This window comes from Streptosporangium sp. NPDC049376 (assembly GCF_044466505.1).
GTDB lineage: Bacteria > Actinomycetota > Actinomycetes > Streptosporangiales > Streptosporangiaceae > Streptosporangium.
In genome coordinates this window covers 966,134-1,020,967 of sequence record NZ_JBITMT010000001.1, presented here as the reverse complement: position 1 = coordinate 1,020,967, position 54,834 = coordinate 966,134, and the positions used below count along the sequence as shown (strand labels likewise).

61 protein-coding genes and 1 riboswitch (2 of these 62 only partly in view) are annotated in these 54,834 nt (G+C 70.8%); of the genes, 35 read left to right on the top strand and 26 right to left on the bottom strand.

Annotated features, from left to right (window positions below):
• The 16 genes from ACIBVQ_RS04605 to ACIBVQ_RS04530 form a co-directional block, all read left to right on the top strand.
• A protein-coding gene (locus tag ACIBVQ_RS04605) for a phage tail tube protein (protein ID WP_399175588.1) crosses the window boundary here: on the top strand, positions 1-240 show its 3' portion. The gene continues 231 nt to the left of window position 1, outside the view; the window shows 240 of its 471 coding nt (coding positions 232-471); its start codon lies beyond the left edge, outside the window; the stop codon is at positions 238-240.
• A 377-nt stretch (positions 241-617) separates the two neighbouring features.
• The gene (locus ACIBVQ_RS04600) at positions 618-980 is read left to right on the top strand and encodes a hypothetical protein (protein ID WP_399175586.1); all 363 of its coding nucleotides are present in this window, start codon (positions 618-620) and stop codon (positions 978-980) included.
• Positions 981-1,005: 25 nt separating this feature from the next.
• Positions 1,006-4,419, top strand: a complete 3,414-nt coding sequence (locus ACIBVQ_RS04595) for a phage tail tape measure protein (protein ID WP_399175584.1) — start codon at positions 1,006-1,008, stop codon at positions 4,417-4,419.
• Between the two features lie 30 nt (positions 4,420-4,449).
• Complete coding sequence (locus ACIBVQ_RS04590) at positions 4,450-4,707, top strand: hypothetical protein (RefSeq protein WP_399175582.1); 258 nt, start codon at positions 4,450-4,452, stop codon at positions 4,705-4,707.
• Positions 4,704-5,120, top strand: a complete 417-nt coding sequence (locus ACIBVQ_RS04585) for a hypothetical protein (protein WP_399175580.1) — start codon at positions 4,704-4,706, stop codon at positions 5,118-5,120. Before ACIBVQ_RS04590 ends, ACIBVQ_RS04585 begins: the two co-directional genes overlap by 4 nt.
• A complete protein-coding gene (locus ACIBVQ_RS04580; protein WP_399175579.1) occupies positions 5,120-5,563 on the top strand; it encodes a hypothetical protein in 444 nt (147 codons plus the stop codon). The genes ACIBVQ_RS04585 and ACIBVQ_RS04580 overlap by 1 nt, the downstream gene beginning before the upstream one ends.
• Positions 5,564-5,572: 9 nt before the next feature.
• Positions 5,573-6,091 carry a hypothetical protein gene (locus tag ACIBVQ_RS04575; protein ID WP_399175577.1) on the top strand — a complete coding sequence of 173 codons (519 nt, stop codon included), beginning with the start codon at positions 5,573-5,575 and terminating at the stop codon, positions 6,089-6,091.
• A 96-nt stretch (positions 6,092-6,187) separates the two neighbouring features.
• The gene (locus tag ACIBVQ_RS04570) at positions 6,188-7,888 is read left to right on the top strand and encodes a hypothetical protein (RefSeq protein WP_399175575.1); all 1,701 of its coding nucleotides are present in this window, start codon (positions 6,188-6,190) and stop codon (positions 7,886-7,888) included.
• 15 nt (positions 7,889-7,903) lie between these two features.
• Entirely contained in the window at positions 7,904-9,724 is a 1,821-nt protein-coding gene (locus ACIBVQ_RS04565) for a hypothetical protein (protein WP_399175573.1), read from the top strand.
• Positions 9,721-10,146 carry a hypothetical protein gene (locus ACIBVQ_RS04560; protein ID WP_399175571.1) on the top strand — a complete coding sequence of 142 codons (426 nt, stop codon included), beginning with the start codon at positions 9,721-9,723 and terminating at the stop codon, positions 10,144-10,146. The genes ACIBVQ_RS04565 and ACIBVQ_RS04560 overlap by 4 nt, the downstream gene beginning before the upstream one ends.
• 317 nt (positions 10,147-10,463) lie before the next feature.
• The gene (locus tag ACIBVQ_RS04555) at positions 10,464-10,784 is read left to right on the top strand and encodes a hypothetical protein (RefSeq protein ID WP_352009256.1); all 321 of its coding nucleotides are present in this window, start codon (positions 10,464-10,466) and stop codon (positions 10,782-10,784) included.
• A gap of 2 nt (positions 10,785-10,786) precedes the next feature.
• The gene (locus ACIBVQ_RS04550) at positions 10,787-11,530 is read left to right on the top strand and encodes an N-acetylmuramoyl-L-alanine amidase (RefSeq protein ID WP_399175569.1); all 744 of its coding nucleotides are present in this window, start codon (positions 10,787-10,789) and stop codon (positions 11,528-11,530) included.
• A gap of 55 nt (positions 11,531-11,585) precedes the next feature.
• Positions 11,586-11,867, top strand: coding sequence for a hypothetical protein (locus ACIBVQ_RS04545; protein WP_399175567.1), 282 nt, complete (start codon positions 11,586-11,588; stop codon positions 11,865-11,867).
• Positions 11,868-12,041: 174 nt separating this feature from the next.
• On the top strand, positions 12,042-12,410 hold the full coding sequence (locus tag ACIBVQ_RS04540; RefSeq protein WP_399175565.1) for a hypothetical protein: 369 nt from the start codon (positions 12,042-12,044) through the stop codon (positions 12,408-12,410).
• On the top strand, positions 12,394-12,936 hold the full coding sequence (locus tag ACIBVQ_RS04535) for a DUF6879 family protein (RefSeq protein WP_399175563.1): 543 nt from the start codon (positions 12,394-12,396) through the stop codon (positions 12,934-12,936). Before ACIBVQ_RS04540 ends, ACIBVQ_RS04535 begins: the two co-directional genes overlap by 17 nt.
• Positions 12,937-12,940: 4 nt before the next feature.
• The gene (locus ACIBVQ_RS04530; protein WP_399175561.1) at positions 12,941-13,780 is read left to right on the top strand and encodes a helix-turn-helix domain-containing protein; all 840 of its coding nucleotides are present in this window, start codon (positions 12,941-12,943) and stop codon (positions 13,778-13,780) included.
• 1,066 nt (positions 13,781-14,846) lie between these two features.
• Here the strand turns inward: ACIBVQ_RS04530 and ACIBVQ_RS04525 are convergent.
• The 9 genes from ACIBVQ_RS04525 to lon all read right to left on the bottom strand — a co-directional run bounded on the left by ACIBVQ_RS04525 (position 14,847) and on the right by lon (position 23,670).
• On the bottom strand, positions 14,847-15,614 hold the full coding sequence (locus ACIBVQ_RS04525; RefSeq protein ID WP_399175559.1) for a DUF6585 family protein: 768 nt from the start codon (positions 15,612-15,614) through the stop codon (positions 14,847-14,849).
• Positions 15,615-16,128: 514 nt separating this feature from the next.
• Positions 16,129-16,461, bottom strand: coding sequence for a hypothetical protein (locus ACIBVQ_RS04520; RefSeq protein ID WP_362916763.1), 333 nt, complete (start codon positions 16,459-16,461; stop codon positions 16,129-16,131).
• A gap of 340 nt (positions 16,462-16,801) precedes the next feature.
• Positions 16,802-17,578, bottom strand: coding sequence for a DUF732 domain-containing protein (locus tag ACIBVQ_RS04515; RefSeq protein ID WP_399175557.1), 777 nt, complete (start codon positions 17,576-17,578; stop codon positions 16,802-16,804).
• A gap of 93 nt (positions 17,579-17,671) precedes the next feature.
• On the bottom strand, positions 17,672-17,839 hold the full coding sequence (locus ACIBVQ_RS04510; RefSeq protein ID WP_352009247.1) for a hypothetical protein: 168 nt from the start codon (positions 17,837-17,839) through the stop codon (positions 17,672-17,674).
• Between the two features lie 157 nt (positions 17,840-17,996).
• Complete coding sequence (locus ACIBVQ_RS04505) at positions 17,997-18,215, bottom strand: hypothetical protein (protein ID WP_352009246.1); 219 nt, start codon at positions 18,213-18,215, stop codon at positions 17,997-17,999.
• Between the two features lie 78 nt (positions 18,216-18,293).
• Entirely contained in the window at positions 18,294-19,145 is an 852-nt protein-coding gene (locus ACIBVQ_RS04500; protein WP_399175554.1) for a MetQ/NlpA family ABC transporter substrate-binding protein, read from the bottom strand.
• A gap of 71 nt (positions 19,146-19,216) precedes the next feature.
• Positions 19,217-19,873, bottom strand: coding sequence for a methionine ABC transporter permease (locus tag ACIBVQ_RS04495; RefSeq protein WP_352009244.1), 657 nt, complete (start codon positions 19,871-19,873; stop codon positions 19,217-19,219).
• Complete coding sequence (locus ACIBVQ_RS04490) at positions 19,870-20,865, bottom strand: ATP-binding cassette domain-containing protein (RefSeq protein ID WP_352009243.1); 996 nt, start codon at positions 20,863-20,865, stop codon at positions 19,870-19,872. The genes ACIBVQ_RS04495 and ACIBVQ_RS04490 overlap by 4 nt, the downstream gene beginning before the upstream one ends.
• A 435-nt stretch (positions 20,866-21,300) precedes the next feature.
• The gene (gene lon / locus ACIBVQ_RS04485) at positions 21,301-23,670 is read right to left on the bottom strand and encodes an endopeptidase La (RefSeq protein ID WP_352009242.1); all 2,370 of its coding nucleotides are present in this window, start codon (positions 23,668-23,670) and stop codon (positions 21,301-21,303) included.
• A 290-nt stretch (positions 23,671-23,960) separates the two neighbouring features.
• Here lon and ACIBVQ_RS04480 point away from each other — a divergent pair, with 290 nt between their 5' ends.
• From ACIBVQ_RS04480 to ACIBVQ_RS04455, 6 genes are all read left to right on the top strand, one after another.
• The gene (locus ACIBVQ_RS04480; protein ID WP_399175550.1) at positions 23,961-25,277 is read left to right on the top strand and encodes a sensor histidine kinase; all 1,317 of its coding nucleotides are present in this window, start codon (positions 23,961-23,963) and stop codon (positions 25,275-25,277) included.
• The gene (locus tag ACIBVQ_RS04475) at positions 25,274-25,927 is read left to right on the top strand and encodes a response regulator transcription factor (RefSeq protein ID WP_362916773.1); all 654 of its coding nucleotides are present in this window, start codon (positions 25,274-25,276) and stop codon (positions 25,925-25,927) included. Before ACIBVQ_RS04480 ends, ACIBVQ_RS04475 begins: the two co-directional genes overlap by 4 nt.
• An 89-nt stretch (positions 25,928-26,016) precedes the next feature.
• Positions 26,017-26,166 (top strand): hypothetical protein, encoded by a 150-nt coding sequence (locus ACIBVQ_RS04470; RefSeq protein ID WP_399175548.1) that lies wholly within the window; start codon positions 26,017-26,019, stop codon positions 26,164-26,166.
• A 44-nt stretch (positions 26,167-26,210) separates the two neighbouring features.
• Entirely contained in the window at positions 26,211-26,375 is a 165-nt protein-coding gene (locus ACIBVQ_RS04465; RefSeq protein WP_386189857.1) for a hypothetical protein, read from the top strand.
• A 92-nt stretch (positions 26,376-26,467) separates the two neighbouring features.
• Positions 26,468-27,121 (top strand): biliverdin-producing heme oxygenase, encoded by a 654-nt coding sequence (locus tag ACIBVQ_RS04460; RefSeq protein WP_362916777.1) that lies wholly within the window; start codon positions 26,468-26,470, stop codon positions 27,119-27,121.
• Between the two features lie 31 nt (positions 27,122-27,152).
• The gene (locus ACIBVQ_RS04455; protein ID WP_352009236.1) at positions 27,153-27,755 is read left to right on the top strand and encodes a TetR/AcrR family transcriptional regulator; all 603 of its coding nucleotides are present in this window, start codon (positions 27,153-27,155) and stop codon (positions 27,753-27,755) included.
• A gap of 76 nt (positions 27,756-27,831) precedes the next feature.
• On the opposite strand, the gene ACIBVQ_RS04450 is transcribed toward ACIBVQ_RS04455, so the two are convergent.
• A complete protein-coding gene (locus ACIBVQ_RS04450) occupies positions 27,832-28,869 on the bottom strand; it encodes a hypothetical protein (RefSeq protein ID WP_399175545.1) in 1,038 nt (345 codons plus the stop codon).
• Entirely contained in the window at positions 28,866-29,375 is a 510-nt protein-coding gene (locus ACIBVQ_RS04445) for a sigma-70 family RNA polymerase sigma factor (RefSeq protein ID WP_352009234.1), read from the bottom strand. The genes ACIBVQ_RS04450 and ACIBVQ_RS04445 overlap by 4 nt, the downstream gene beginning before the upstream one ends.
• 166 nt (positions 29,376-29,541) lie before the next feature.
• Between ACIBVQ_RS04445 and ACIBVQ_RS04440 the strand changes: the two genes are divergently transcribed.
• Both ACIBVQ_RS04440 and ACIBVQ_RS04435 read left to right on the top strand, forming a co-directional pair.
• Positions 29,542-29,868: a hypothetical protein gene (locus ACIBVQ_RS04440; RefSeq protein WP_352009233.1), complete on the top strand. Its 327-nt coding sequence runs from the start codon at positions 29,542-29,544 to the stop codon at positions 29,866-29,868.
• A 33-nt stretch (positions 29,869-29,901) separates the two neighbouring features.
• Positions 29,902-31,002 carry a DUF6745 domain-containing protein gene (locus tag ACIBVQ_RS04435; protein WP_362916782.1) on the top strand — a complete coding sequence of 367 codons (1,101 nt, stop codon included), beginning with the start codon at positions 29,902-29,904 and terminating at the stop codon, positions 31,000-31,002.
• On the opposite strand, the gene ACIBVQ_RS04430 is transcribed toward ACIBVQ_RS04435, so the two are convergent.
• From ACIBVQ_RS04430 to ACIBVQ_RS04405, 6 genes are all read right to left on the bottom strand, one after another.
• Entirely contained in the window at positions 30,978-31,874 is an 897-nt protein-coding gene (locus ACIBVQ_RS04430) for an STM4011 family radical SAM protein (protein WP_399175542.1), read from the bottom strand. The two genes, ACIBVQ_RS04435 and ACIBVQ_RS04430, sit on opposite strands and share 25 nt — an antisense overlap.
• Positions 31,875-32,014: 140 nt before the next feature.
• Positions 32,015-33,334, bottom strand: a complete 1,320-nt coding sequence (locus tag ACIBVQ_RS04425) for an STM4012 family radical SAM protein (RefSeq protein ID WP_362771769.1) — start codon at positions 33,332-33,334, stop codon at positions 32,015-32,017.
• Positions 33,331-34,134 (bottom strand): STM4013/SEN3800 family hydrolase, encoded by an 804-nt coding sequence (locus ACIBVQ_RS04420; RefSeq protein WP_399175540.1) that lies wholly within the window; start codon positions 34,132-34,134, stop codon positions 33,331-33,333. Before ACIBVQ_RS04420 ends, ACIBVQ_RS04425 begins: the two co-directional genes overlap by 4 nt.
• Position 34,135: 1 nt before the next feature.
• Positions 34,136-35,239, bottom strand: a complete 1,104-nt coding sequence (locus ACIBVQ_RS04415) for an STM4014 family protein (RefSeq protein WP_399175538.1) — start codon at positions 35,237-35,239, stop codon at positions 34,136-34,138.
• Positions 35,236-36,195, bottom strand: a complete 960-nt coding sequence (locus tag ACIBVQ_RS04410) for an STM4015 family protein (protein ID WP_399175536.1) — start codon at positions 36,193-36,195, stop codon at positions 35,236-35,238. Before ACIBVQ_RS04410 ends, ACIBVQ_RS04415 begins: the two co-directional genes overlap by 4 nt.
• 160 nt (positions 36,196-36,355) lie before the next feature.
• Complete coding sequence (locus ACIBVQ_RS04405) at positions 36,356-37,312, bottom strand: STM4015 family protein (RefSeq protein WP_399175534.1); 957 nt, start codon at positions 37,310-37,312, stop codon at positions 36,356-36,358.
• 116 nt (positions 37,313-37,428) lie between these two features.
• On the opposite strand from ACIBVQ_RS04405, the gene ACIBVQ_RS04400 reads away from it, so the two are divergent.
• Entirely contained in the window at positions 37,429-38,859 is a 1,431-nt protein-coding gene (locus ACIBVQ_RS04400) for an MFS transporter (protein WP_352009225.1), read from the top strand.
• 19 nt (positions 38,860-38,878) lie between these two features.
• Here the strand turns inward: ACIBVQ_RS04400 and ACIBVQ_RS04395 are convergent, their stop codons facing one another.
• The 4 genes from ACIBVQ_RS04395 to ACIBVQ_RS04380 form a co-directional block, all read right to left on the bottom strand.
• Positions 38,879-40,108, bottom strand: a complete 1,230-nt coding sequence (locus tag ACIBVQ_RS04395; protein ID WP_352009224.1) for a cytochrome P450 — start codon at positions 40,106-40,108, stop codon at positions 38,879-38,881.
• Between the two features lie 93 nt (positions 40,109-40,201).
• Positions 40,202-40,711 carry a hypothetical protein gene (locus tag ACIBVQ_RS04390; RefSeq protein WP_399175531.1) on the bottom strand — a complete coding sequence of 170 codons (510 nt, stop codon included), beginning with the start codon at positions 40,709-40,711 and terminating at the stop codon, positions 40,202-40,204.
• Between the two features lie 41 nt (positions 40,712-40,752).
• Positions 40,753-42,321, bottom strand: a complete 1,569-nt coding sequence (locus ACIBVQ_RS04385; protein WP_399175529.1) for an alkaline phosphatase D family protein — start codon at positions 42,319-42,321, stop codon at positions 40,753-40,755.
• A gap of 142 nt (positions 42,322-42,463) precedes the next feature.
• Complete coding sequence (locus tag ACIBVQ_RS04380) at positions 42,464-43,300, bottom strand: hypothetical protein (protein ID WP_352009221.1); 837 nt, start codon at positions 43,298-43,300, stop codon at positions 42,464-42,466.
• 205 nt (positions 43,301-43,505) lie between these two features.
• On the opposite strand from ACIBVQ_RS04380, the gene arfB reads away from it, so the two are divergent.
• Together arfB and ACIBVQ_RS04370 are read left to right on the top strand one after the other, a co-directional pair.
• Positions 43,506-43,928, top strand: a complete 423-nt coding sequence (gene arfB, locus ACIBVQ_RS04375) for an alternative ribosome rescue aminoacyl-tRNA hydrolase ArfB (RefSeq protein WP_386189865.1) — start codon at positions 43,506-43,508, stop codon at positions 43,926-43,928.
• Between the two features lie 31 nt (positions 43,929-43,959).
• Positions 43,960-44,409, top strand: coding sequence for an NUDIX domain-containing protein (locus ACIBVQ_RS04370; protein ID WP_399175526.1), 450 nt, complete (start codon positions 43,960-43,962; stop codon positions 44,407-44,409).
• Positions 44,410-44,477: 68 nt separating this feature from the next.
• On the opposite strand, the gene tsaD is transcribed toward ACIBVQ_RS04370, so the two are convergent.
• Entirely contained in the window at positions 44,478-45,497 is a 1,020-nt protein-coding gene (gene tsaD, locus ACIBVQ_RS04365) for a tRNA (adenosine(37)-N6)-threonylcarbamoyltransferase complex transferase subunit TsaD (RefSeq protein ID WP_352009218.1), read from the bottom strand.
• Positions 45,498-45,660: 163 nt separating this feature from the next.
• Here tsaD and ACIBVQ_RS04360 point away from each other — a divergent pair, with 163 nt between their 5' ends.
• Complete coding sequence (locus ACIBVQ_RS04360; RefSeq protein WP_399175524.1) at positions 45,661-46,719, top strand: enoyl-CoA hydratase/isomerase family protein; 1,059 nt, start codon at positions 45,661-45,663, stop codon at positions 46,717-46,719.
• Positions 46,720-46,726: 7 nt separating this feature from the next.
• Here ACIBVQ_RS04360 and ACIBVQ_RS04355 read toward each other — a convergent pair whose 3' ends face one another.
• Positions 46,727-47,512: a (2Fe-2S)-binding protein gene (locus ACIBVQ_RS04355; protein ID WP_399175522.1), complete on the bottom strand. Its 786-nt coding sequence runs from the start codon at positions 47,510-47,512 to the stop codon at positions 46,727-46,729.
• A gap of 63 nt (positions 47,513-47,575) precedes the next feature.
• A riboswitch (cobalamin riboswitch) is annotated at positions 47,576-47,676 on the bottom strand.
• A 125-nt stretch (positions 47,677-47,801) separates the two neighbouring features.
• Here ACIBVQ_RS04355 and cobF point away from each other — a divergent pair.
• A complete protein-coding gene (gene cobF / locus ACIBVQ_RS04350; RefSeq protein WP_399175520.1) occupies positions 47,802-48,566 on the top strand; it encodes a precorrin-6A synthase (deacetylating) in 765 nt (254 codons plus the stop codon).
• Positions 48,567-48,569: 3 nt separating this feature from the next.
• Here cobF and ACIBVQ_RS04345 read toward each other — a convergent pair whose 3' ends face one another.
• The gene (locus ACIBVQ_RS04345) at positions 48,570-48,743 is read right to left on the bottom strand and encodes a hypothetical protein (RefSeq protein WP_399175518.1); all 174 of its coding nucleotides are present in this window, start codon (positions 48,741-48,743) and stop codon (positions 48,570-48,572) included.
• 460 nt (positions 48,744-49,203) lie between these two features.
• Between ACIBVQ_RS04345 and crcB (ACIBVQ_RS04340) the strand changes: the two genes are divergently transcribed.
• The 5 genes from crcB (ACIBVQ_RS04340) (at position 49,204) to ACIBVQ_RS04320 (ending at position 52,793) form a co-directional block, all read left to right on the top strand.
• Positions 49,204-49,713: a fluoride efflux transporter CrcB gene (gene crcB, locus ACIBVQ_RS04340; protein ID WP_399175516.1), complete on the top strand. Its 510-nt coding sequence runs from the start codon at positions 49,204-49,206 to the stop codon at positions 49,711-49,713.
• Entirely contained in the window at positions 49,710-50,054 is a 345-nt protein-coding gene (locus ACIBVQ_RS04335) for a DUF190 domain-containing protein (protein WP_352009213.1), read from the top strand. The genes crcB (ACIBVQ_RS04340) and ACIBVQ_RS04335 overlap by 4 nt, the downstream gene beginning before the upstream one ends.
• A 37-nt stretch (positions 50,055-50,091) precedes the next feature.
• Entirely contained in the window at positions 50,092-50,466 is a 375-nt protein-coding gene (gene crcB / locus ACIBVQ_RS04330) for a fluoride efflux transporter CrcB (protein WP_352009212.1), read from the top strand.
• Positions 50,467-50,691: 225 nt separating this feature from the next.
• The gene (locus ACIBVQ_RS04325; RefSeq protein ID WP_352009211.1) at positions 50,692-50,922 is read left to right on the top strand and encodes a hypothetical protein; all 231 of its coding nucleotides are present in this window, start codon (positions 50,692-50,694) and stop codon (positions 50,920-50,922) included.
• A 416-nt stretch (positions 50,923-51,338) separates the two neighbouring features.
• Positions 51,339-52,793 (top strand): alpha/beta hydrolase family protein, encoded by a 1,455-nt coding sequence (locus ACIBVQ_RS04320; protein WP_399175513.1) that lies wholly within the window; start codon positions 51,339-51,341, stop codon positions 52,791-52,793.
• A 33-nt stretch (positions 52,794-52,826) separates the two neighbouring features.
• Here ACIBVQ_RS04320 and ACIBVQ_RS04315 read toward each other — a convergent pair whose 3' ends face one another.
• A complete protein-coding gene (locus ACIBVQ_RS04315) occupies positions 52,827-53,456 on the bottom strand; it encodes a CoA transferase subunit B (protein ID WP_352009209.1) in 630 nt (209 codons plus the stop codon).
• 16 nt (positions 53,457-53,472) lie between these two features.
• Positions 53,473-54,222, bottom strand: a complete 750-nt coding sequence (locus ACIBVQ_RS04310; protein WP_399175511.1) for a CoA transferase subunit A — start codon at positions 54,220-54,222, stop codon at positions 53,473-53,475.
• A 131-nt stretch (positions 54,223-54,353) separates the two neighbouring features.
• On the opposite strand from ACIBVQ_RS04310, the gene ACIBVQ_RS04305 reads away from it, so the two are divergent.
• Positions 54,354-54,834, top strand: partial view of an IclR family transcriptional regulator C-terminal domain-containing protein gene (locus ACIBVQ_RS04305; protein ID WP_399175509.1) — the 5' end (the start) only. The gene runs 998 nt beyond the window's last position; the window shows 481 of its 1,479 coding nt (coding positions 1-481); it begins with the start codon at positions 54,354-54,356; its stop codon lies off the right edge, out of view.

Here is a 54,834-nt window from a genome sequence, read left to right as displayed (position 1 = left end):
CCGAGCAGCTTCGTCGCCGACCCTGGTCAGCAGGCCATCCTCGACGCCGGAAACTTGGTCGGCGTCGGTTCCACGATCGAGATCCGGTACTACAGGCGCGATGGGGCGCCGGACGCGTGGCAGGGCCTGGTGTCGGTGCAGTACGGCGGCGGCGGCGGACCGACCACTGGCCTGGAGCCGTTCAACTTCACCCTGAACGGCCAGGGCGCCCGCACCGCGATCACCAACCCCGCAGCGTAAGAAAGGCCCCCTCCTATGCCTCGCTTTCCCGAACTCGACGCATCTCTCGGGGAGACGCTCGACCTGCCCGTCCCCCTCCCCGCCCGTGGATCCCGCCCGGCCGGACAGACCAAGGTCTACCAGGTCAAGCCGATGGACGCTGACACCTGGGCGCGCTTCACCGCGCACTTCACCGGCGTACGCGACAGAGCCGCCGCTGCCCAGAGCGACGACGAGGAGATCCTCGACGACCGGTCTGAGGCCTCGTTCCTCCGGCGGTCTCTTGGCGCCGTGTATGACGAACTGGTGGCCGACGGCGCGGCGTGGCCGCAGATTCGACGGTGTGGCGCGACCGCCCTGAACTGGCACCTGCATGGCGAGGAGCGGGCCATGGAAGTGTGGCAGGGCGGTCTCCCAAAACTGACGTCGACCTCGGAGACGAACGACGAGGAGACCCCGGCGGCGGTCCCATCGACCCCGTCACCGGCATCCGGGAGTGGTACGACCCGGAGCCGCAGGACAGCGGGATCACCTGGGAAGACCTCCTAACCCGCTGGGCCCTGATCGAGGCTGACCTCCACCAGACGTACGGGGTGGATCTGGGCGAGCCTGGCCTGCTCCGTGCCCGGACCGGGGCATGGCTGCGCGTCCGCGTCTTGGGTCTGCTGACCGAGCCGAAGAGCCGCATCTTCCGGGTGTTGCGCGCTGAGCGCGAGCCTGACGTTTCCACACCCGCCGACCAGGCGGAGTTCGACGACTGACGAGACCGCGAGGGGGTGATCCCTCGTGGCTCTGACCGTCGGCGAGCTCGTCGCTTACGCCCAGCTCGACAAGAGCGACTTCACCAGCGGCACCAGGGCTATCGGCCAGGATCTGTCCAAGCTCCAGTCCTCGACCACCAGCTCCATGGCGTCCATGGAGCGGAGCGTCGTCAAGAGCCTCGACGAGATCGAACAGGCGATCCGCGACGGGCTCGACCCCTCCGAGGCGATCCGCGAGCTCGACCGGTTCGAGTCCGCGCTCGACGCCAGTTTCGACGAGATGCTCGACGAAGCCGACCAGTTCGCGGCCGAGCTCGACGCCGCGATCGACGCGGCCTTCGACGAGCTCGACGACGTCGCCCAGGAAGCAGGGAAACGCGCGGGCGATCAGCTCGTCAAGAATCTGCAGGCCGGGGTTCGGGACGTCGACCGCGTCGGCCGCGAAGCCGGGGAGCAGCTCGTCGACGGCCTCGACGACGGCCTCGACGAGGCCCGCAGGGTTGCCCGCCGCCGCGGTGAAGGCGCGGGTGAGGAGTTCGGCGACGGCGCCGAGGGCTCCGGCCGGCCACGCGTCGCCGCCGCTGGGGATGGCTTCATGTCCACCCTGAAGGGTCTCGGGTGGGCGGCCGCGGGCGCCGCGATCGGTGAACTGCTGATGAGCGGCTTCGAGTCGGCGCTCGACGCGGAGGCCGCGAAGGCGAAGTTGGTCGCGCAGCTTGGGGCGACGGGTAAGGAGTCGGAGAAGCTCGGCAAGGCGGCCGGCGCCTTGTACGCGCAGGCGTACGGCGACAGCATGGACGAGGTCGCCGAGGCCCTGGGCGCGGTCGGGTCCACGCTGGTGGATGTCGGCAAGGTCAGCCAGTCCAGCCTGCAGGCCACCACGGCCAAGGCTCTGGACCTGGCGAAGATCTTCGACATCGACGTCAACCGGTCGGTCGCGTCGGTCGGGATCCTCCTCAAGACCGGGATGGCGAAGAACGCCTCCGAGGCGTTCGACCTCATCACCGCCTCCCTGCAGAAGGTCCCGGCTGCGGTCCGCGAGGACCTCCTCGACGCCGCCGACGAATACTCGGTGTTCTTCAAGGGCCTCGGCATCAGCGGCGAGGAGGCTTTCGGCATCCTGGCCAAGGCGGCCGAGGGCGGCACGATTCAGCTCGACAAAGCTGGCGACGCCCTCAAGGAATTCCGCATCCGCAGCGTCGACATGTCGGCCTCCAGCGTCGCGGCCTATAAGACCCTCGGCCTCAACGCCGAGGACATGGCCAAGAAAATCTTGGCCGGTGGCCCCAGCGCGAAGAAGGCTTTCCAGCAGATCCTCGACGGCATCCTCAGCATTCACGACCCGGTGAAGCGGGAGCAGGTCGCGGTCGCCCTTTTCGGCACCCAGTTTGAAGACCTCGGCAACATCGACGCTCTCGCGGCACTCCGCCCGATGTCGAACGCGCTCGATGACGTCGGCGGCGCCGCCAAGAGGGCTGGAGACGCCCTGCACGACACGGCGTCGAATCGCATTGAGGAATTCAAGCGATCCATCTCGCAAAACATCACCGAATTCCTGGGCGGCCAAGTCCTTCCAGCCATTGAAGACTTCGCCGACAAGGTCGGTACCGGGTTCGAGTTTTCCGGCGCCCTGCAGAAAGTTCAGGAATTCGCCTCCCAACTGGGGGAGCTGTGGGACAGCGTCGTCGCCGATGTCCAGGAATGGGTCTCGCAGAATAAGGCCACGATCGACGAGTGGGGCGCGAAGCTCCAGGAGGGAATGTCGGAGGTCGGCTCAGCCGTCAGCGACGCTCTCACCATCGCCAAGGAGTTGTGGGACGAGTACGGCGACGATGTGATCGCCACCGTCACGTGGCTGGTCGACACTTTCCTGTCCATCTGGAATGGCTTCTGGGGAACAGTAAGCGGGGCCCTGAAAATCGCCAAGGGCGTTTTGACCGGCGACATGGACGAAATAAAAGCCGGTCTCCGGAAAATCTGGGACTCCCTGTGGCAGGCAGTGGAAGACCAGGTAAAGCGCAGCATTGACGCGGTGAAATCGTCCGCCTCGAAAGGCTGGGAAGACCTGCGTTCCGACACGGTCGCCGTTTGGAATCGCATGACGAAAGCCATTAATGATGGCGTGCAGGACGCCATCAAGTACGTGCAGAGCCTCCCCAAGAAGATAAATACGACGTTCGCGAATGTCGGCACATGGCTGCTCCAGGCTGGTCGCGACCTGATCCAAGGCATGATCAACGGCGTCCGGGCGAAGGCCGGGGAGCTCGCGGATTCCGCAAGGAACGTCGTGAATTCGGCGGTCACGGCCGCGAAGAACGCACTTGGAATCCATTCCCCGTCCAAGGTTTTCGAGGAAATCGGCCACTGGACCGTCAAGGGTCTCATCGTCGGCCTGACGAAGGAAGGCGAGAACGCCAAGTCGGTCGTCGAGAAGATGGTCGAGGACATCAAGAAGGCCTTCAAGGGTCGCCCAGATGTGATGGACGGTCTGCTCGACTTCGTGAAGGGCGGAAACGACAGTTTGGCCGCCTTGGCGAAGCAGCGGCAGGAGCTGGTCGAGAAGCTGGCGGCGGCGAAGGAGTACGCGAAGACCGTCGCCGGGTCAGCCGAGGAATGGGCGTCGATCACCGGCCTGAAGGCGGAGGACATCACCGGGGCCGGGGACATGGCGTCTCAGCTGCAGAGCAAGGCGTCCGCGATCAACAGTTTCGCCAACGACATTCAGAAGTTGGCGAAACGAGGCTTGAACAAGAAAATCATTCAGGACATCATTGACGCGGGCGTCGAAAAGGGCGCCAGCTTCGCGGAAATGCTGGTCGGGTCGGACGGCTCCGAGATTAAGGCGCTGAATAAAGCGCAGGCGGCCGTGGATAAGGCCAGCAAGAAACTCGGGAAGTCCAGCGCGGACGCCCTGTATGACGTCGGCAAAAAGTCGGGCGAGGGATATCTCAAGGGCTTGCAGGACTCCCTGAAGAAGCTCGACGCCGAGATGGCGAAAATTGCTAAGGCGCTCGTCGCCGCCATCAAGAAAGAGCTGAAAATCAAGTCACCGTCGCAGGTGATGGCGGAGATCGGCGGCTACACGGTCGACGGCCTCATCCAAGGCATCCAGGCCCGTGAAGGCGCTGCTACGGCCACGCTGACAGCGTTGATCACCAAGGCCGTCGCGGGCGCCACCAAGGCCTCCACGCTGGGCGGGGACTCCGTGGCGAAGGCGGCCTCGGCGTCGACCACGAAGATCCCCATCAACTCGGTGGCCGGGTTCAACTCCGGCGACTACGCGGTCGGCAAGGAGGCCGGGGCTGCGACCGGCACCTTCGGCAGCGGCGCTCCGGCCGTGACGGTCAACATGCCGAACGCGACGATCTCCAGCGACGCCGACATTCCGAAGCTGGGCGCGCAGTTCGGGTTCGAGTACCTCAAGCACGCAGGCGTCTGACCTGCTCCCCCATGCACGAAAGGCGGTTCCATGCCCGGAAGTGACGGCGAACTGTCGTTCGCCAAGAAGATCCGAACGTTGCAGTTCGCGACCGGCCGATCCCGACCCGTCCGCCGGGAGGGGCGGGACGAGGCGGGCCGCACGGTCCGGCGGGTGACGGAGCGCACCGACTCCGGCGCCATCACCACCGTCACCAACCGGTCCTCGACCCGGGGCGACCACCAGGACGTCCATGTGCAGGCGCCCCTCGTCACCGGCGCCGCCCGACCTCAGGAGGTGAAAGCGTGACGGACCTGACGATTCAGGAGCGGGCTGCGCGGGCGGCGGCGGAGGCGGAAATGCTGGCCGCGTGCGCCGAGCAGTCCGAGCTCCTGGCCGCCGCGAAGGCGGCGTACGAGGAGAATCCCTGCCCGGAGACGCTGGCCGCGCGCCGCGACGCGATGGGGCGGATGTACGAGTTCAGGGCGTTCTTCCGCACCATCGCGCGGATCCAGACGCTGCGGAGCGAGGCCGCCAAACACCCCGACGGCTCCCCCGAGCGGCAGGCCGCGGAGGCTGAGGCCGCGGTGCTGTGCCGGGCAGTCGGGCAGGCCCCGGACTGGACTCCCCCGCCTCCAACGCCGTCCGGGGGCGGCGATGTGACGGTGGCCGCCCGACCGGTGCGGGGTCGCGGCCAGGCGATGCGCCCTGGAGGTGCCTGATGGCATGGTCCGCGAGCGGGTTGTTCGTGGCGACGCACATCGACCAGTGGGACCCCACGAACCTGGCCATCGACCTCACTGCGGAAGACTCCAAGGTGGCGTTCTGGGGGTCGAGCGTCACCCCGAACTTCGACACCGACACGGCCTACAACACGGCCCCGTGGAACTCCGGGCAGAGCAGCGGCGCCGGGTACACGGCCGGCGGGCCGACGCTGACCGGCACCACGCTGGCCGTCGTCTCCGGGTCGATGCGGTTCGACGCCGACAACGTCCAGCTCGACAACAGCACCATCACGTCCGAGGGCGTCCTGCACTACTGGCCCAACAAGACCAACCGCGCGTTCCTCGCCGTCTGGTTCGGTGCCCCGAAGGAGACCCAGGACGGGACTTTCTTGATCACGTGGCACGCGAACGGGATCGCCGTGCTCGACTGCACCCCGTAGGAGGTCAGCGTGGCAACCGGCACCATCGTCCTGCCCCTCAGCGCCGCGACCCTGCCTGACGGCAGCAGCAGCAACGCGGCCCCGGCCCTCCAACGGGTGAAGTCCTCGGCGGCCGCACCGTCGCCGTACTTCCTGCAGGCCGCGTTCGACGCCACCACCAAAGAACAGATCATGTGGTCGTTCCGGATGCCTGTGGATTACGCGTCCGGGCCCGTCCTGAAAGTCCAGTACAAGATGGCCAGCGCGACCACCGGCAACGTCATCGTCGAAGGCAGGATCGCCGCCGTGTCCGACGGCGACGCGACCGACGTCGACGCGAAAGCCTTCGGCTCCGCGAACAGCTCCTCCGCGATCACGGTCCCGGCCACCGCCGGGTACCTCGACGAGATCACCCTCACCCTCACCAACGCCGACTCGCTGGCCGCTGGGGACTTCGTGATCGTCTACCTCGCCCGCGACGCCGTCTCCGACACCGCGACCGGCGACATGGAAGTCGTCGCCGTCGCCGTCGACTACACCACCATCTGACGGGAGGTCTCTGTGGCGCGGACCTTCACCAGCGGCAGCGGCCTCGTTTGCTCGGTCGGCGACCTGTCCACGCTGACCCTCGCCAACACGACATGGGTGGTCGTGGTCCGGTTCACCGCCACCACCGACGGCTCCCCACTCTGGGTGTCCGGCGACACCATCCCCGGATTCCTGCTCTCCGAAAACGCCCTACTGCTGGTCACGACTTCTGGCGGCCTGTCGGTCCCGTCGTTCAACGTGTCGGCGGGGGACGGTTGGATCCTGTACGCCGCTACCAAAGCGTCCGGGTCAGCCATTCCCCGCTACCACAAGTACGTGTACAGCACGGGTGTCTGGAGCCATAGCGACGGTGACAGCACCGTGCTAGATGGGGCTGCGGCCGGGGGGTCAGCAGTCGTCAACCTCGGCCTCGACATGTCGGGTGATCTTGCTGCCGCCGCGATCATCCGCCGCATCCTCAGCGATAGCGAGATTGAGAACCTCGCACATTCGCTGAACGCCTGGATCTCCGCGGCTCCGTCGGCGATGTGGGTGCTGGACCAATCCACCACCGGGCAGACGGTGGCAGACTGGACCGGGCGAGGATCGAACCAGACGACGCTGACCGGGTCCAGCGTGGCCGCCTCGTCCGCACCGATCGGGTACGGCGCGCAGGTCATCGACACGATCCCGAAGCGCACGATCCCCGCCAACGTGACCCCAGGGGTGTTGTCGGCGCCGTGGACGCTACCTGCCCCGGCCATCTCGGCGGGCCGCACGGTCGCCCCAAGCGTCGTATCGGCGCCGTGGGTGCTCCCCGCCCCCGAGGTGTTCACCATCGGGGACCTCCCGACGCTGGTGGAACCGAACCCCGTCGTGGCCACAGCCACGGTCCCTGCCCCGACGGTGCAGGCGTTCAAAAACGTGAACCTCACCCCGGCGCCGGTCGCGGCCACGGCCACGGTCCCTACGCCGCTGGTGTCGGTGCCGGTCAACCCGGGCGACGATCTCACCGGGCCCGGACAACTCAGCTTCAACGGTTACCGGATCGGCGGCGGCACCTACATCGGCCTCGACACTCTCGACGGCGCCGATATCGCCCTGCCCGGGGTGGACAACGGCAACGTCCCGAACCCGAACGCACACGGATCCCTGCCCGGCCGGAAACTGTCGCAGGCCCGCATCATCACCTTCACCGGCAAGCTGAAAGCCCCCCGGGACATGGTGCAGGAAGTCGCCGAAGGCCTCCGCGACGCCACCCCGATCCTGGAGGGGGACGAGGAGTGGCCGCTCGCCATCCAGGTCCTCGGCACGATCTACGTCGGGGACGGGGCGGTGATCCGCCGGCACGTCGACATCAACCAGCGGTACAGGCTCGGGTTCGCCCCGGTCATCCTCCAGTGGGAGCTGTCCGACCCCCGCCTGTACTCCCGGCAGCTCGTCAGTGCCGTCATCGCCGACGGAACCGTCCAGTCCCTGGCGAACGCGGGGAACGCCCCCACACGCCCGCTGATCCGCATCCCGGGCCCGTCGGACCGGCCGCTCCTGACCGCGGACCGGCTCGACAACCTCGGCCAGATCGCAGAGACCCGGGTGCTGGAGTTCGACCTGCAAGTCGAGGCCGGGGAGACGCTCATCATCGACGTGAAGCGCGGCACCGCGGCGATCGGCGACGACTCCAAGATGAAGTTCCTCACCGGCGCGTCGTTGTCCGTCCCCGACTTCACCCTCAGCCGCGGGTTCACCGACGTCTCCTACCAGACCGTCCCCGGCGGCGCCCCACCAGCCACCGTGCTGTGGCGCCACGCCCACATCTAACCGAGGGGGTGAACGATGGCGATCGCTTCCGTCCGCTCCGTCGCCGCCACCCCCATCCAAGGCGCCTCCAGCACCGCCTCCCGCGGCGAAGTCCGCGTCGGTGACCTGCTGATCGCGTTCCACTCGTCAGACGCTGGCGCGCCCGTCAGCAGCCTGTCGATCGCGGGCGGCGGCGCGTGGCAGACCCTCACCTCAGCGGCAGGGTCCGGCTGGTCCGGGACGAAGATCTACTACAAGACCGCGACCGCGGACGAGCCGGACACGTACACCGTCACCCAAGGCGGCACCGGCCCGGACGTGGTGGTGTTCATCCTGGCCGTCCGCGCCGCGACCTCGACCGGGATCATGGTGGCGCAGCTGCCCGGCACGACGGCGCCCGCGCTGGCCCCGTCAGCAGGATCCGGGCTGGAGATCCGGTACGGCGCAGGCGTCCCGCAGGTCGGCGGCAGCGTGTTCTGGGCGCAGTTGCCCGGGTACGACGGCCTCGACTTGCAGTCCACCGTCTGGATGACCGGCAGCCTCGCCGTACGACAAGCCGTGTCCTCCGCCCCGCTCGACCCGGTGGATATGGCGCCCATCCCGGCGCTCACCGCGTCGCACGCGTTCACCCTGTTTGTGCCGTCGGTGGTGGTGGAACAGCCGGGAACACCGACGTTCCCGGCGTTCACCCCCGGCAAGGGTGTCGCGTTCTGGCGGTTCACCGTCCACGACTTCCTGACCGGCGGATACCGGGGCGACATCACCCCGTCCCAGTGCACGTTCGACCGGCGCATCGCCGCACCCGGCAACTGGACCGGCACGGTGCCGATCCCGAACACGACCGAAGGCCGGCGGATCGACGAGATCATCCCCCGCGACGTGACGGATCTGCGGTCCGGGCCCGGCCGGATCGTCGTGCACTGCTGGCGGCAAGGAGTCCTGTGGGGGATCTACTGGATCCACACCGCGGTGACGGAGCGCTCCGAGCGCGGCACGGTCACCATGCAGTTGCAGGGCACCACGTTGGACGGGTACCTGCACTCCGTCGCCCTGACCGCCGACCTTGCCCTCGAAGGTGACCAGCTCGACGTCGCCCGGCAGCTGGTGCTGCACATGCAGGCGACCCCGGGCAGCGACATCGGGTTGTCCTTGCAGCCGGGTCTGTCCGGGGTGGAACGGGACCTGGACGCACGCGTCGATGACTTCTACGGGCGGATCTTGGAGAACTACGCCAGGTCGACCACGGGGTTCGAGTCTGTCGTCAACCCCCGGGTGGTCGACGGGGCGATCATCCGCAGCATGGAGTTCGGCTCCCCGAAAATCGTGAACCCGGACGGTGAGCACGTGTTTGTCGAGGCTGTCGACGGCGGGGACATCGTCACGTGGCGGGAGCAGCGGTCGGCGCTGCTGGGCGGCACCCGGTACGGGGTCGTCGGCGGCACCCCGCCCGCTACCGACGTCACCCGGAACTCTTCCGCGGTACGGTCCGGCCTGGTCGTCACGCCGCACATCGCGGCTGGGTGGCCGATCGTCGACAAGCGGATCCCCCACCCGACCGCGAGCACGGATCTCGCCACGTTGGACGACTACGCGGCGTACTGGGCGTCCAGGGCTCCGGGGGCTCCGCCGGTGTTCTCCGCCAGTGTGATTCTCGGCACCGGCTCCACCCTCGGCCCAAACAGCTTGGGCGACATGGCCCGGTTCATCCTCCACAACCCGAGGTACCCGCTCACCGCCGAGGGCGGCGCCTCCTTCAACCTCAGGCAGCGGCTGCTGGCCTGGAGCATCACCCCGTCCACCCGCGGAGTCGGCAAGGACAAGGTCGACCTCGTCACCGAGCAGGAGGTAGCCGAGTGAGCCAGCTTCTTGACCCGTACCCGCTGGACCAGACCCGCATCATCAAGGACCTTGAGCGGCGGGTGGAGCAGCTGGAGGCCCTGCTCCGCCGGACGACGGGCACCCCCGTCACCCAGGCGTCCTCGGAGTTCTTCATCCCGGACAGCCCGTCCACTCCAGACGTCCCGACCGGCGGCATCGTCCTGTACTCGTCGTCCGGGGCGGCCTGGTGGCGGTCGGGAACCGGGACAACGAGGCCTCTGACGCCTCCGCAGATCCCGGCGACGTCGAACCCGGCCGCGTTCATCGTGGGGTCCGCCCCGAGCTCCTACAACTCGGGGTGGGGCGGGGACATGCGGGCGGCGCTGCTGGACCTGCACACCACGGTCACCACGCTGATGACCAGGATGCGGGCGACGTCCCCGCCGATCCTGGCGACCTGAGCTGGGGGCGTCCGCGTGAAGGATGCGCTGAGGGATGCGCGGACGCCCCCTTCCATCCGGTGACAGATCTGTCATCGGCCCTTCATGCCATCTGACCTGGCGAAACACGCTCCCAGAGTCGCCTCCGATGACAGATGACAGTTCCTCTCCTGTTATCGCCTTACGTGCGCGCGCACGCGTACGCGTAAGGCGGGAACGCGACGGAACCTGTCATCCGTCATCGGTGCCGCGACAGCCGCACGTTTCCGCACGTCAACCCACCTACCACCGTTGTGACGGATCCGTGCGATCCGTCACCCCTCCAAACGGGAGCCCATGTGACCGAGATCCTGGCCGTCTGCGTGGCACTGGCCACCCTTGCCGGGGGCGCCGCCGTCGTCGTCAAGTTCTTCGGCCTGGTCAAGCGCGTCCACGACTGGCTGGACGACTGGCAGGGAGAGCCCGCCAGGCCAGGGGTTCCGGCCAGGCCGGGCGTGATGGCGCGCCTGGAGCAGATCGAGGCACGCACCGAGGTGATTGAGGCGCAGCTGAAACCGAACGGCGGTCAGTCGACGCGCGATGTCGTCAACCGTGTGGAGGCGAGCGTCCGCCGCGTCGAGCACGCCCTCACCACCCCCGACTTCCCTCCGGAGGTATGACCATGGCCAGGATGCCCGGCGCGCAGTGGCGCCCCATCTCTGTGAACTACACCCGGTACGGCCAGGTCGAGGTGCGTGGCGTGGTGCTGCACATCATGGCGGGCACACTGACCGGGACCGACGCGTGGTTCCGGAACCCTGCCGCGTCCGCGTCGAGCCACTTCGGCACCAGCCGGGCGGGCGAGCTTCGCCAGTGGGTCGACACGAAGGATCGGGCGTGGGCGCAGGGCACCGGCAACCGGTCCTGGATCTCGATCGAGAACGAGGGCCGGGGCGGCGACGTCCTCACCGACGAGCAGCTCGACGCGTGCGCCCGCATCCTCGCCTGGGCCCACCAGGAGCACGGCGTACCACTCCAGGCCACCAACGACCCGAACGGCCGCGGCTTGGGCCACCACGGGATGGGTGGTGCGGCGTGGGGCGGCCACTTGGCCTGTCCCGGCGCGCGAATCGTCGCGCAGAAACGGGAGATCATCGCCCGCGCGAAGCGGCTCCTCGCCGGGCAGGAGGACGGGCCGCCGCCGTGGCCGGGCCGCCTCCTCAAGTACGTCACCGGGGCGCCGCTCATGTCCGGTCAGGATGTCCGCACCTGGCAGGCCGCACTCACCCGAGCAGCCTTCCCTGTGCGGATCGACGGCTACTACGGCGCGAAGAGCCACGCGGCGACGCGTGCGTTCCAGCGGGCCCACCGGCTGGTCGACGACGGCGTTGTCGGGCCCGCGACGTGGCGGGCCGGTGTCCGGTAACTCATCCCACCCCTGGCCGTCACCGCGGCGGCCCTGGCTCCCCTGGAGGAGAACCGTGAACGACCTGATTCTCAGCTGGATTCGTACCGCGGTCCCGGCCGCCGTCGGTTCCCTGATCGCGTGGCTCGCCACCAAGGGCCTCACCCTGGACCCGGCGGAGGCGACCGGCCTGATCCTGGCTGTTGGGGGTGTGTGCGTCACCCTCTACCAGGTGGTCGTCAGCACGTTGCAGCGGCGGTGGCCGATCATCGGCGTCCTGCTCGGCTCCACCCGGGTGCCGACCTACCAGGCGACCGCGCGGGGCACGCACTCGGATCGGCCTCTGCACACCCTGTAGCCGTTTCGGCTCCGTAGGCGTACCGTGGCCTCACCCGTGGCGAAGGGTGGGACGCGAGCCCCCGCTCGTCCTCTTGTGAGGGCGGGCGGGGGCTTTTCGTCGTGTTGGCCGCCGTTGAGCAGCGCCGCGTGGGATGCTCCCGACCATGAGACCTCTACGTTCGGGAGGCGTCACATGAAGATCACGTTCCTCGGCAAGGACCCCGAGAGCCAGGACGACGAATGTCCGAGCCTGTACGACACGGACTCCGGCACCTACCTTGTGCAGGGGTGGCAGACCTCGAACCCGGCTGTTGTGGAAGTGCCGTGTCGACTGATGACCCGCATGGCCAACAGCGGCCAGCTCAGCTCCCCCGGTGACGGCCAGCCCGTCGAGATCGTCCGCACCAGCCAGGACACCTACCTGATCCGTGGACGCCAGGTGACGGACCCCGAGGCGCGTCTCTCCCTGCAGCCGGTCGCGGAGTTCGAGACCGTCATCGAAGTGGCTCTGGGGCTGCGCGACGCGGTTCGGGAGGAGTACGCCGGTGCAGCTGGAGCGTGACGAGTGGCGGGCCCGGTTCGCCAACGTGAAGCACGGCGCGTTCCACCTGGAGCTGCGCGACGTCTACGGCGTCCCCGCTGAGTCGGGCCCCTTCACCCGGTGGTTGGCCGGGATCCCGGAGACAGACGAGGAGATCACGGCCCGCCGAAGCGGGTGGGGGGCGCTCGTGCAGGGCATCACCAGCACGGGCCGCACCGTCCGGCGCGTGAGGGTGGTCACCGAGCCGCACACCGACTACATCCGGTGGGAGCACGAAGGGACCACCTTCAACGTGGAGTTCGGCGAGGACATCCGGTGGCTTCCCCGCCACCAGTTCCCGACCGACCTCGCTCTGCCCGTGGAGGGGCGCGACTGGTGGCTCCTCGACGAGACCTCCATCGTGGTCAACCTGGTCGACGCCGAAGGCCGCGCGGCTGGGATGGAACTCGTCGAGGACCCAGCCGTCGTCGCTGACTGCGTGCGGGTGCGTGACCTGTTGTGGCCTCTGGGGATTCCGCACGCCGACTACAAGCCGGTCACCGCCTGACCTGATGTCCAAGCAGGCTGAGCAGGCCCGGCAAGCGCTCGGCGCCCGCCTCCGTGAGATCCGCAAGGATGCGCACCTCACGGGGCGGGCGCTTGCTGCATTGGCCGGGTGGCACCCGTCCAAAATTACGCAGCTGGAGCTCGGCAAGCGCGGGCCGTCCGAGAAGGACTTGCGCGCTTGGGCCCTGCACTGTGGTGCTGAGGACCAGCTGGCTGACCTGATCGCCACGGTGCGCGGCATCGACTCCGCCTACGTCGAGTGGCGGCGGCAGCTTCGCACGGGCCTCCGGCGCCGTCAGGAGGCGAGCGCGTCGCTGTATGAGCGGGCGGCCCTGCTGCGGATCTACCAACCGGGCGTACCGCCCGCGCTGCTGCAGACGGCCGAGTACGCGGAGGCGGTTCTCCGGTCCCGGCAACGGTTCCGGGACCTGCCTGACGACGTCATGGCGGCGGTCACGGCACGGATGGACCGGCAACGGGTGCTGTACTTCGGGGGGCGCCGGTTTCTCGTGGTCCTGGAGGAGCAGGTGCTCCTCACACGGTTCGGCGACGACAAGGTGATGGCCGGCCAGTTGGACCGTCTGCTGGACGTCATGAGCATGCAGCGGGTCAGTCTCGGCATCATCCCTGCGGCCGGGCCGCGGCTGATCGGGCCGGGCGAAGGGTTCGTGGTCTTCGACAACGAGCTGGTGCGGGTGGAGACGACGAGCGCTCAGTTGACGGTCACGCAGCCTGCGGAGGTCGCCGTGTACGCGCACGCGTTCGCGGCGATGCAGGCGGCAGCGGTGTACGGGGCGGAGGCCCGGGCCCTGGTGGAGGTTGCGCGGGCGAGGCTGTCAATTTAAGTCAACGTCCTTCAGGCTGGGATCCGGGTGGCCGTAGCGTCCTGACCATGGGCGATGACCTCCAGCACCCCCAGAAATTCCACGGCCGTCGGCGCCGTACCCGCGACCTCCCGGAGCCCCCGGCCCCAACCGACCAGAGGTGGCCGGCCATCCACGCTTCGTGGTCCGGGATCGTGACCATCTGGGCCCTGCCCGTTCCCCGTCAGGGGTCTGCGCCGTCGGGTGAGACCCGGTGAGCCGCGCCGACGACCAGGAGAGACTGCGGCTTCTCCTGGGGCCGTACGACGCGTGGCGCTCTTACCGGATCCGCGTCCCCGATGACCTCTCGCAGGTCCCGGGCGTCCGGAAATGTAAGCACTGCGGGCGGCGGATTGTGTCCTCGTCTTCGGCGCTGGGGCGGCTGTGGGTGAGCGCCCGCGCCGTGGCCTCATGTTCGACGTCCCCGGACGGGGGACACGAGCCCGACTGACTCAGACCCCCGGTTTCCTGTCGTCGCTTGCCAGGAGCCGGGCCCGGCGCCCTGCGGGCTCTTCTGGAGGGGAGACCTCGGGGGCGCCTCATGCGGCCCTCCGTGCAGGTGATGCTGCATGGGGGGCCGCACCTTTTTGACCTTTTTGCGCCTGAGTTAAGTGCGGAAAGACCGCTTAACTTTTTCGCGTATAGGTGGAAGACGACCAGGTGATACGATGCGCAGCGCATAGGTGGGTGGGACGTAAGCGCAGGTTAAGAGGATGATCGGAGCCCCTTCCCTTCTCTCACGTCCCCTTTATCCGCCGTGCTCAGAGGCGGTCGGCCGGAGGAAGGATCATGGAAAAAACATCCGGACCGGGCCCGTGCAGGGGATCGGCCGAATAACAGGCCGCCCCAGGCTTGACCCCTTTTGTTGTCCTTCCGGCCGCCAGGAAGGCTCCCGGCGGCCGGAACGTGATCGAGCCCGGCCCGGCCGCGCCCCGGACGAATCGCATCGGCCCGCCCCGGGTGAGGGCTCCGGGGCGGGCCGGAAACCGTCGGCGGGCTCCTGCGAACGCGCCCAGGAAGCCGGTGCCCGCGTGAGGTGTCCGCCGTCCTAGGTGTCCGCCGAAGGCTCCTGCCGGTGGAGTCGATGCCGTTCCACGCCCTCCGCCACGAGAGCCACCAGCACCGCCACATCGGGGATCGTCCTGACCTGACGGGAGATGGCCGGTCTGCCGAAGCCGGTCCAAATACGTAATCGCACTCGTGCACGTTCGAGGCCGGTGATCTCCGACCAGCGTACGAGCCGGTCGCCGTCACGCACGCCCTCGGCGGTGACAGTGATCGGACCGAAGGTGGAGCTGCCTGTTTCGGCGATTTCCATCGCTCTGCGCGGATAGCTGATCTCCGACATGTAGTGCTCGATGGCCGCCGTGAGCTCCTCGTCCCGGGCGTAGGGGGGTCTGGCCAGGTTCAGCTTCCCGCCGTTCTTCAGCATCAGGATGCACCGCTCGACGTCCTGGGAACCGCCGCGTTGGTAGACCCGGGTCGTCCACTTTCGTACGTAGGCCACGTCCTCCCAGGCGATCAGACGCTTCAGGACGGCGTCCCCCGTCGTGAGCAGCAGCCCGTTGGAGCACAGGTACAACCGCCTGCGGGCCTTCAGCCAGAGGGGCGGGACGCAGAGCAGGGCCAGCCCGAGGGCCACGGCACCCATCGCCCTGCCGACATCGTCACCGATCAGAATCCCCGGTGCTCCGAGGAGCGTGAGAACGACGACAATTCCCGCTTCCGCCAGGACCGACTGACGGAAACAGTCAACGATCTCACCCAGGCCGGTCTCATCGACGATCTCGATGATTTTCGGCGGGTAATCCGGCACCAGAATTCGCCTCCCGAAATCATGCCATCGACACTTCCCCTTCTATTTGGCCATGAATTCACCGGGTTCGCGTATTTGGGAGAAAGAAAACGACGCCGTCCCTGTGGCCTGGGCGCCCAGGTGCCGCTCGTGGCCCGCTCGGACGAGAACGAAAATCCAGGTGACCGGACAGGAGAAGCCCCAGGAATGACGAATCCGTGAACACCGCGGGCCCGGAGCCCTTTACGGACGCCCAATCGCATTGACGAAGACCGGCGGAAACGACCGGCCCTTTCCCGCGCCCTCCTGTCGATGGCCCGGGAGACGCTCAACGACGTGGAGAATTGGCGGCGGCTCCAGCGGAGATCTCCCGAAGCCCGCCGGCCTTGCCGGGACTCACCAACGCACCACTCCGACCACCACGGCCATCAGCCGGAACGACGGTCCCAAACAGGTAGCGCCGTGGGCGGGGAGGAACGGATCCCTCCGGCGTCGCCGTGGCACGGCCGGGCGGGGACGCCGGAGGGAGGGCGGGTCAGACCGTGTACCTGCAGATCAGCGCCTGGCTGCCGCCCTGGGCGTAACCGGCGGAGACGTAGGTGGGGTGGAAGTGGGCGCACGCGGCGGAGGCGCTCCCGCTCCCCGTGTAGGTCGTGCCGCCGGTGTTGTTCCAGCGGTAGCAGCCAAGACCGCCGTTGTAGAAGCCGATGGTGGAGTAGGGGTTGACCTGGGCCGCGCAGTACTCCCCGAGCGAGAGCGGGCTGTAGACGACTTCGAGGACCGCCGCCTGGGCGGGGGTGGCGGAGACGGCGAGCGCGCCGAAGCAGGCGAGCGCGGCGGTGGCGAGCGCGACGAAACGGCGGGGCATGAGGACCTCCAGAGTCCGGGAAAGCCGGGCGGAACGGGGAGGAGCCGGCGAAGCATGGGGGAACACATCGCCGGACGAGGGAGGTTCCGCGCGACGGGGACACGCTGCGTTGATCACAGTATTGAATAGGAAACTTTCCTATGCAATGGGTGTCGATGCGCGGCCACGCCTTTCCCCTGCGAAAAGGCCGCCCGGAGAGGCCCTGGTCACGAAATGGCCCAGACAGGCCGCAAACGCGACGCCGGGCACCGCGATCGGTGCCCGGCGTCATGTCCGCACCGCCTCGCCGTTCGCCGTACCGGTCTCCGGACGGCCGAGGCGCTGGCGGACGGTCGTCGTGTTACTTCGGGAGTTTGGCCCGATGCTCGGGGCACAGCAGGACGACGGCCGCGCCCGCGATGTAGCCGGACGTCTCGGCGCCGAACTCGTCGGTGACCGGGCTGCTCAGCGTGACCTGGATGAGGTTCTTGCCGGTGTCGAGCGCGCCGCAGACGTCCTTGCCGAGCTGCACCAGCCTGCTGGAGGCGACGCCGCTCAGCTCCTTGCGCTGCCGCACGGTCTTCAGGAACAGGTCCTCCTTCTCGTCCTGGGAGAAGGAGAAGGAGGAGGAGGCGGTCGGGGCCGGCTCGTCCTCGTCGGGGTCGTCGGAGGAGGACTCGTCCGTGGAGTCGGGGGACGGCTCGTCCGTGGACAGGGACGACTCGGTCGGCCGGGGGGTCTCGGGGGCGTTCGTGACCAGCGCGACCGAGGAGCCGCTGTTGCGGTTGAAGAGGTAGACCGCGCCACCGGCCGCGACGATCAGGACCGCCACCACGGCGACCACGGCGATCACGACCCCCTTGCCGCCGCCCCCCGAGGGCGGCGGGGGCGGGCCCGGCTGCCAGCCGGGAGGAGGCCCCATGGGAGGAGGTTGCTGCCAGCCCTGGGGCGGCCCCTGCTGGGGGTACGGCGTCGTCGGCTGCTGGCCGTACGGTGAGCCCTGCTGCGGCCCCTGCTGGTAGGGACCCTGCTGCGGCTGGTACGGCGGTTGGGGCGGCGCCGGCGGCCACTGCTGGGGCCCACCCTGCGGATACGGCTGGGGCCCGTCCTGTGGATACGGCTGCTGCGGAGGATGCACGTGCGCACCATACGGCGTACCCCTGACATTTCGCCGGAGAATGCCCCGGAATACCGGCGATAGATGCACAAAAGAGACAGCCGCCGGGGACGGTCAGAAGGTGAAGCCCTCGCCGGTCCTTCCCGGTCCGTGCGCCCTGTCCAGCTCGGCGCCCAGGCCGGGCACGAGACGTTCGAGGACCTCGTGCCACTCACGGTGGCGGCCCGGGTGTTCCACCAGCGCGCCGCATGTCCTGCAGGCAGGGGGCTGGGATTGCGTCATGTCGAGATCCCTCCGGTAGACGTCCGGCACCTCGGACCCGTCACCTGCCCCGGCAGAGCGATCCGGAACCGTGTCCCGCCGATCGCCCGCGCCGTGCCGTACGGCGTCGCGACCGTGAGCTCACAGGGCCGCAGAGGTCACCGGGACTTCGAGGGCTTCAGAGGTCGACGTCCCGGGAGGCGAGCGCGCCGAGCGGCACCTCACCGGCCGGGGTCACCACGACCTTCCTGCCCGGCTCCTCGTACCCGTGCTCGGTCAGCCACATCAGGATGCCGATCCCCAGGTCGTCGAAGGTGACCGGGGAGTCCGGCGAGAAGATGTCCTCCCCCTTCTCCCCGGCGTCCCCCTCGACGATCGACAGGGTGTATGTGGTCATGGCGTCCCCCGCTGCAGTCTCGTCCCTACTGGGGTCCATACCCAGGCGGGAGCCCGTGGGCTCCCGCCGTCACCCGGGTCAGTTCGCGGGGATGACCGCCCCCTTGTAGGTCTGCTCGATGAACTGCTTCACCTCGGGACCGGCCAGCAGCTTGGCGAGCTTGACCACCTGCGGGTCGTGCTCGTGTCCCTCGGCGACCACCAGGCCGTTGACGTAGGGGTTGTCCTGGGCCTTCTCCAGCACCAGCGCGTTCTGCGCGGGGTTGAGGCCCGCCTCAAGGGCGTAGTTGCCGTTGATGACGGCGGCGTCCACGTCCTCAAGGGAGCGGGGCAGCTGCGCGGCCTCAAGCGGCTGGAACTTCAGGCTCTTGGGGTTGCCGGTGACGTCGCGCTCCGTCGCGGCGGTTCCCGCCCCCTCCTTGAGGGTGATCACGCCGTTGTCGGCGAGCAGCTTCAGCGCCCGGCCGAGGTTGGTCGCGTCGTTGGGCACGGCCACGGTCCCGTTCTGCGGCAGGTCGCCGACCTTGGTGATCTTCTTGGAGTAGAGGCCGAGCGGCTCCAGGTGGACCGGCTGCAGGAAGACCAGCTTGGTGCCCTTGGAGGCGTTGAAGTCGTCCAGGTAGGGCTTGTGCTGGAAGAAGTTGGCGCCGAGCCGCCCCTCGCTGAGCTGCACGTTCGGCTGGACGTAGTCGGTGAACTCGACGATCTCCAGGTTCAGGCCCTCCTTGGCGGCGAGCTTGTCCTTGACGAACTTCAGGATCTGCGCGTGCGGGACGGGGCTGGCGCCGACCTTGAGCACCTCGGCCGCGGGACTGGACGGATCCTTGGCCCCGGCGGCTCCGGCGTCCGCGGCGGGCTCGGAGGAGCCGCAGGCCGCCAGCGAGACGACCAGGGCCGTGACGGCGGAGGCGATTCCTAGGAATTTACGCATTGTGCGCTCCTTTTGGGTGTGGAAAACCAGGGCTCCCGCTTGTGACGGGGTCCCGGGGGGAGTGGGAGGGATCAGCCGCGTTGCAGGCGGCGGGCGACGGTGTCGCCCAGGGTCTGCACGAGCTGGACGATGACGACCAGCACCACGACGGTGATCACCATGAGGGTGGTCTCGAAACGCTGGTAGCCGTAGCGGATCGCCAGGTCGCCGAGCCCGCCGCCGCCGATCGCCCCGGCCATCGCCGAGTAGGAGATCAATGCGACCACGGTCACCGTGAGCCCCGCGACCAGGCCCGGCATCGCCTCGGGAAGCAGGACCTTGCCGATGATCGTCGTACGGCTGGCGCCCATCGCGTGGGCCGCCTGCACCTTGTCGGAGCCCACCTCACGCAGCGAGGTCTCCACCAGCCTGGCGAAGAACGGCGCCGCGCCCAGGGTGAGGGGGACGACGGTCGCGGCGGTGCCGATGGTCGTGCCCACGATCATCCGGGTCAGCGGGATCACCGCGATCATCAGGATGATGAACGGCAGTGAGCGCCCGACGTTGACGACCAGCGCGAGCACCCGGTTCAGCGGCCAGGAGGGCAACAGCCCGCCCCGGTCGGTGACGACGAGGGCGACGCCGAGCGGCAGGCCGAGCAGCGCGGTGAACAGGGTCGACCACAGGACCATCTGGACGGTCTGCCAGGTGTTCTCCCACAGCAAGGGGGCCATCTCGTCCCAGGTCATGCCTTCTCCTCCAGCGTTACGGGCGCGTTCACCGGGCTCTCCTCGACCAGCAGGCCGCGACCGGTCAGGTAGGCCAGGGCCTCGGCGCGCTGGGCGCCGCCCAGGCGCAGGCGCAGGCGCCCCGTGGACAGCCCGGCGACCTGCTCCAGCGCTCCGCCGAGGATGTTGACGTCCACGTCGAACGTGCGCGCCACCTGGGAGACCACGGGCTCGTCGGCCTGCCCGGTGAAGGTGATCGTGACGTCGCCCGGCTCCGCGGGGGGCAGGGGGAACAGTTCGGCGGCGAGCCGGGACCCCGGCGTGGCCAGCAGTTCGGGGATGGTCCCCGACTCCTCGATCCTGCCGTGGCGCATGATGGCGGCCGAGTCGCAGATCGTCTTGACGACGTTCATCTCGTGGGTGATCAGCAGGATCGTCAGGCCGAGTTCCCGGTTGAGGCTCTTGAGCAGGGCCAGGATCGACTGGGTCGTGCCCGGGTCGAGCGCGGAGGTCGCCTCGTCGGACAGCAGCACGGCGGGGTTGCCCGCCAGTGCCCTGGCGATGCCGACGCGCTGTTTCTGGCCGCCGGAGAGCTGGGCGGGATGGGCCTTCGCCTTGTCCGCGAGCCCGACCAGTTCGAGCAGTTCGGTCACCCGCCTGGCGCGTTCGGCCCTGCCGGTGCCCATGACCTCAAGCGGGAAGGCCACGTTGCCCGCGACCGTGCGGGAGGACAGCAGGGCGAAGTGCTGGTGGACCATGCCGATCCGCTGCCTGGCCCGGCGCAGCCGGGCCTCCCCGAGCGCGGTCAGCTCCTGCCCCGCCACGGTCACGGTGCCCTCGGTCGGGCGTTCGAGGAGGTTGACGCAGCGCAGCAGGGTGCTCTTGCCCGCACCGCTCTGGCCGAGCACGCCGAAGATCTCGCCCTCGCGGACGTGGAGGTCGACGCGCTCCACGGCGGTCACCTCACGGCCCCGGTCGCGGTAGACCTTGCGCAGGCCTGACACATCAATCACAGCTGTTCCCCAACATGAACGGGTCCTCGAAAGGTTCTACGACGGGTTCCACGGCGGGGAGGGAGCTAGCGCGTGCCGGGGTCGAAGGGCAGGTGGCACAGGCGGCGCAGGACGAGATGGTCCGCGGGGCAGGTCATGGTCTCGGGCCTTCGTGAGGACGGGCGGGCGAAGCTAGTGCTTGAAGCGCATACAGCTCGGAACACACATGTGGGGCATCCCGCACATGTGCTCGCCGAGGGAGACGGCCCGGCCCTGCGGGGTCGCGTCTGCCTGGTTCGCCACGTTCACGTCTGCCTCAACACGGGGTCGGCCTACCCGGATTCCCGGTATTTCATGTGATCCCTATCACCCCCATAGGGGAATTCGCCGTCCGGACACGGCGAACGGCCCGCCCCTCCGGTGAGGAGGGACGGGCCGTGCGAGGGATCGCCCAGGTCAGGCCACGGCCTTCTCCGCGACCTTGGCCGGGGTGAGCGCGATCTCCAGCACCTCCCGCACGTCGCTGACCGTGTGGACGGTGAGCTCGTCGCGGACCGCCTGGGGGACGTCGTCCAGGTCGGGCTCGTTGCGGGCCGGGATCAGCACCGTGGTGATGCCCGCACGGTGGGCGGCCAGCAGCTTCTGCTTGACCCCGCCGATCGGGAGCACCCTGCCGGTCAGGGAGATCTCACCGGTCATGGCCACGTCGTTCCTGACCGTACGGCCGGACAGCAGCGAGGCCAGCGCGGTGGTCAGGGTGACGCCGGCGGAGGGGCCGTCCTTGGGCACCGCCCCCGCGGGGAAGTGGATGTGCACCGAACGGTCCTTCAGCGCCGTCACCGGCAGTTCGAGCTCCGCGCCCCGCGAGCGCAGGTAGGACAGCGCGATCCTGGCCGACTCCTTCATGACGTCGCCGAGCTGGCCGGTCAGGGTCAGCCCGGTGTCACCGGTCTCCGGGTCGGCCAGTGACGCCTCGACGTACAGCACGTCCCCGCCCGCCCCGGTGACCGCCAGGCCGGTGGCCACGCCGGGCACCGCCGTACGCCGGCTGGACTCGGGAAGCGACGACTCCGGCACGTGGCGCGGGCGGCCGAGGTAGGGGACCAGGTCCTCCACCGTCACCGGCAGCTCGGCCTCGCCGAGGGCGACGTTCGCGGTCACCTTGCGCAGGACCCTGGCGATCGAGCGCTCCAGGGAGCGCACGCCCGCCTCGCGGGTGTACTCGCCCGCGAGGGCGCGCAGGGCGTCCTCGCCGAGGGTGACGTCCTCGGCGGTGAGGCCCGCCTTGTCGAGCTGGCGCGGCAGCAGGTGGTCACGGGCGATCGCGACCTTCTCGTCCTCGGTGTAGCCGTCGAGCGTCACGACCTCCATCCGGTCGAGCAGCGGCCCGGGGACGGCTTCGAGGACGTTGGCCGTGGCCAGGAAGAGCACGTCGCTCAGGTCGAGCTCGACCTCCAGGTAGTGGTCGCGGAAAGTGTGGTTCTGCGCCGGGTCGAGCACCTCAAGCAGGGCCGCGGTCGGGTCACCCCGGTAGTCGGAGCCGACCTTGTCCACCTCGTCGAGCAGCACGACCGGATTCATCGAGCCCGCCTCGCGGATCGCGCGCACGATCCGGCCCGACTGGGCGCCGACGTAGGTGCGCCGGTGGCCGCGGATCTCGGCCTCGTCGCGGACGCCGCCGAGGGCGACACGGACGAACTTGCGGCCCATCGCCCTGGCCACGGACTCGCCCAGGGAGGTCTTGCCGACTCCGGGAGGCCCGGCCAGCGCGAGCACCGCGCCGCTGCGGCGCCCGCCGACCACGCCCAGGCCCTTCTCGGCCCTGCGGCCGCGCACCGCGAGGTACTCGATGATGCGGTCCTTGACGTCGTCGAGGCCGGTGTGGTCGGCGTCGAGGACGGCACGGGCCGCGGCGATGTCGTAGGAGTCCTCGGTCCGCTCGTTCCACGGGATGTCGAGGACGGTGTCCAGCCAGGTGCGGATCCAGCCGACCTCGGGAGACTGGTCGGAGGTCCGCTCCAGCTTGTCGACCTCCTTGAGCGCGGCCTCGCGCACCTTCTCCGGCAGGTCGGCCGCCTCGACGCGGGCCCGGTAGTCCTCCTCCTCGGTCTCCGGGGAGGAGCCGTTGAGTTCGGCCAGCTCCTTGCGGACCGCGGCCAGCTGCTGGCGGAGCAGGAACTCGCGCTGCTGCTTCTCCATGCCCTCCTGGACGTCCTTGCGGATCGTCTCGGCCACGTCGAGCTCGGCGAGGTGCTCACGGGCCCACTCGACCAGCCGTTCGAGCCGGTCGGCGGGGTCGGCGGTCTGCAGGATCTCGACCTTGCGCTGGGTGGTCAGCCAGGGGGCGTAGCCGGAGTTGTCGGCCAGCAGCGACGGATCGTCCATCTTGTTGACCGCGTCGACGACCTGCCAGGCGCCCCGCTTCTGCAGGATGGTCGTGGTCAGCGCCTTGTACTCCCTGGCCAGCTCCTCGGCGCGCTCCCCCGCCTCGGGGACGTCCATCACGCTCGCCTGCACCCACAGGGCCGCGCCAGGGCCCGTGGTGCCGGAGCCGACGCGGACCCGGCCGACACCGCGGACCACGGCGGCGGGCTCACCGCCGGGCAGTCTGCCGACCTGCTCGACGACGGCCCTGACGCCCACGGCACCGTACTTGCCGTCGATCCGGGGAACGAGCAGCACCTCGGGCTTGTTGTCAGCGAGTGCCCGAGCGGCGTCGATCGCCGCCCGGACCTCGCCCTCCGAAAGGTCAAGCGGGACGACCATGCCCGGCAGCACGACCTCGTCGTCGAGGGGCAGGACCGGGAGGATCAGGCTCTCACTCATCTGCGCTCCAAAGGTTGAGTTATACCGACTCAATTAATGGGAGCCCGTGATTGTTCCCGGAGTTGAGCGTGTTCGCTGTGAGCGATCGTAATCGTGTAATTCGCCGGGCCGTGCCTCCTCCCCCGTTGCTCCCCCCGCTGCTCCCCCGGCTGTGCCCCGCGCGCCCTGCCCGCCGGTCCCGCCGGCCCGGGGACGACGGCTCACCGGTACCGCCGTACCCCTGGGAGGTGATGGTGTGGATCACTCCCGAGGGTGACGCCGTGCGCGCCCCCGTTGTCTAGGCTGGCCGGGTGAATCTGCCCGCCGGTCTGGAACGGCTCCTGCGGCCGCCGGCCCTGGCGCTGGTCAGGGGACAGGCCGATCCGCCCTTCCCCCGCTCCCCCCGGCTTCGGTTCCGGCTGCCCGAGGCCCTGCGGCTGCTGCCGTTCCGCGCCGTCGACCTGGTGACGGTGGCCAACGTGGTGGCCTTCTGGATCGTCTACAGCGGCGTCCTGTCCCGGCTCGTCCACTCCAACGACATGACCGCGGGCACGGTGGGCTCCCCGGAAGACCGGGCCCTCCTGCGCCCCCTCTACCCCGAGTGGTGGCTCTACCTGGCCGCCATCACCTCCTGCGTCCCGGTGCTGCTGCGCGAGCGCTGGCCGCTGGCCGCCTGGCGGATCGCCCTGGCGAGCGTGATCGTCATGCCCTCCTTCGAGGACGGCGGACGACCCGTGCAGGCCCCCGAGGCGATGCTCCACCTGCTCGTCGTCTACTCCGTCGCGGTCCGCTGCGAGCGCAGGACCACCCTGGGCGTGTGGGCCGTCTCGGTGCTCGTCCTGGTCGTCTACGGCCCCGGCGTCAACGATGCGCTGCCCGCCGCGGTCCTGCTGGCCGTCACCGCGCTCCTCGGCTACAACGTCCGGACCAGACGGCTGGCCTCCAGGCGCCTGGCCGAGGAGGAGCAGCGCAGCGAGCGAGCCCTGGCCGCGCAGGCCGCACTGGAGGAACGGGCCAGGATCGCCAGGGAGCTGCACGACGTCGTCGCCCACCACATGTCGGTGATCGCCATCCAGGCCGAGGCCGTACCCCTCCAGGCGGCCGGGGACGTCGGGCGCCTTGAGGAGGGGCTACAGGAGATCCGTGTGCTCTCGCTGTCCGCCATGACCGAGATGCGCCGGGTGATCGGGGTGCTCAGGGACGCCGAGGGACGGGTGGACACCGCCCCTCAGCCAGGACTCGGCCGCCTCGACGAGCTGGTCGGCAACGCGCGCTCGGCCGGTCTCACCGTGTCGCTCTCCCTCAGCGGCGACCTGACCGGGCTGCCCGAGGCGGTGAGCCTGTCGGCCTACCGGATCGCCCAGGAGGCGCTGAGCAACGCCATGCGGCACGCGCCCGGCTCGGACGTCTCGGTGCGGATCTCCCGTTCCGGCGGCGCGCTGAACATCAACGTGACCAACGACGCAGGACGCCCCTCCCCCGGTACGGCGCAGCGCGCGGAGGGTCCCGGGCACGGCCTGGTCGGGATGCGGGAGCGGGCCGCCATGCTCGGCGGGAGGCTGTGGGCCGGACCGGTCGGGACGGGATTCGCGATCACCGCCATACTGCCGGTAGTGGAGGAGACATGACGATCCGGGTGCTCATCGCCGACGACCAGGGCATGGTCAGGACCGGTTTCACCGTGTTCCTCGGCTCACAGCCGGACATCGAGGTCGTCGGCGAGGCTGCCGACGGCCGTGAGGCCGTGACGGAGGCCATGCGGCTGCGTCCCGACGTGGTGCTGATGGACGTACGGATGCCGGTCATGGACGGCCTGGCCGCGACCAGGGAGATCATGGCCGCGGCGGACCCGCCGAAGGTGCTGATCCTGACCACCTTCGACCTCGACGACTACGTCTACGAGGCGCTGCGCGCCGGGGCCAGCGGGTTCCTGCTCAAGGACGCCTCCGCGCGGCAGCTGGCCGAGGCGGTCAGGGTGGTCGCCTCCGGTGAGGCGCTGCTGGCCCCCTCGGTGACCAGACGGCTGATCGCGGAGTTCGCCCGCGTCGGCCCGCGCCGTCCCCGGATCAGGCCGGACGGCATCACCGAACGCGAGACCGAGGTGCTCGTCCTCGTCGCCCAGGGCCGTTCCAACCAGGAGATCGCCGCCGAGCTCGTGCTGTCCGAGCAGACGGTCAAGACGCACCTGGGACGCATCCTGGCCAAGCTGGACCTGCGCGACCGGGCCCAGGCGATCGTGTACGCCTACGAGACGGGTCTGGTCAGGCCGGGCGAGTGAACCCCGTGGGGGGACCTCTCCAGGGCGATATAAGCGACAAACCATGATTTTTAGCCTCTTGCCGGTTCCCAACCGGTCAGGAGGCCCGCATGCCACACCGCACGTCCGTTCTCGCCGTCGCCGCAGCCCTCGGCCACCTGCTCGTCCCGGCCCCGCACGGCGACCGGTCCTCGGCCGCCGAACTGGGCGGCGTGCGGGTGCGGGCGGACGGCGGCCCCGGCTCCGGGCGGTGGTCGTGACGGTCAACCTGGGCGCCATGGCGGTCTTCCTGTGACGCCAGGCCGTGCCGACCGTGGCGGTCCTGGCCGCGCTGCCGCTCGGCCCTGGGGAGATTCCCTGGCTGCCCGGTCCGGTGGACGGGCCCTCCTGGGTGCTGTTCCGGCCGGCCTGGCCTCCGGTGTTCGCCGCCCTCTGCCTGGCACTGGCCGCCCAACCCAATAAGAAGTGATTTTTTATGACATGGTGTCATCATCGGGTTGACGGGGAACGGCAGGCTTTGTGACACTGTGTCATATAAGACCCCTTCATCGCGGAGTGATCATGAGTGAGCCGTCTTTCTCCGAAGCGCTCAGGAACGCCACCTGGAGCGACCACGAGTCCGCGGAGGGCGAGGGCTACCTCAAGGCCCTCATGGCGGGGCGGCTCAGCGCGGAGGCCTACGGCGAGATGGTCGCCCAGCACTACTTCGCCTACGTCGCCCTCGACGGCGTCTCCCGCTCACTCGCCGGCGACCCGGTCGCGGGTCCCTTCGTCTTTCCCGAGCTCTACCGGGAGGAGGCGCTGGTCCGTGACCTGGAGACGATCTACGGCTCCGGCTGGAGAACCAGGATCGAGCCCTCGAAGCCGACCGAGGAGCTGGTGGCCAGGATCGAGCGGACCGCCTCCTGGCCGGGCGGCTACGTCGCCCACCACTACACCCGCTACATGGGCGACCTGTCCGGCGGCCAGTTCATCCGGATGGAGCTGCAGAAGATCTACGGCTACCAGACGGACGGCGGCGTCGACTTCTACCGCTTCGACGGGATCGGCAGCCTGCCCCGGTTCAAGAACGACTACCGCGCCCGGCTCGACGCGCTTCCGGCCGACGAGGCGGAGAAGGCGCTGATCATCGAGGAGACCAGGCTCGCCTACCGGCTCAACACCGAGGTGCTGGCCGACCTCGGCAGGCTGGTCCCGGCCGGGCAACCCGCCTGAGAACCGCCCCGGCCTGTGCGACGATGGGGGCATGCCTCGCATTTCGGCCGCGACGATCGGCGAGCACCGCGCCCAGACGCGGGACCGGATTCTGCAGGCGGTCTCCCGTCTGTCCAGGAACCAGGGCATCGACGCCATCTCGATGACGGAAGTGGCGGGTGAGGCGGGAATCACCCGCACCGTCCTGTACAACTACTTCCCCGACAAGGCGACCCTGCTGCTGGCCTTCACCGAGCGGGTGACGGGCTACTTCATCGACGGCTACGAGCGGGAGCTGCCGCCGGACGCCTCCCCCGCGGAACGCCTGCGGGTGTTCGTCCGCCTGCAGTTGGCCGGGCTGCTCGCCCACCCCCACCCCGGCCCCGCCGACCTGTCGGCCGCGCTCGGCCCCGACGCCTACCAGCGCCTGGCCGACCACGTCGAGCCGATGCAGCGCATCCTGACCGGCATCATCGAGGGCGGGGTCGCCTCGGGGGCCTTCCGCACCTCGGACGTGGCCTCCGCCGCCCGCTTCATCCTCGCCGTCATCGGCTCGGAGCGGGTGCCGCTGCTCAGCGGGGAGACCACGGCCGAGGACGCCGAGGCCGTCGTCTGCGACTTCGTCCTGCGCGCGCTGGACGCCCTCACGCCCTGACGCGGCGACCGAGCCCGGCCGTCAGGACCACGACCGGCGACGGCCCCCGCGCCGGGAGACGGAGCCTCCGATCGGACTAGGGACGGGCGCCCAGGGAGTCCACCCAGCCGGAGGAGAGGACCGCGACCTCGCGTCCGCTCACCTCGGCTGAGCGCACCGAGGCGCCCACACGCCTCTCCGCCCTGTCCGGCCCGGTGTAGGCGAAGGACAGCAGCCTGGCCCCGGTCCGGTCGATGACGAGCCGGGTGTCGCCGCCCGTCAGCCCGATCTCCACGCCGGTCCGCCCGGCCGGGTCGGTGACGCCCTCCTTCATGGCCAGGCCCGGCTGGGCCGCGAGAACCCGCAGGACCGCGGCGCGGGTCGCGGGGGTCGCCGGGGAGTCGAGCAGGTAGCGGGCCGCACCGAGCACGAAGGCGGGATAGGACCGCGCCCGCTCCTCCTTCGCCGCCTCGGCGGGCAGGCCCTTGCCCGCGCCGCGGTAGGCCTCGCGCAGCCACGCGTCGAGCGCCTTCTCCTCGCCGGGCAGATCGGCCACGTCCTCGTCGGAGACGAGCGTGCCGCCGATCGCGGTCTTGAGGACCATGGGCCCGTGGTCGACGGACTTCTCCTCGGGGAGCGGCGCGCCGGGGCGGGCCGGGACGTAGGAGGCGTCCTTGCCGGTCACGAGACGGCCGCCGGTCGAGGCGCTCCAGGCCTCGGCGGTGACCGCGAGGACGCCTCCCCCCTCGACCGGGTCGAAGGTGCGGGTGCTGGAGAACCAGTAGCGGGCCTTGCGCTCCGGGGTGCGGGCCACGGTCTCGGCGGCGGCGAGCAGGAACGAGCGCGCGTCCACCGTCTCGACCGGGGCGGCGACCGTGCCGTGCCCGGTGGGGACGACGTTCCTCGCCGCCGTCGGGGGCGCCGCGGCGGGGGCGCTGCCGATCACGTACGGCACGCCGACCGCGGCCGCCGCCGCGAGCCCGAGCACGATCTTGAGCAGCCGCGCGGGCGGCAACGAGCGTGGCCGCCCGGAGGAGGCGAAGGCGGCCGACAGGTCGCGCTCACGCCTGAGCCGGTGGCTCTCCTCGGTCACGGCGTCGGGCCGCAGGCCGAGCATGAAGTCGTCGGGGGTCATCGTCGTTCCTCCAGGGTGAGTGCGTCATGGTCGAGCGCCTCCGCCAGGCGGCGGCGAGCGCGGTGCAGGCGGACGTTGAAGGTCCTGGCGGTGCAGCCCGCGACGCGGGCGGCCTCGGCGGGGGTCAGCCCGTACCAACTCGCCAGGACCAGGGCCTCGACGTCGTTTTCGCCGAGTTCGGCGAGGGCCGCGAGGGCGGCCTCCCGCCGGGCGACGCGTTCGGCGACGTCGTCCTCGGGCGCGGGGGCGAGATCCGCCAGCCGCGCGGCGAGGGCCCGCCCGCGCAGCCCGGAGTCCTGCTGCTTGCGCAGGAGGTTGCGGGCCACGCCGAGCAGCCACGGCAGCGCCGGGTCGGGGACCTCGCGCAGCCGTCGCCACGTGATCAGAAAGGTCTCGCTCACCACGTCCTCCGCTGCCTGCCTGTCGGCGCGCAGCAGCGCGTAGCCGAGGACGTTCCGGTAGTGCCGGTCGTAGAGCTCGGTGAAGCGTTGTTGGGGATGGTCCACGGTCAGTAGTCCCAGGAGGAGGGCGTGGATTACACGCTAGAGGGACGAATCACGATCCGCCCTGGCGGCCGGCTCCGCGTGCTCTCACCGGCTGCGGCGATGAGCCGCCCAGGATTGTCGGTGGCGGCCGCTAACTTTCGATCATCCCGATCCGAGGAGTTGTGAGATGTACCGCCAGGGAGACATCCTGATCGTGCCCGTCGAGGAGGAGGCCGTTCCCGCCTCCGTCGTCACCTCGCCGTCCGTGCCGCGTGACGCGCGGGGCCGCCTGGTGCTGGCCCTCGGCGAGGCCACCGGGCACGCCCACGCCGTGGTCGGCCAGGGCACCCTGGTCCGCGGGGCGCGTCCGGCCGACCCCTCCTTCCTCAACCTCCCCTCCGGCGGGCGGGTGGTTCACGAGGAGCACGCCGCGATCTCCCTGCCCAAGGGGTGGTACCGCGTGCTGCGCCAGCGCGAGTACGTCCCCGGCGCCTTCCGCGTCGTCGCCGACTGAACGATTCCCCGCACGTCCCAGGAGCACCCGAACATGACCGTGACCAGTGAACTCTCCGACACGTTGAGCGTGGCCGCGCTCCGCTGGGAGGAGGTGGCCCTCAGGACGGGCCCCGCCGACCGCGCCCGCGCTGAGGAGGGGGTACGGCTCGCCTACCGGCTCGGCGGCCTGGCCGAGCCCGAGCGGATCATCTGGGCGGCCTCCCCCGCCGAGGGCGCCGTGATCGCCGCGAAGCTCGCCGCCAACAGGGGCGGCGGCGAGCAGGACGGCCCCGGCGGCGGTCCCGGAGAGAGGGCCGCGGAGTTCGACGCGGGCCGGTGCGTCCGCGACCAGGTCCGTACCCGGCCGTGGGAGCGGGCCAGGGCCGACGCCCTGGCCCGGCTCGGCGCCGAGGGCTGGCCGCTGGCCTGGTCGCTGACCGGGGGCGCGTTGTGGGACGAGGTGAACCGCCTGGTCACCCGCATCCGCGGCGGCATCGCCGCGTCCGCGGGCTCGGAGGAGGCCGGGGCGCTGCTGCGCGCCTCGACGCTGGACGCCGTGCTCGGCCAGCACGACGCGCCCTGGCTGTCGCTGTTCGACGCGCTGGGCGCGCCGGAGGTCGAGGGCCTGGTCCGGGTCGCCGAGTCCGCGGGCTGGTGGTGGCCCTTCGAGCGGGTGGCGCTGCTCTGTGAGCGCCCCGCCGAGCTGCACCGCGACGACGCGGGCCGTCCGCACCGCGCGGAGGGGCCCGCGCTCTCCTTCCCCGACGGCTTCGCCCTGCACGCCTGGCACGGCATGCCGGTGCCCGCCGACTTCGGCGCCTCCATGACGGGCCTGACCCCCGCGCGCATCCGCGCCGAGGAGAACGCCGAGTTGCGCCGGGTGATGCTGGAGCACTTCGGCTACGACCGCTACCTCGCCGAGTCGGGGGCGACGCCGACGCACCGCGACGAGACCGGCGTCCTGTGGCGCATCGACCTGCCCGACGACGAGGCGGTGGCGATGGTCGAGGTGGTCAACTCGACCGCCGAGCCCGACGGCACGTTCCGCACCTACTGGCTGCGGGTCCCGCCGTGGACCCGCACCGCCCGCGAGGGGGTCGCGTGGACGTTCGGCCAGACGGAGGGGGACTACCGGCCGCTCAAGGAGACATGAGGGATGCGTTCGAGGACTCCCCCGGCGAACACGTCGTAGAGTCCCGTCGGCTCCAGGTGGACGTAGCCGATGTGGCAGTCGCACATCGCCAGCGGACAGCCCCGGGGGCGCAGGGCCGCGCGGAAGGAGCCGTCGTAGAGGTTGCCCAGGACCTCGGGCACGAAGTGGCAGCGCCGTACGGTGCCGTCGCCCGCCACGGAGATCACGCTCTCCCCGGTACGGCACGGCAGCCCGGCGCTGCGGTGCGGGGTCCTGCTGTGGTGGAACAGCGGGTCGAGCGCCGCCCACCCGGCCGCCTCCTCGTCGGTGTAGAGGTGTCCCTCGGCGGCGTTCACCCACAGATACACCTCAGGGGGCAGGTCGGCGCGCAGGCGCCGGGCCGCCTCCAGGTGCTCGGGCAGGCCGACGACGCCGACGCTGAAACGGACACCGAGTCCGTGCAGTTCGCGGCACCTGCCGAGGAAGCGCTCGTGGGTGACCTGGTCGGGGTGGTAGGTCGCCCACAGGGCGAGCGTGTCCAGGTCGGCCTCGGCGAGCCAGCCGGTGCGGAAGCTGAGGTTGGTCTGGATGGCGACCCTGCGGACGTGCGGGAGCCGGCTCAGCTCGACCATCGCCCGGCGGTACCACGAGCGGACCAGCCCCTCCCCCCAGGGGGTGAACAGCACCGAGACGGGGTGGCCGCACTCCGCCGTCCAAGCCGTGAACCGTTCGAGCGCCGCCCGGTCCTGCCGTAGCCGTTCCGGGCTGTCGCGGCGCTTGGCGAAGGGGCAGTAGGGGCAGTCGTAGTCGCAGCTGGACAGCGGCCCCCGGTACAGGATCGTCAGGTGGCCCGGCTCGTGCTCACCGCCCGGGGGGTTCACGCTCGTGTCCACGGGGTCGTCTCCCTTCCCGCCGGGAAGGAAGCGTCCGGCGCCTCCCGTGCCCACGGGCTCGTCTCTTTCCCGTCCAGGGTCCTGTTCGGGGTCCCCGGCCTGGACGACCCCGCCATAAGCGGATTTTTCATGAAAAATCGTCATCGCTGCTCGTATTCGGACATCAGCGCACGCACCGGCGCGGAGAACAGCCACGGGCCGATCGCGTCGGAGTGTGCCAGCCCCTCCGGGGTCAGCCGCAGCCGGCGCCCTTCGGGATCGCCGAGCCAGCCCCTGCCCGCCAGGACCTCCAGCTCGCCGGAGAAGTCCGCCGTCGCCTCGGTGCCGAAGCGCCCCCGGTAGGCGTCCAGGTCCAGCCCCTCCGTCCGCGGCAGCGACTGCAGGAGGTGACGGCGGCGCCGTTCCGCCTCGTCCAGGTGGAAGCCGACGTTGGCGAAGGCGAACTCCTCCGCGGGCAGCCGTACGTAGTCGTCGATGATCCCGCGCACCTGTCGGGCTGCCACCGCGTACTCGTGGGAGTAGTGCAGGCCCTCGGTGTAGGAACGGGCCCCGCAGCCGAGGCCGACCATGCCGTCGCTCTGGCAGCTGTACTCGGTCAGGCCGCCGGAGCCGGGCAGTTGGAACATCCGCATCGACACCTGTTCGTACCCGGCGGCGAGCAGGTGGTCGCGGCCCTGACGATAGAGGCCAAGCCGGTGGTCGTCCCAGTCGCGCGCGCGGCGGCCGAGGCCGGTCAGCGGGCGGACGTACAGCGGATACAGGTAGATCTCCTCGGGCCGCCAGGCCAGCGCCGCGTCCAGCGAGTGGCGCCAGGTCTCCTCGGTCTGCCCGTCGATCCCGTAGATCAGGTCGATGTTGAGCGCCTTGAAGCCGGTGTCCCTGATCCGGCCGAGCGCCGCCTCGACCTCCGCCCGCCGCTGCGGCCTGACCGCCGCGCGGGCCTCGGCGTCGAGGAAGCTCTGCACCCCGATGGAGATCCGGGTGGTGCCCCGCTCGGCCAGGACGGCGAGCCGGTCGGCCGTGGCCGTCGCGGGTGAGGTCTCCACGGAAAGCGGCACGGCTCGCAGGTCGGCGCCCGTGATCCGCTCGGTGAGGTCGAACAGCCGGGTCAGCTCGGCCGCGCTCAGGTAGGTCGGCGTGCCGCCCCCGACGGCCGCGAGCACGAACTCCGGCCCGTCCAGGGCGTCCCGTACGGCCCGTGCCTGGCGTTCCAGCGCGTCGAGGTAGGCGGTGACGAGTTCCTCGGGGGCGCCGGTCCTGGTGAACAGGTTGCAGAACCCGCAGCGCATCTCACAGAACGGGATGTGCAGGTAGAGGAAGAGGCTCCCCTTCGGTTCCCGCGCCCACACCTGGCGCAGCGTGGGCCGGGGGTCCAGCGGCCGGTAGGCCGTCTTGTGCGGATAGGCGTAGACGTATCCCTGGTAGGGGCCCGCCTCAAGGCCCGGCTGTCCGGCCGTCACCACTGTCCCCTCTCCAGGACGAACTCCCCGTAGGGCACGGTCCAGACGACCTCGTGGCCGATCCTGTGCCCGATGTGACCGTCCTCCCCGTAGGCGGTGCCGTGGTCGGAGCAGACGATCGCGAAGGCCGGGCGCCTGGCGCTCATCAGCGCGAAGAGCCCGCCGATGTGCCGGTCGACGTACTCAAGCGCGGCGGCGTGACTGCGCGGGTCGTCGCCGTGCTCGCGGGTGGCTCCGGGCAGGTGGTACCAGTTCGGCTGGTGCAGCGCGGAGACGTTGACGAACAGGAACACCGGCCCGTCCGTCCGGGCGACCGCCCGCTCCGCGCACGCGATCTGTGCCTCGAACGAGGTCGGCGAGGTCACCCCGAACTCCGGCTCCCAGTGGCTCTCGGCGAACAGGCCGGGCAACGTGGAGCCGAGCGGGGTCAGCTTGTTGAAGAAGCCGACTCCTCCGACACAGATCGTGTGGTAACCCGCCGCGGCCAGCCCGGTGGGCAGGTCGGGGGCGTCGAACGTCCAGGTGCCCGGCGCCGTCGTCTCACTGCCGGGGAACGTCGCGGCGAACAGCCGGGGATGCGGTCCGGGAGCCGCCGGGGTCGGCAGGAACCCGGCGAGGATCGCGGCGTGCGCGGCGTAGGTGAAGCTTCCCGGACTGTGACGCCGTTCCCACCGGCCGCCGGGCAGTGCCCGCGCCAGGTTCGGCAGCCGTCCCGCTGCCAGCGCCTGCCGCGCCACGTCGTATCTGAGCGTGTCGAGCGTCACCAGCAGCAGGTCGTGGCCGCCCACGATCTCGTTCATGTCACGCACCGGCGCCGACCCCCGCGGGGACGTGACGGCGCAGGATGGCCGCGACCTGGGCCCGGTAGGTGTCCAGCCCCTCTGCTCCGGTGCCGGGCAGGCCGGTGAGCCCGGGCAGCAGGTCGCCGAAGGCGTTGACCTCGGCCACCGCGACGTCGCTCCAGCCGGTGCCGACCATGACGTCCACCCCGGTGGACAGGCTGCCGGGGAAGCACGCCGCCGCCCGCGCGCAGACGTCGACGAGCCGCGACCAGCCCTCGGGCCCCAGCCCGGCCCGCACCGCGCCGAGATCGCCGCGCTCCCCGCCGAGGTGCAGGTTCGTCATGGGCGTACGGCTGGCGCGCACCACCGCGTGGGTCGGCGTGCCGTCGACCGTGACCACCCGCAGGTCGATCGCCCTTCCGCCGAGCGTGGCCTTGGGGAACCACCTCTCGACGTGCAGGCCGTCCGGGGCCAGCAGGCCGACGATCGCCGCCACGTCGCGCTCGTCGTCGTAGGAGCGCACCCGCAGCGAGTTGTACAGCGAGCCACCGGCCAGTTCTGCCGACGTGACCGCCCTGATCCGCCCCGGGGCGACCTGCAGGGCGACGACGCCGGAGGCCGAGGAGCCGTGGGCGGGTTTGACGAACACCCGGTTCCATCCGGCCTCGGTCATCCGCTCGCGCAGTTCGGCGTAGCCGCCGACGGGTCCCGCCAGCGCGGGCGGTACGGGAACCCCGGCCGCCGACAGCCTCGCGTGGCAGAGCCGCTTGTCGAACATCACCGCGATCTCACCGGGGTCGGCGAGCAACCCGGCGCCCGGGGCGTCCGCCACGGCCTGGCGGACACGTTCGATCCCGGCGGTGAGGGCGGCGTACCAGGCGGCCCCGCCGCCCACCCTGGACGGCTCCCCGGGGCCGCGCAGCAGCGCGTCGGCGACGGCGTCCTCGCCGGGGGACTCGATCCGCACGAGCGTGCCCGGTTCGAACCGGATCGCGCGATCGCTCCCGAGCACCTGAGTCCACGGCGTGACCCGGGGCTCGGGCAGGCCGTGGGCGGCGCAGGCGCGCGCGAACAGGGTGACCCGGCGCTCCCCCGGAGTACCGACGACCGTCAGCGAGGTCACTCGGAGACCGCCACGTAGCGCCACTCGTCGTCGGGCTCCTCCTGCTCCGACAGGTCGACCTCGACGCCGGAGCCGGCGAAGGCCTCCTTGACCCTGGCGACCATGGGGTCGGTGAGGTAGTGGTGGTACAGGTCCAGGCGCCTCAGATGGGTCAGCGGCTGGCCGGACAGCAGCGCCTCGGCGCCCTCGTCGCCGAGGGCGCCCATCGACAGCGCCAGCGTCTCCAGGCGGGCCACGACCGGCGCGGAGGCCACCGCCGCCGCGATCTCGTCCTGGATCTCACTGTTCTGCAGGCCCAGGTGGCGCAGGGCGGGCAGCCGCTCGCCGCTCAGGATGCCCGCCATGTCGGCCAGGGTCGCGTCCCCTCCGTACTCGTCCACGCCGAGCCAGAGCTCCAGGTGCTCCAGGGCGGGGAAGGTGCTCTCGGCGACCCCGCGGACCACTCTCGCGGGCAGGCCGCCCGACTCGACGGTGAGGTCCTTGAGGTGCTCGTGCCTGACCGGGCTCAGCCCGAGACCGGAGCCGCCGCGCACCTCCAGCCGCTCCAGCAGCGGGAAGGCGGTCAGCAGCGGGGTGACGTCGCTCTGCTGGATCCAGGAGATCTCGGCCTCCTCCCTGGAGATCGCGCCGAGGTACAGCGTGCGCAGGGCGGGCAGACGCTCGGCGTGCTCGGTCAGCAGCCGCACCGCCTCACTGGAGTCGCTCTCGTAGGCGCTCCCCCAGTTGCCGATGATGAGGGCGGCGACCTTCGTCGTGTCGACCACGCGGAAGAAGCGCAGGAAGCGCTCCTCGAACTCTCCGCGCCCTCCGTCCCAGCCCACGCCGATCCGCCAGGCCGCCGCCTCCGGGGCGGGAAGTTCCCGTGACCCGTCGTCGCCCCCGGGCGCGTGCGCGATGGGCAGACCGGCGTAGGTGCCCTTCCCGAGCGAGTCGTCGGCGTGGTCGGGGTAGTCCATTGCGGGGCTCCTGTCAGGCGAAATACGGCAGACCACTTCCTACCAGAGATCGCCGACACTTCATGTTCCGTCTCCATCCCTACGGACAGCGAGGACACATCCCGATTACTAGGCAAAATATCCTGAAACAGTCAAATCATCTCTCGCCGCACAAAAACGGTCACTCGGTGACCGCCACGTAGCGCCATCCCTCGTCCGGCATCAGCTGACCCGAGAGGTCGACCTCGACGCCCGCCAGGGCGGCCCCGACCTTGGCGACCATGGGGTCGGTGAGGTGATGGTGGTGCAGGTCCAGGCGCCTCAGGTGGGTCAGCGGCTGGCCGGACAGCAGCGCCTCCGCCCCGTCGTCGCCGAGGGAGCCCATCGACAGAGACAGCGTCTCCAGGCGGGCCACGACCGGCGCGGAGGCCACCGCCGCCGCGATCTCGTCCTGGATCTCACTGTTCTGCAGGCCCAGGTGGCGCAGGGCGGGCAGCCGCTCGCCGCCCAGGATCGCCCTGAGGTCCGCCACGGTCGCGTCGCCGCCGTAGTTGCTCACGCCGAGCCAGAGCTCCAGGTATTCGAGCGCGGGCAGGTCACTGTCCCCGACCCCGCGGACCACGGACGCGGGAAGCCCTCCGCTCTCGAACCTGAGCACCCTGAGGTTCTCGTGCCTGACCGGCGGGAACAGCAGCCCCTCGCCGCCGCGCACCTCCAGGCGCTCCAGCAGCGGGAAGGCCGCCAGCAGCGGGGTGACGTCGCTCTGCTGGATCCAGGAGATCTCGCACTCCTCGTACGACATGGCCCCGAGGAACAGGGAGCGGAGGGCGGGGAAGCGGTCCGCGTGCTCCGTCAGCAGACCGACGATCTTTGAGGAGTCGTCCTCGTAGGACTCCCCCCAGCTGCCGACGATGAGCGCGGAGACCCTGGTCGTGTCGACGACGTCGACGAAGTGCCGGAAGTCGAGTTCGAGGTCGCCCTCGTCCCAGTCAAGGCCTATCCGCCAGGCCGCCGCCTGCGGGGCGGGCAGTCCCTGCACGTCCCCGTCGTCACTCCCGGGCGCCTGCACGATGGGCAGACCGGCGTAAACGCCCTCCCGGAGCGCGGTGACGGCGTCGTTGAACTCGGCGTGGTCCATTCCAGGGGCTCCCGTCCGGCGAAATATGGCAGACCATTTCCTACCAGAGCTTGCCGACATTTCATGCCCCGTCAGATAAATCCTGACAAAACAGGCGGTGGGTCATCATGGAGGGTATGGACAACGGCCATATCCGGTTCGGTTCGGCCACGGGCCGCTGGGTTCTGCTCACCACCGTGCTCGGCTCGGGAATGGCCATGCTGGACGGCACGGTCGTCAACGTGGCGCTCCCTGCGCTCGGCTCCGCTCTCAAGGCCGACATGGCGGGGCTGCAGTGGACGGTCAACGCCTACACGCTGACCCTCGCGGGGCTGATCCTGCTGGGCGGCTCACTCGGCGACCGGTACGGCAGGCGCAGGATCTTCCTGGTCGGCGTCGTCTGGTTCGCCGCCGCCTCCGCCCTGTGCGGTCTCGCGCCGAACATCGAGACGCTGATCGCCGCCCGCGCCCTGCAGGGGGCAGGCGGAGCGTTGCTCACCCCGGGCTCGCTGGCCATCATCCAGGCCTCCTTCGACCGTGAGGACCGGCCCAGGGCCATCGGGGCCTGGTCGGGGCTCGGCGGGGTCGCCGCGGCCGTCGGGCCCCTGCTGGGCGGCTGGCTGGTCGAGACGGCCGGGTGGCGCTGGGTGTTCCTGCTCAACCTGCCGCTGGCCGCGCTGGTGATCGCGGTCGCCGTACGGCACGTGCCGGAGAGCAGGGACACCGAGGCGACCGGCCGCTTCGACGTCGCGGGCGCCGCGCTGGCCGCGTTCTCCCTGGCCGGGATCACCTACGGGCTGATCGGCCTTCAGGTGGTCCCGCTGGTCGCGGGCGCGGTGCTCGGCGTGGTGTTCGTCTGGCTGGAGATCAGGCGCTCGCCCGCCGCGCTCGTCCCGGTCGGTCTCTTCTCCTCGAAGGAGTTCACCGCGGTGAACGTGGTCACGCTGATCATGTACGCCGCGATGGGTGTGGTGTTCTTCCTCCTGGTCGTCCAGTTGCAGGTCTCCTCGGGCTTCTCCCCCGTGCTCGCCGGGTCGGCGATGATCCCGATCACTCTGCTGATGCTGCTGCTGTCGGCCGGGGCGGGTGAGCTGGCCAAACGGATCGGCCCGAGGATCCCGATGTCTGCGGGCATCCTGGTCTGCGCCGTCGCCCTGGTGCTGATGTCCCGGATCGGCGAGGGCACGCCGTACGCGACGGGGGTACTGCTGCCCGTCTCCCTGTTCGGCCTGGGCCTGTCCGCGGCGGTCGCGCCGCTCACCGCCACGGTGCTGGCCACCGCGGACGAGCGCTACGCGGGCGTGGCCAGCGGTGTCAACAACGCCGTGGCCAGGACCGGAGGGCTGCTGGCGGTGGCCGCGATCCCGCCGCTGGCCGGGCTGACCGGTGAGGCCTTCCACTCCCCCGCGGTCTTCACCGCCGGATTCCGCACCACGATGCTGGTCGCCGCGGCGATGATGGCCGCCGCGGCCGTGACCACCTTCCTCACCATCAGGCGCAACGTCCTGGCCGCCTCGACCCCCCACCCCAGCTGCCCGGTCGAGGCCCCCCAGCTCGGCGACAGGTGAGAGTCCCCAGAAGGTGCCCTCAGAAGGTGAAGGCCTGGCTGCGGACGCTGTTGTCGAAGTTGGAGGGGAGGAGTTCGGGCTCGCCGACGGAGCGGACGTCCGGCAGGCGGGTGAACAGCTCGCGGAACATGGTCCTGATCTCCTGACGGGCCAGGTTGGCGCCCAGGCAGAAGTGCGGCCCCGGGCCGCCGAAGCCGACGTGGCCCTTGGTCTCGCGGGTGATGTCGAAGCGGTCGGGGTCGGGGAAGACCTCCTCGTCGCGGTTGGCCGAGCCGTAGAACAGCACGACCTTGTCCCCGGCCTTCAGGTGCAGGCCGCGCAGGTCGTGGTCCTGGGTGACGGTGCGGCGGAACTGCATGATGGGCGAGACGTAACGGACCATCTCCTCGATCGCCCCGCCGATGTGGGCGTCGAAGTCCTCGGTCAGCAGGCGGCGCTGCTCGGGGTTGTCGGTGAGCAGCTTGACGCCGTGCGCCATGGTGTTGCGGGCCGTCTCGTTGCCCGCGACCAGCAGCAGCGCGAAGAACGAGCCGAGCTCGCGGTCGGTGAGCCGTTCCCCGTCCACGTTGGCGGTGACCAGGGCGGAGACCAGGTCGCCCTCGGGCGTCGTGGCGCGCCGCCTGCCCAGCTGGATCACCATGCGCTGCAGGGCGAGCAGCGCCAGCATGTTCTGCCCGGCCATCCTGAGCGTCTGGGGCAGGCTGGGCCGTACCCCGGTGTAGGCGGTCGAGACGTCGACGTGCCGGTGGACCCGCTCCCGCATCTCGTCGGGGATGCCCATCATGTCGCAGATGACGTGGATGGGCAGCCGGGCGGCGACCTGGCGGACGAAGTCGCCGGGGCCCTCGGAGATCACGTCGTCGACGATCCCGGCGCACGCCCTGTCGATGCCGTCCTGCAGCCCGGCGAGCATCTTGGGGCTGAACGCCCGCGAGACGATGCGGCGCAGACGGGCGTGCCGGGGGTCGTCCATGTTCACCATGGACTCGCCGAACACGTGCTTGACCCAGCCGGGCGGCTCGGGGTTGGTCACCGCAGGCTCGCTGGAGAAGACCTTGGCGTTGCGGCTGGCCTCGACCACGTCCGCGTGCCGTACCAGGGCGTAGAAGCCCTTGCCCGAGCGCAGCAGCGGCACCCGCCGTTCCGGGAAGAACACCGGCCGGTCCAGCTCTCGCAGCCGTGCGAACGCCTCGTTGCGCTCCTTGATCGGGCGGCGCCAGAACCCCAGATCGGCCAGATCGATGTCCATGACCCAATCCTGGCACGCCCGTGACCCGCCTCGCCCGGCGCGCCGGGCGCCGGAGATCCGCCGGTGACGGACCTCCGGTCGGCTGTCAGGGGGTCACAGGACCTTCGACTTCGCGCTGAGGTGGCTGCGGATCTCCTTGGCGAGCCGCTTGGCGGAGACGTTCGGGTTGTCGGTCACGGCCGCGCCGAACCGCGCCACGGCGGTGCCCCTGCGTGAGCCGACCCATCCCCTGAGCTTGATGGTCGTCGCGTCGCCCTTGTCGAGGGAGGAGATCAGGCACAGTACGGACCGCCGCTTGACGGAGCACTTCACACTGCGCGGCTTCGAGATCACCCTGACCGTGCGGAAGTGCGTGGAGAAGTCACCGACGAGCGCCACGTAGTGCTGGCCCTTGACCCGCTTGTTGCGCACCTTGACGGTGTAGGTGAGGTTTCCGCCCCGGTAGGTGTACTTGGGGAAGGAGACCTCGTACCGGAAGGGAGCCGAGGCCGCGGTAGGCCGGGCCTCGGCCGCCGCCGCGGTCGAGGGCTGGACGAGAAGGGCACCGCCGAGCGCGGCGGCGAGGGCCGCGGCGGCGAGCCTCCTGGGGAGAAGATCACTCATATGCCGCATCATCTAACAACTTTCAGGAATTCCCCACGTTTTTACAGCAGGGTGGAATGTCCGGCAGGGACGGTGAACCGGGCACCCGTCTTGGCCGGGGCACCGCGGCGGCTGATGTAGTCCAGCGTGCGGAAGTCCGCCTGCAGCTCCTCCTGGGTGATCCGGCAGACGATGTAGCCGCGCCGCTGGTCGAGATAGGAGATGTGCGGGTTCTCCGCGATCGTCTCGGCCACCCTGGCCTTGTCCCGGTAGCCGTCCCCGTCACTGGCGATCGAGGAGGTGACCAGTTCGACCCCGACCTTGGGCGAGTCGGGATCGTCGAAGTCGAGCATGAGGTCGGCCGCGTGGTGCATGTGCATGTCACCGGTCAGCACGACCGGGTTGGCGGCGCCCGAGTCGCGGAAGCCGGTCAGCAGGCGGGTGCGCTCGGCGGCGTAGCCGTCCCAGGAGTCCATGTTGACCTCGATGCCCGGCCCGGCCCGGTAGTCGCGCTGGGCCATCAGGATCTGCTGGGCGACCAGGTTCCAGCGCGCCCGGGAGGAGGCGAGCCCGTCCAGCAGCCAGCGCCGCTGGTCCTCCCCGAGCAGGGTGCGCCGGGTCGCGAGCCGGTCGTCGCATCCGGCCCTGAGCCCGTCCTGGCACGCCTGGTCGTCGCGGAACTGCCGGGTGTCGAGCAGGTGGAAGCGGGCCAGCGGCCCCCAGTCGACCCGCCGGTGGATCCGGATCGAACCGCCGTCGGGCACACTCGTCCCGCGCAGCGGCATGTTCTCGTAGTAGGCCTGGAACGCGTTGGCCCTGCGGCGGGCGAACTCCGGGTCCCCGGTGCTGGAGACCTTCCCGGCCCAGTTGTTCTCGACCTCGTGGTCGTCGAAGGCGACCAGCCACGGCGCGACCGCGTGCGCGGCCCGCAGGTCGGCGTCGCTCTTGTACTGCGCGTGCCGCGTCCGGTAGTCGGCCAGCGTGGCGCACTTGCCCGCGGTGTGCTCACGTACGGCGCCGCCCATCGCGGTGTAGCCCTGGGGGGCGTACTCGTACATGTAGTCGCCCAGGTGGACGACCAGGTCGGGCTCCTGCTCGGCCAACCTGCGGTAGGCCGTGTAGTAGCCGTGCTCGTAGTGGGCGCAGGCGGCCACGGCCAGTGTCAGCGGGGACGGCGCCGCCTCGGCCGCCGGGGCGGTCCGGGTACGGCCCGCGGGCGAGAGGTGTCCCTCCGCGCGGAAGCGGTAGAAGTACTCCCGGCCGGGTTCGAGCCCGTCCAGCTCGACGTGGACGCTGTGCGCCCGTTCCCGCCGGGCGGTCTCCACGCCGCTGCGCAGCACCCTGGTGAAGTTCTCGTCGGCGGCCACCTGCCACTCGACCTCGACGTCCCTGGCGGGCATCCCGCCCAGCCCCTGCGGGCCGAGCGGGTCGGGGGCGAGCCTGGTCCACAGCACGACCCCGTCCGGCGACGGGTCACCCGAGGCGATCCCCAGGGTGAACGGGTCGCGGCGGAGGGTTCGCGAGGTCGTCCGGTTCCCGGTCGGCGTCAGCCCCGCCCCGGTGAGCAACAGGCCGCCCACACCCGTGGCGGCGACGGAAAGGAACACCCTGCGTGACGGTGTCTGCTCCACGCGACCAGTGCAACCCGCCCGTCTTTCCCCGCCGTGGCCTGCGGTCCACGGCGGGATGAACAACCGTTGCACAGGCAAGGGCCTTATCCACCGTCATTGAACACCCGTCTACCCCCGGGCGACGGTCCGGTGAAGGGACGGGTCACTGGAGGTAAGGCTTGAGGTGTTCGTTGAGCGCTCCGCACCCCAGGTAGTTGCGCACGCTGTGGAAGTCGATCCAGTCGAGGTTCACCAGCGTCTCCTGGTCGACGCCGGTGAAGTTTCTGCGCAGTTCGGCGGGGATCGCCACGATGTCGTCCTTGTCGGCGACGTTGACCCAGCGCCTGACCGACGGCGGCTTCCTGCCCTGGCCGTTGATCGGGGCGGGCAGCAGGCGTTCGAAGATGACGTTCTGCATGCCGAGCGGGCTGCCGAGGGTGAGCAGCAGGTCGACCTTCAGGTCGGGGTTGGACCACAGCGTCTCGTAGGCCACCACGCTGCCGAGCGAATGGGCGATGACCACCTTCGGCTGGTTGCGCCTGATCGTCTGCGCCACCGCCGCGCGCGCCTTCTCCCTGGCCTGGCCTCCGGCCGTCATGTAGGCGGCGACCTCGGGGCAGAAGAGTCCCGCGACGTCGGCCGCGTTGGCCTGCAGGCGGTCCAGCAGCCAGCCGGTCATCGCGTGCAGCGCGCCGGTCAGCCCCTCCCCCACCGTGGCGAACTGCTTCGCCCAGGCGACGAAGACCTCCTGGGAGGGGGTGTCCATGGCGCGGACCGCGCGCGCGGACGGTTCCTGGGGTCGCTCGCCCAGCAGGTGCGCGTAGTAGGCGATGTCGGTGACGTAGCGCTCCTGGGCGTACGGCACACCGCCGGTCAGCCCCTTGTGCAGGTAGCGGTTCCATTTCTCACGTACGGCCCCGGCCGCGCCCTCGGCCGAGTTACCCGCGTCGCGGTAGTAGTGGTACTTGCCTATCCCATGCACGCCGACGATCTTGTCCACGCGCCCCCGCCTCTCGTACGGATCTTCACGGTGCGGCCCCCTGGGTTTCCCCGGGAGTCACTGTGGCGGAAGGCGCACCACCCCACAAGACCGGATCACCCGGCCCTTCCCGTCCAGTCAGGGGGATAAATCGCTTGATCAGGGAGTTCGTGCCGTGGATATCCTGGGATCACAGCCCATGAGATTCCGAAGGAGCAGTCCTCCCATGTCCGATCCGCTTGAGATCAGCGGCTCGCTCTGCGTCCCCGAGGCCGAGCTCCGCTGGCGATTCTCCCGCTCCTCGGGGCCGGGCGGGCAGGGGGTCAACACCACCGACAGCCGGGTCGAGCTGAGCTTCGACCTGGCCGCGACCGAGGCTCTGCCGCCGCCGCTCAGGGAGCGCGCGCTCGAACGTCTCGGTCCCCGGCTGGTCGGCGGCGTCATCACCGTCGTCGCCTCGGAGTTCCGTTCCCAGCTGCGCAACCGCGAGGCGGCGCGCGACCGGCTGGCCCGGCTGCTGCGGGAGGCCGTGGCCCCGCCACCGAAGCGGCGCCGTCCGACCAAGCCGAGCAGGGGCTCCGTCGAGCGGCGGATCACCGCCAAGAAGCACCGCTCCGATCTCAAGCGGCTACGCCGGGGTGACTTCTGAGCGCCTGAACGGCCGATGGCAGAATGGGCCGATGCCCCTCGTCCCCAGCGTCCGCGCGGTGATCCTCGACGACGACCGGCTCGTGCTGTTCCGGCGCACGGTTCCCGGACAGGACCTCTACTGGTCGATCCCCGGCGGCCACGTCGAGCCGCAGGACGCCTCCCTTGAGCACACCCTCCACCGCGAGGTGCTTGAGGAACTGGGCGCGGTCGTCTCCGACGTCACCCCGCTGACCACCCTTGAGTGCGTGCGCGACGACGGCGTCAAGATCCAGCACGTGTACGGCTGCCGCCTGGTCTCGATGGACCTCGCCCTGCGCTGCGGCCCCGAGTTCTCCGACCCCGCCAGAGGCGTCTACGAGGTCGTACGGCTGCCGCTCGACCCCGCGGAGATCACGGCCGTCAACATCGTCCCGCCGGAGCTCGGCGCCTACCTCGCCGCCGAGATCACCTGCCTCTCCACTCAGATCAAAGCCCGCTGAGGGCGCGGAGATCGCTCCGCCGGCCTTCGCCCGCCCGCTCCTCCCGCGCCGGAGCGGCCTCCGACACGTCAGTCTCGTGTGCGGGCCCGGCTCAGCGGAGCCGAGGGGTCGGCCGCCAGGTGCCGTGAGGAGGGCGGTGCTCCCGCGGCGACCAGCAGGTCCCCGACTGCGGCGATCATCGCGCCGTTGTCGGTGCACAGCCCCGGGGGCGGGATCCGCAGCGTGAGGCCCGCCGCGCGGCAGCGCTCGGCGGCGAGTTCGCGCAGTCTCCGGTTCGCGGCGACCCCGCCGACGATCACGAGGGTGTCCACTCCGGCGCCCAGGCAGGCCTCGACGGCCTTGCGGGTCAGCACGTCGGCCACCGCCTCCTGGAAGGAGGCCGCGACGTCGGGCACGGCGAGGGAGTCGCCCGCCCGCGCCACATGCCTGGCCACGGCGCTCTTGAGCCCGGAGAAGGAGAAGTCGTGGCCGTCGCCGAGCATCGCCCGGGGGAAGGCGACCGCCCCGGGGTCGCCGTCGCGGGCGGCCTCGGCGACGGCGGGACCGCCGGGGTAGGCGAGCCCGAGGAGCCTGGCGACCTTGTCGAACGCCTCGCCCGCGGCGTCGTCACGGGTGTCGCCGAGGTGGACGACCGGGTCACGGGCCAGGTCCCCGAGCAGGAGCAGCGAGGTGTGCCCTCCTGAGACGATCAGCGCGACCGAGCGCGGCGGCAGCGGGCCGTGCTCCAGGGTGTCGGCGGCCACGTGCCCGGCCAGGTGGTGCACGCCGTACAGGGGGAGGTCCCAGGCCAGCGCGTAGGCCTTGGCGGCGGCGATCCCGGTCTGCAGCGCGGTGGCCAGGCCGGGCCCCGAGGTGACCGCGACCGCGTCGATCTCGGACGGACCGACCCCGGCCCGCTCGAAGGCGGCCCGCACGCAGGGGACGAGCGACTCCAGGTGGGCGCGGGCGGCGATCTCCGGCACCACCCCGCCGAAGCGCGCGTGTTCCTCCATCGAGGAGGACAGCGCGGCGCCGAGGAGCCGGCCGCCGGAGACGATGCCGACGCCGGTCTCGTCGCACGAGGTCTCGATCCCCAGGACGACCGCCATGCCACCCCCTTATTGCAAGTAATTCGCAACTACGAATGATAGGCATCAAGACTCTTTCGGGCGAACGCCGTACGCTCTGGATTTAGTAGGACGTCCGACTACATTGAGGAGCGAACGAGATCATGCGCGTCGTCGTCACCCGCGGGCTCGTGGGGGCCGCCTGATGAACCTCCAGCCGGACGCCGAGGTCGTGACCCTGGTCACCGGACGCCTCGGGCAGATCATCCTCAACCGGCCCCGCGCCCTGAACGCCCTGAACCACGACATGATCCGCCGGATCGACACCGCCCTGCGGGCCTGGGCCTGCGACGACGCCGTCTCCGCCGTGCTCATCAGGGGGACGGGCGAGCGCGGCCTGTGCGCCGGGGGCGACATCCGCGCCATCCACGAGGACGTCAGGACCGGGGGCGGGGCCTCACCGGCGTTCTGGCGGGACGAGTACCGCCTCAACGCCCTCATCGCGCGGTACGGCAAGCCGTACGTGGCCCTGATGGACGGCATCGTCATGGGCGGCGGGGTGGGCGTCTCCGCGCACGGCGGTGTGCGGATCGTCACCGAACGCACCGCCCTGGCCATGCCGGAGACCACGATCGGCTTCCTGACCGACGTGGGAGGCACCTACCTGCTGTCGCGGGCGCCCGGCGAGCTCGGCACCCACATGGCGCTGACCTCGGCGGCGATCGGGGCGGGCGACGCCGTCGCCTGCGGGCTCGCCGACCACTTCGTCCCCTCGGCGGATCTCGGCGCCCTCACCGCCGAACTGGCCTCGGGGGACGTGGCGGGGGTCGTCGCCGCCTTCGCCCGCCCGGTGCCGCCCGGGAAGCTGACCGGCGAACGCGGATGGATCGACGCCTGCTACTCCGCCGAAACGGTCGAGGAGATCGTGGAGCGGCTGCTCGGCGACGGCGCCGAGGAGGCGAAGCGGGCGGCGGAACTGGTCTCGGCCAGGTCGCCGACCGCGCTGAAGGTCACCCTGCGCGCCCTGCGCCTGGCCCGGGGGCTCGGCTCCCTTGAGGAGGCGCTCGACCAGGAGTACCGCGTCGCCTGCGCGATGCCGTCCGCGCCCGACCTGGTCGAGGGCATCCGCGCCCAGGTGATCGACAAGGACCGCTCCCCCCGCTGGTCCCCCGCCCGTCTCGAAGAGGTGAGCGAGCGGGACGTGGACCGCTTCTTCGCACCCCTGGGCGAACACGAGCTCGGTCTGTCCGCGGGGCCGGGGTGACGGCCGTTCAGGCGCGTCCCTCCCGGCCTCCCGTACGGCTTCTCGCGCGGCCGGCGAGCAGGACACAGTCGCCGCACTTGCCGCCGCCGGGCAGCCGGTAGTACAGGCAGCAGCTGCGCCGGGTGAAGACCGGCCGCCCGGGGACGGGTTCATCCAGCTCACCGGTGTCGCGCAGCAGCCCCGTCCCCAGCAGCTCCCTGCCGAGCGCGACGGCCCTCGTGGCCAGGTCGGGGCGCCGGCCCGCGAGGACGCACACGGCTCCCGCCAGGGCCGAGGCGGCGTTGCCCCACAGCAGGCCCGGCGCGATCCCGACGACCTCCCGTACGGCCAGCGCCAGCGGTTCGAGCAGCCCGGTCACCACGCCGCGGTACATCGGCACGGCCGCCTCGACGGGGCCGGGCACACGCCGTCCCGCGGGCCGTACGGCGCGCAGCGGCAGCGGCCCGGCGGGGGCCGGGTACCAGTGAAGCCGGTCGGGGGCCAGGTCGAGGAGGAGGTCGTGGGCGGCCACGGCCCCGACGACCGGCGACCACAGGCGGGCCGCGAGCCCCTGGAACTGGATGGAGGCCGCCACCCGTGGCTGGTCGGTGCCCAGGCGCACGGCGACCTCGGCGACGCGCCGTTCCAGCAGGGCGCGGTCGGTGAGCAGGTCGGTGAGCGGCCGCCAGCCCGGCTCCGCCTCACCCTCGTCGAGCTCGAAGTAGCCGCCGGCCGAGGACACCTCGGCCATCGCCGCAGAGACGGCCTCCGGGGCGGCGGGCGCGATCACGGGGGCGCGCCGGACGGGGGACATGACGAATCACCGATCCTCTCCCGGGGAGGTCCGCCCCGGCCTGGCCTGAGGAGGCGACCGCGTGAGTCTCCGGCTCCCGGCGAGACTCGTCGTGAGCCATCCGCCCACGACCGGCTCGCCGGTCACGGTGGCGGGACCGCGCCGGACTCGCACCGGCTTCCTCTGACCGCCGTCGCCCGCGGCGGCATCATCTCACAGGGGACGGAGACTTCTCTGTGCTCCGGGCGCCGACCTCTGGCGGACCGGCCCGGCGGGACCCGCCCACGGCGGGGAGGGCAGACTCTTCCCCGTGAAGCGAATCCTCATCATCGGCATCGGCGCGGGCGACCCCGACCATCTCACCCTCCAGGCGGTCAAGGCCATCGGCCGGGCCGACGCCTTCCTGCTGGTGGACAAGGGAGAGGTCAAACACGACCTGGCCGATCTGCGCCGGGACATGATCGAGGCGCACGGGCGGCGGCCGTACCGGGTGGTGCAGGCCCAGGACCCGGAGCGGGACAGGACCACCCCCGCCTACGCCTCGGCCGTCGAGACGTGGCGTTCGCGGCGCGCCGACCTGTACGAGGCGTTCGTCCGCGACGAACTCGGCGAGGACGAGACCGGGGCGATCCTCGTCTGGGGCGACCCCGGCCTCTACGACAGCACGCTCGCCGGGATCGAGGAGGTCGCCGGGCGGGGGACGGTCGTCTTCGACCACGAGGTCGTCCCGGGCATCACCAGCGTCTCCGCGCTGACCGCCCGGCACCGTACCAACCTGAACCGGGTCGGCCGCCCGGTGCACATCACCACCGGCCGCCGCCTGGCACAGGAGGGGCCGACGGCCGACGACGTCCTCGTCATGCTCGACGCGCACTGCGCCTTCGCCGACCTGGGGGACAGGGCGGAGGAGTTCCACATCTACTGGGGCGCCTACCTGGGCACCCCGGACGAGATCCTGGTCTCCGGGCCGGTGACCGAGGTGGCGGGGCGCATCCGCGACCTGCGCGCGCAGGCCCGGGAGCGCAAGGGCTGGATCATGGACACCTACCTGCTCAGGCGCCTGCCCCCGGCGTGAGGCTCAGCTCCCTGCCGCCCGCCCCGTGCCCGTACGGCCCGCGTGCCACTCGTGGGCCGGCAGCCAGATGAGGGAGCAGCCACCCATGACGCCGGTCAGCACGCCCACGGGCAGCCGGGCCGGGGCGAGCAGGCGCCGGGCGGCCAGGCAAAGGGCCAGTGGTATGAACCAGGTCACAGGCCGCCACCTTGACAGGGCGCGCCGAAATCCAAAAACTGAGCTTAGGCTTACCTAAGTTACCTGAAGCTCGCCGCCGCCCGGACGTGGGCCCCGGGCGCGGCGTCCGCCGCATCGTGGTCTCGACGCTACGGGAGACCACGATGCGGCCGGGGCCCTGGCATACCGGCCCCGAGGAGCGTTCGCCGCCCGGACGAGAGGCAGGACCGGGCCCGGGTACGGCGGGCCGACCGCCGCCGACCGGAGACACCCCGGTTCGGGGCGGGGGGCGACCAAGGGGCGATCCGGGGCGGGCTAGGCTGTGGGGGAACCCTCGCGTCGGCTCGCCGAGCCCGGCCGGGGCGTCTCGCGGCGGTGGGGCCCGCCGTACCCGAACCGCGGCACGCGCGCCGCCAACGGTCCCTGCTCGTGACAGCTCGCGCCCTGGAACCCGGGGCGCACGCCACGTGTGGGGAGGATCATGCGCCCGGATGAGGTGGGGCCCGCAACGGTGACCGAGCCCGTCGACCCAGACGTCGATCTCGCCGACGTACGGCGCCGCCGCCAGGCACGCCGCTCGCAGCTGCGCGTGCTCGCCGCGGTCGCCGCCGGAGGCTCGATCGGCGCGGCGGCCCGTTACGGGGCGTCTCTGCTGTGGCCGACCCCGCCTGCGGCCTTCCCGTGGACCACGCTGGGCGTCAACGCCCTCGGCTGCCTGGTGATCGGCGTCTTCCTCGTGACGCTGACCGAGGCCTGGGCCGCCCCCGTCTGGGTGCGGCCGTTCTTCGCGACCGGCGTGCTCGGCGGGTTCACCACCTTCTCCACCTACTGCGTGGACATCGAACGCCTGGTCGCAGCCGGACGGCCCGGCCCGGCGCTGACCTACATGGCCGTCACGGTCGTGGCCGCCATGGCCTCGGTCGCGGCCGGAGCGTGGATCACCCGCCTGATCCTGGCGGCGGTGAGACGGAAGGCAGGGAGAACACGATGATCATGTCTGGGCGAGGGCTGAGACTGACCGTCTTCCTCGACGACACCGACACCTGGCACCACCGTCCGATGTACACCGAGATCGTGCACCGCGCCCACGCCGCCGGGCTGGCCGGGGCGTCGGTCTTCCACGGCCTTGAGGGCTTCGGCGCCACACAGGTCGTGCACACCACCCGGCTGCTGTCGATGGCCGACGACCTGCCGGTCGCCGTGGTGATCATCGACACCGAGGAGGCCGTCCGCGCCTTCCTGCCCCAGCTCGACGACCTGCTCATCGAGGGCGTGGCCGTACTCGACCAGGTCGAGATCGTCCACCATCGCGGCGGGCGAGCAGAACGGTGAGAGACACGGTGGGAGACACGGTGCGGAGGGGGGCACGGTGAACTGGCTGCTGGTGCTGGCCGGCGCCGCCGTCGGCGCGCCACTGCGTTATCTGACCGACCGGACGGTCCAGGCCCGGCACGACACGGTCTTCCCGTGGGGGACCTTCACCGTCAACGTGTCCGGCTCCCTCGTCCTCGGCCTGCTGGCCGGGGCCGCGCTGTCCGGCGCGGTGGGCACGGAGATCCAGTTGCTGGTGGGGACCGGGTTCTGCGGGGCGCTGACCACCTACTCGACGTTCTCCTACGAGACGTTGCAGCTGGCCGAGAACGGCGCGCGTTTCTACGCGGTGGTCAACGTCGTCGCCTCGGTGGTCGCGGGTCTCGGCGCCGTTTTCGTCGGCATGACCCTCGCCCGGGTCCTCTTCGCCTGACGCCGGGGCCTCCCATCGCCCCTCAAACCGACCTCCACGGACGGATTCCCCGGCGGAGACGTCTCTGCCGTGCCACGCGTCCGCCCCGCGCGGTCCGGCCGCGGGTAAAGAAAGAGGCCTTCTTCCTTGATTGAGGAAGAACAACCCTTTTTCTCACCGTTACCTCTGTGAGCTGCGGATATGACGCGGCGTATACGCAAGGTTCCGACTTTTGGGGTAGTTCATATGTTCGCGGTGCTCGTCGCGGTACTCGCGGGAGCCTTCATCTCGGTCCTGCTGGTCGTGGTCGTCCTGTCGGCGACCAGGGGCAGCCGGGCCAGGCGTCCGCAGCGGCCCGTCTCCACAGGACCTCACCGGCATGTGAACCGTGTCCTCTCCCCACTCGGTCTCGCCTCCCTCCTGCAACGCGGCCACCGGCGCTCAAGGACCCGCGCGGCCGGACCCGGCGCGGGATGACGGCTGTGTCTCCTTGCTCCGCCTGACGGCGTCGCGGGGCTTGGGCGCCTCCGAGTCGGCGCTTTCCCTCGTCACTGTGTCTCCTTGCTCCGCCTGACGGCGTCGCGGGCTTGGGCGCCTCCGGGTCGGCGCTTTCCCTCGTCACTGCGTCGCTGCGCTCCTGCGTTCCTCAGTCCAAGCGCCGACGGCGCCCAAGCCGAAACTCCTCGCGCTGAGGGCCGGTAGGGCATCGATGGCCGCCGTCTCCGTCAGTGGTGCGTGGTCAACCGGTTGGCGGTGGTGTGACGGCTGGGCGGCCGTTCGTCGGTGCTTGAGACCGTGGTCGCACGGGCGAGGCGCCGGGTGCGACTCCGGTCGCACGTTATGGAGCCTTGGGGTCGATGTGGCGCCGTGTGCCCTGCTCTGAGAATGGCCGGGTGACCGAGATCATCGCGGGGCTGTACATGTCCCCGCTGGAACTTCTTTCCCTGCTGGGCGCCCTCGCGCTGGTGGTGGCGCGCTGGCTTGCCCCGCCCGCCCGCCCGTACGTCACGATCGCGGCGGGGACGGTCTTCGTGCTGTCCGCGATCGCGCTGGGTGTGGCGGGGCTCCGCTGGCAGATGCTGCCGGTGCTGGCGGGCGCCGCCGTGGCGTTTCCGTTCGCTCTCGCTCCCCTGCTGGGACGCCGTACCGGCCGGTCGGCGTGGCGGGCCCGGTGGTGGCTGGCGTTGCCGGGGTCTGCGGTCTGCGCCTGCCTGATCGCCGGGGGTCCGGTGGCCGCCTGGGCCTTCCCGGTTCCCGTGTTCCCCGAGCCGTCAGGCCGTTTCGCGGTCGGCACCCGGGTGGCGCAGTGGACCGACCCGCACCGGCCCGAGAGCTTCACCGCCGATCCGGACGACCGGCGCACGGTCGTGGTCCAGCTCTGGTATCCCGCGCGCAGGAACCCCGCGGGCGCGCGGCGGGCCCAGTACCTCGGACGCACCGAGCAGGAGGCACGTGTCGTCTCCGGCACCCTCGCCCGCCAGGTCGGCCTGCCCGGCTTCCTGATCGACGGCGTCCCGCGTGCCCGCTCCCGTTCGGTCTTCGACGCTCCGGTGGCCGGGGGGAGCGAACGGTTCCCGGTCGTGCTGTTCTCTCCCGGGTCGGGCGGGGTTCGCACCCAGAACACCGCCTGGGCCGAGGAACTGGCCAGCCACGGCTACGTGGTCGCCACCCTCGACCACCCGTACGACTCCGCCGCCGTCGTCCTCGCCGACGGCCGGACGATTCACGCCAGGACCGCCTCCACCGGAGACCGGGACAAGGACGACAGGCTGGCGGTCGGCTGGACGGCCGTCCGGGCCTCCGACCTCGGCTTCGTCCTCACGCAACTGGAGCGACTGGATCGAGGCGAGATCACCGACCCGCTGGCCGGACGCCTGGACACCGGCCGGGTCGCGGTCACCGGCCACTCCATGGGTGGTGCCGCCGCCCTGCAGGCCGCCCGGCAGGACAGCCGGTTCGACGCCGTCATCGACCTGGACGGATACCCTCACGGCCCCGCCTCCCCCGCCCTCAACCAGCCGGCGCTCGCGCTGACCCAGGCCGTGACCCCGGGAACCGACGCGCGTTACATCCCCCGCCTCACCGAGGCCCTCAAGTCCGGCACCGCGACGAACTACCGGCTCACCGTTCCCGGCGCCGCGCACCTCACCTTCATGGACGGCCCCCTGTACCTGCCGCCTGTGCCGTCGATCGTCGGTTCCCTGGGCCGTGCCGAGAGCCCGCGCGTCGTCGCCGCGGCCACCCTCGCCTTCCTGGACGCCACCCTGCGGCACGAACCCGGTGACCTGGCCCGCGACCTGTCGGCCTACGGCGACCTCAGCGTCCACCGCCCTGGTGAAGGCCGCTGACCGGCGCCGGAACACACCTCGTCCTCCGGACGGTCAGATCAGGACGTCCGCGTCCGTACGGCTTCGCAGTTCTTCGACGCTCACGCCGGGGGCGGTCTCGACGAGCCTCAGGCCTTCGGGGGTGACGTCGAGGACGCCGAGGTCGGTGATGACCCGGTTGACGCACGCCCTGCCGGTGAGCGGCAGCGAGCACCGCCGTACGAGCTTCGGGGAACCGTCCTTGGCGGTGTGGTCCGTGATCACGATGACCTTGCGGACGCCGTGAACCAGGTCCATCGCCCCGCCCATGCCCTTGACCAGCCTGCCGGGGACCATCCAGTTGGCCAGGTCGCCGCCTTCGGAGACCTGCATCGCCCCCAGCACCGCCACGTCGATGTGACCGCCGCGGATCATGCCGAACGACAGCGCGGAGTCGAAGAACGACGCGCCCGGCCGTACGGTGACCGTCTCCTTGCCCGCGTTGATCAGGTCCGGGTCCACCTCGTCCTCGGCGGGGTAGGGGCCGACGCCCAGGATGCCGTTCTCCGAGTGCAGGACGACCTCGACGTCCGGCGGCAGGAAGGAGGGGATGCGGGTGGGCAGGCCGATGCCGAGGTTGACGTGGTCGCCGTCGCGCAGCTCGGCCGCCGCCCGCGCGACCATCTCGTCACGGCTCCAGCTCATCGGGACTCCTCGAAGGTCATGACGTGGTCCGCTTCTCGATGGCCTTGTCCGCCGCCTGCTCGGGGGTGAGCACCAGCACGCGCTGGACGAACACGCCCGGCAGGTGGACCTCGTCGGGGTCGAGCTCGGTCAGCTCCTCGACCTCGGCGACGGTGACACGTCCGGCCATCGCGGCCAGCGGGTTGAAGTTCCTGGCGGCCTTGCTGAAGACCAGGTTGCCGTGCCTGTCCCCCTTCGCCGCCCTGACCAGCGCGAAGTCGGTGGTGATGCCGCGTTCGAGCACGTATGACCTGCCGTCGAACTCGCGGACCTCCTTGGGCGGCGAGGCGACGGCGACCGAGCCGTCGGGGGCGTGGCGCAGCGGCAGGCCGCCGTCCGCGACCGGGGTGCCGACGCCCGCCGGGGTGTAGAAGGCCGGGATGCCGCTGCCGCCCGCGCGCAGCCGTTCGGCCAGGCTGCCCTGCGGGGTCAGTTCGACCTCGATGTCACCGGCGAGGTACTGCCGGGCGAACTCCTTGTTCTCGCCGATGTAGGAGGCGGTCACCCGGACGATGCGCCGGGCGGCCAGCAGGAGGCCGAGGCCGCCGCCGTCCACCCCGCAGTTGTTCGACACCACGGAGACTCCGGTCACCCCGGTCTCGTAGAGGGCCTGGATCAGCACGTTCGGGATGCCGCTGAGGCCGAAGCCGCCGACCGCGAACGACGCCCCGTCGCCGACCCCGGCCAGCGCGTCCGCCGCCGTGGCGACCACCTTGTCTCTCCGCACGTGTGTTCCACCCGCCCGAGATGTTCGTTGAGTGAACTTTAGTTCACTATTGTTGTGTCGAGTATGCGGTCCGGAGTAGTTCCTGTCAAAGTGCCTGCGACGGACGAGAAGGGACCGAGAAGGGACACCGAATGGAACCGGCCGGAACCCTGGAGCGGGGGCTGGGCGTGCTGCGCGCGCTCACCACCGAGCCGTGGCGGCGGACACGCGCGACCGACCTGGTCCGCGCCACCGGCCTGGCCAGGTCGACGGTCGACCGTGTCCTGGCGACCCTCGTCCACCTGGGCTACCTCAGGGCGGAGGAGCGCGAGGTGCTGCTCGCCCCGCGCCTGATGGAGCTGGGTGAGGCCTACCTCGTCTGCGCGGGCCTGCGTGAGGTCCTCGCCCCGCACGCCGAACGGCTCGCCGCCGAGCTGGACGAGTCGGTCTCGCTGGCCGTGCCCGACGGGGACGGGGTGCGTTTCTTCGGGCAGTTCACCCGGCGGCGCGCCGTCTCGGTCGCCTTCCGGGTCGGGGACCTGCTGCCCGCGGACCGCTGCGCGGCGGGCCTGGCCCTCCTCGACGACCAGGGCACGCCGTGGGCCGAGGACGACCAGCTCGTCGAACCCGGTC

Coding starts and splice junctions, on each gene's coding strand:
- ACIBVQ_RS04540 (WP_399175565.1), top strand. CDS start 12,042: ATGAAGATCACGTTCCTCGGCAAGGACCCCGAGAGCCAGGACGACGAA.
- ACIBVQ_RS04455 (WP_352009236.1), top strand. CDS start 27,153: ATGCCTCGCATTTCGGCCGCGACGATCGGCGAGCACCGCGCCCAGACG.
- ACIBVQ_RS04550 (WP_399175569.1), top strand. CDS start 10,787: ATGGCCAGGATGCCCGGCGCGCAGTGGCGCCCCATCTCTGTGAACTAC.
- ACIBVQ_RS04440 (WP_352009233.1), top strand. CDS start 29,542: ATGTACCGCCAGGGAGACATCCTGATCGTGCCCGTCGAGGAGGAGGCC.
- crcB (WP_399175516.1), top strand. CDS start 49,204: ATGCGCCCGGATGAGGTGGGGCCCGCAACGGTGACCGAGCCCGTCGAC.
- lon (WP_352009242.1), bottom strand. CDS start 23,670: ATGAGTGAGAGCCTGATCCTCCCGGTCCTGCCCCTCGACGACGAGGTC.
- ACIBVQ_RS04400 (WP_352009225.1), top strand. CDS start 37,429: ATGGACAACGGCCATATCCGGTTCGGTTCGGCCACGGGCCGCTGGGTT.
- ACIBVQ_RS04460 (WP_362916777.1), top strand. CDS start 26,468: ATGAGTGAGCCGTCTTTCTCCGAAGCGCTCAGGAACGCCACCTGGAGC.
- ACIBVQ_RS04565 (WP_399175573.1), top strand. CDS start 7,904: ATGGCGATCGCTTCCGTCCGCTCCGTCGCCGCCACCCCCATCCAAGGC.
- ACIBVQ_RS04390 (WP_399175531.1), bottom strand. CDS start 40,711: ATGAGTGATCTTCTCCCCAGGAGGCTCGCCGCCGCGGCCCTCGCCGCC.
- ACIBVQ_RS04450 (WP_399175545.1), bottom strand. CDS start 28,869: ATGACCCCCGACGACTTCATGCTCGGCCTGCGGCCCGACGCCGTGACC.
- ACIBVQ_RS04335 (WP_352009213.1), top strand. CDS start 49,710: ATGATCATGTCTGGGCGAGGGCTGAGACTGACCGTCTTCCTCGACGAC.
- ACIBVQ_RS04505 (WP_352009246.1), bottom strand. CDS start 18,215: ATGACCACATACACCCTGTCGATCGTCGAGGGGGACGCCGGGGAGAAG.
- ACIBVQ_RS04470 (WP_399175548.1), top strand. CDS start 26,017: ATGCCACACCGCACGTCCGTTCTCGCCGTCGCCGCAGCCCTCGGCCAC.
- ACIBVQ_RS04580 (WP_399175579.1), top strand. CDS start 5,120: ATGGCATGGTCCGCGAGCGGGTTGTTCGTGGCGACGCACATCGACCAG.
- ACIBVQ_RS04530 (WP_399175561.1), top strand. CDS start 12,941: ATGTCCAAGCAGGCTGAGCAGGCCCGGCAAGCGCTCGGCGCCCGCCTC.
- ACIBVQ_RS04395 (WP_352009224.1), bottom strand. CDS start 40,108: ATGGACATCGATCTGGCCGATCTGGGGTTCTGGCGCCGCCCGATCAAG.
- ACIBVQ_RS04315 (WP_352009209.1), bottom strand. CDS start 53,456: ATGAGCTGGAGCCGTGACGAGATGGTCGCGCGGGCGGCGGCCGAGCTG.
- ACIBVQ_RS04420 (WP_399175540.1), bottom strand. CDS start 34,134: ATGAACGAGATCGTGGGCGGCCACGACCTGCTGCTGGTGACGCTCGAC.
- ACIBVQ_RS04435 (WP_362916782.1), top strand. CDS start 29,902: ATGACCGTGACCAGTGAACTCTCCGACACGTTGAGCGTGGCCGCGCTC.
- ACIBVQ_RS04360 (WP_399175524.1), top strand. CDS start 45,661: ATGAACCTCCAGCCGGACGCCGAGGTCGTGACCCTGGTCACCGGACGC.
- ACIBVQ_RS04590 (WP_399175582.1), top strand. CDS start 4,450: ATGCCCGGAAGTGACGGCGAACTGTCGTTCGCCAAGAAGATCCGAACG.
- ACIBVQ_RS04495 (WP_352009244.1), bottom strand. CDS start 19,873: ATGACCTGGGACGAGATGGCCCCCTTGCTGTGGGAGAACACCTGGCAG.
- ACIBVQ_RS04355 (WP_399175522.1), bottom strand. CDS start 47,512: ATGTCCCCCGTCCGGCGCGCCCCCGTGATCGCGCCCGCCGCCCCGGAG.
- arfB (WP_386189865.1), top strand. CDS start 43,506: ATGTCCGATCCGCTTGAGATCAGCGGCTCGCTCTGCGTCCCCGAGGCC.
- ACIBVQ_RS04325 (WP_352009211.1), top strand. CDS start 50,692: ATGTTCGCGGTGCTCGTCGCGGTACTCGCGGGAGCCTTCATCTCGGTC.
- ACIBVQ_RS04405 (WP_399175534.1), bottom strand. CDS start 37,312: ATGGACCACGCCGAGTTCAACGACGCCGTCACCGCGCTCCGGGAGGGC.
- tsaD (WP_352009218.1), bottom strand. CDS start 45,497: ATGGCGGTCGTCCTGGGGATCGAGACCTCGTGCGACGAGACCGGCGTC.
- ACIBVQ_RS04475 (WP_362916773.1), top strand. CDS start 25,274: ATGACGATCCGGGTGCTCATCGCCGACGACCAGGGCATGGTCAGGACC.
- ACIBVQ_RS04410 (WP_399175536.1), bottom strand. CDS start 36,195: ATGGACTACCCCGACCACGCCGACGACTCGCTCGGGAAGGGCACCTAC.
- ACIBVQ_RS04520 (WP_362916763.1), bottom strand. CDS start 16,461: ATGCCCCGCCGTTTCGTCGCGCTCGCCACCGCCGCGCTCGCCTGCTTC.
- ACIBVQ_RS04500 (WP_399175554.1), bottom strand. CDS start 19,145: ATGCGTAAATTCCTAGGAATCGCCTCCGCCGTCACGGCCCTGGTCGTC.
- ACIBVQ_RS04370 (WP_399175526.1), top strand. CDS start 43,960: ATGCCCCTCGTCCCCAGCGTCCGCGCGGTGATCCTCGACGACGACCGG.
- ACIBVQ_RS04510 (WP_352009247.1), bottom strand. CDS start 17,839: ATGACGCAATCCCAGCCCCCTGCCTGCAGGACATGCGGCGCGCTGGTG.